The 57,671-nt window shown below is 71.9% G+C and carries 46 protein-coding genes and 2 pseudogenes (1 of these 48 cut by a window edge); 28 read left to right on the forward strand and 20 right to left on the reverse strand.

Translation table 11 applies throughout. The features are described 5' to 3' along the window. Positions 1 to 710: the 5' end (the start) of a glutamate synthase subunit beta gene (locus ORI94_RS03285; RefSeq protein ID WP_266072190.1), read on the reverse strand. Its footprint begins 787 nt before the window's first position; 710 of the gene's 1,497 nt are visible here — the first part of the coding sequence; its start codon is at positions 708 to 710; its stop codon lies off the left edge, out of view. Positions 711 to 970: 260 nt separating this feature from the next. Next, complete coding sequence (locus ORI94_RS03290; protein WP_266072193.1) at positions 971 to 1,450, reverse strand: DUF1772 domain-containing protein; 480 nt, start codon at positions 1,448 to 1,450, stop codon at positions 971 to 973. 146 nt (positions 1,451 to 1,596) lie between these two features. Between ORI94_RS03290 and ORI94_RS03295 the strand changes: the two genes are divergently transcribed. Together ORI94_RS03295 and ORI94_RS03300 are read left to right on the forward strand one after the other, a co-directional pair. Beyond that, positions 1,597 to 2,229, forward strand: coding sequence for a uridine kinase (locus tag ORI94_RS03295; protein ID WP_266072195.1), 633 nt, complete (start codon positions 1,597 to 1,599; stop codon positions 2,227 to 2,229). A gap of 109 nt (positions 2,230 to 2,338) precedes the next feature. Beyond that, entirely contained in the window at positions 2,339 to 2,767 is a 429-nt protein-coding gene (locus ORI94_RS03300; RefSeq protein WP_266072197.1) for a CBS domain-containing protein, read from the forward strand. Positions 2,768 to 3,008: 241 nt separating this feature from the next. On the opposite strand, the gene ORI94_RS03305 is transcribed toward ORI94_RS03300, so the two are convergent. Both ORI94_RS03305 and ORI94_RS03310 read right to left on the reverse strand, forming a co-directional pair. Then, on the reverse strand, positions 3,009 to 3,899 hold the full coding sequence (locus ORI94_RS03305) for a carbohydrate kinase family protein (RefSeq protein ID WP_266072543.1): 891 nt from the start codon (positions 3,897 to 3,899) through the stop codon (positions 3,009 to 3,011). Between the two features lie 111 nt (positions 3,900 to 4,010). Then, positions 4,011 to 4,919, reverse strand: coding sequence for a pseudouridine-5'-phosphate glycosidase (locus ORI94_RS03310; protein WP_266072199.1), 909 nt, complete (start codon positions 4,917 to 4,919; stop codon positions 4,011 to 4,013). 130 nt (positions 4,920 to 5,049) lie between these two features. Between ORI94_RS03310 and ORI94_RS03315 the strand changes: the two genes are divergently transcribed. Next, positions 5,050 to 5,478: a VOC family protein gene (locus tag ORI94_RS03315; protein ID WP_266072545.1), complete on the forward strand. Its 429-nt coding sequence runs from the start codon at positions 5,050 to 5,052 to the stop codon at positions 5,476 to 5,478. Between the two features lie 22 nt (positions 5,479 to 5,500). Here ORI94_RS03315 and ORI94_RS03320 read toward each other — a convergent pair whose 3' ends face one another. Both ORI94_RS03320 and ORI94_RS03325 read right to left on the reverse strand, forming a co-directional pair. Further along, entirely contained in the window at positions 5,501 to 6,055 is a 555-nt protein-coding gene (locus ORI94_RS03320; RefSeq protein WP_266072201.1) for a methylated-DNA--[protein]-cysteine S-methyltransferase, read from the reverse strand. 53 nt (positions 6,056 to 6,108) lie between these two features. Beyond that, a complete protein-coding gene (locus ORI94_RS03325) occupies positions 6,109 to 6,981 on the reverse strand; it encodes a glycerophosphodiester phosphodiesterase (RefSeq protein ID WP_266072203.1) in 873 nt (290 codons plus the stop codon). Between the two features lie 361 nt (positions 6,982 to 7,342). Here ORI94_RS03325 and ORI94_RS03330 point away from each other — a divergent pair, with 361 nt between their 5' ends. The 7 genes and pseudogenes from ORI94_RS03330 to aroQ all read left to right on the forward strand — a co-directional run bounded on the left by ORI94_RS03330 (position 7,343) and on the right by aroQ (position 16,751). Further along, on the forward strand, positions 7,343 to 8,215 hold the full coding sequence (locus ORI94_RS03330) for an MHYT domain-containing protein (RefSeq protein ID WP_266072205.1): 873 nt from the start codon (positions 7,343 to 7,345) through the stop codon (positions 8,213 to 8,215). Between the two features lie 52 nt (positions 8,216 to 8,267). Further along, positions 8,268 to 10,406, forward strand: a complete 2,139-nt coding sequence (gene uvrB, locus ORI94_RS03335) for an excinuclease ABC subunit UvrB (RefSeq protein ID WP_266072207.1) — start codon at positions 8,268 to 8,270, stop codon at positions 10,404 to 10,406. A 159-nt stretch (positions 10,407 to 10,565) separates the two neighbouring features. Next, positions 10,566 to 11,144, forward strand: a complete 579-nt coding sequence (locus tag ORI94_RS03340) for a TerD family protein (protein ID WP_266072209.1) — start codon at positions 10,566 to 10,568, stop codon at positions 11,142 to 11,144. A 138-nt stretch (positions 11,145 to 11,282) separates the two neighbouring features. Further along, the gene (locus ORI94_RS03345) at positions 11,283 to 13,289 is read left to right on the forward strand and encodes a TerD family protein (protein WP_266072211.1); all 2,007 of its coding nucleotides are present in this window, start codon (positions 11,283 to 11,285) and stop codon (positions 13,287 to 13,289) included. A gap of 328 nt (positions 13,290 to 13,617) precedes the next feature. Next, the gene (locus tag ORI94_RS03350; RefSeq protein WP_266072213.1) at positions 13,618 to 14,622 is read left to right on the forward strand and encodes a TerC family protein; all 1,005 of its coding nucleotides are present in this window, start codon (positions 13,618 to 13,620) and stop codon (positions 14,620 to 14,622) included. Positions 14,623 to 15,012: 390 nt separating this feature from the next. Further along, positions 15,013 to 16,169 (forward strand): annotated as a pseudogene (locus ORI94_RS03355) (calcium:proton antiporter). Positions 16,170 to 16,277: 108 nt separating this feature from the next. Further along, entirely contained in the window at positions 16,278 to 16,751 is a 474-nt protein-coding gene (gene aroQ / locus ORI94_RS03360) for a type II 3-dehydroquinate dehydratase (RefSeq protein ID WP_266072215.1), read from the forward strand. Between the two features lie 67 nt (positions 16,752 to 16,818). Here the strand turns inward: aroQ and ORI94_RS03365 are convergent, their stop codons facing one another. Then, positions 16,819 to 17,475, reverse strand: coding sequence for an MBL fold metallo-hydrolase (locus ORI94_RS03365; RefSeq protein ID WP_266072217.1), 657 nt, complete (start codon positions 17,473 to 17,475; stop codon positions 16,819 to 16,821). Between the two features lie 10 nt (positions 17,476 to 17,485). Further along, a complete protein-coding gene (locus ORI94_RS03370) occupies positions 17,486 to 18,175 on the reverse strand; it encodes a maleylpyruvate isomerase family mycothiol-dependent enzyme (RefSeq protein ID WP_266072219.1) in 690 nt (229 codons plus the stop codon). A 223-nt stretch (positions 18,176 to 18,398) separates the two neighbouring features. On the opposite strand from ORI94_RS03370, the pseudogene uvrA reads away from it, so the two are divergent. Further along, positions 18,399 to 21,314 (forward strand): annotated as a pseudogene (gene uvrA / locus ORI94_RS03375) (excinuclease ABC subunit UvrA); the annotation flags it as partial. A gap of 214 nt (positions 21,315 to 21,528) precedes the next feature. On the opposite strand, the gene ORI94_RS03380 reads toward uvrA, so the two are convergent. Continuing rightward, positions 21,529 to 22,437: a carbohydrate kinase family protein gene (locus ORI94_RS03380; RefSeq protein WP_266072223.1), complete on the reverse strand. Its 909-nt coding sequence runs from the start codon at positions 22,435 to 22,437 to the stop codon at positions 21,529 to 21,531. After that, positions 22,434 to 23,489 (reverse strand): LacI family DNA-binding transcriptional regulator, encoded by a 1,056-nt coding sequence (locus tag ORI94_RS03385; protein ID WP_266072225.1) that lies wholly within the window; start codon positions 23,487 to 23,489, stop codon positions 22,434 to 22,436. The genes ORI94_RS03380 and ORI94_RS03385 overlap by 4 nt, the downstream gene beginning before the upstream one ends. A gap of 234 nt (positions 23,490 to 23,723) precedes the next feature. On the opposite strand from ORI94_RS03385, the gene ORI94_RS03390 reads away from it, so the two are divergent. Continuing rightward, the gene (locus tag ORI94_RS03390) at positions 23,724 to 24,143 is read left to right on the forward strand and encodes a Rieske (2Fe-2S) protein (RefSeq protein ID WP_266072228.1); all 420 of its coding nucleotides are present in this window, start codon (positions 23,724 to 23,726) and stop codon (positions 24,141 to 24,143) included. Between the two features lie 46 nt (positions 24,144 to 24,189). On the opposite strand, the gene ORI94_RS03395 is transcribed toward ORI94_RS03390, so the two are convergent. After that, on the reverse strand, positions 24,190 to 25,137 hold the full coding sequence (locus tag ORI94_RS03395; RefSeq protein ID WP_266072231.1) for a hypothetical protein: 948 nt from the start codon (positions 25,135 to 25,137) through the stop codon (positions 24,190 to 24,192). Between the two features lie 299 nt (positions 25,138 to 25,436). Further along, positions 25,437 to 25,610, reverse strand: a complete 174-nt coding sequence (locus tag ORI94_RS03400; protein ID WP_266072234.1) for a hypothetical protein — start codon at positions 25,608 to 25,610, stop codon at positions 25,437 to 25,439. A gap of 175 nt (positions 25,611 to 25,785) precedes the next feature. Here ORI94_RS03400 and uvrC point away from each other — a divergent pair, with 175 nt between their 5' ends. The 10 genes from uvrC to pgi all read left to right on the forward strand — a co-directional run bounded on the left by uvrC (position 25,786) and on the right by pgi (position 37,994). Beyond that, complete coding sequence (uvrC, locus tag ORI94_RS03405; RefSeq protein ID WP_266072236.1) at positions 25,786 to 27,951, forward strand: excinuclease ABC subunit UvrC; 2,166 nt, start codon at positions 25,786 to 25,788, stop codon at positions 27,949 to 27,951. Next, positions 27,948 to 28,988: an RNase adapter RapZ gene (gene rapZ, locus ORI94_RS03410; protein ID WP_266072238.1), complete on the forward strand. Its 1,041-nt coding sequence runs from the start codon at positions 27,948 to 27,950 to the stop codon at positions 28,986 to 28,988. Before uvrC ends, rapZ begins: the two co-directional genes overlap by 4 nt. Further along, complete coding sequence (locus ORI94_RS03415) at positions 28,985 to 30,055, forward strand: gluconeogenesis factor YvcK family protein (RefSeq protein ID WP_266072240.1); 1,071 nt, start codon at positions 28,985 to 28,987, stop codon at positions 30,053 to 30,055. The genes rapZ and ORI94_RS03415 overlap by 4 nt, the downstream gene beginning before the upstream one ends. After that, positions 30,046 to 31,035, forward strand: a complete 990-nt coding sequence (whiA, locus tag ORI94_RS03420; RefSeq protein ID WP_266072242.1) for a DNA-binding protein WhiA — start codon at positions 30,046 to 30,048, stop codon at positions 31,033 to 31,035. The genes ORI94_RS03415 and whiA overlap by 10 nt, the downstream gene beginning before the upstream one ends. A gap of 910 nt (positions 31,036 to 31,945) precedes the next feature. Continuing rightward, a complete protein-coding gene (gene gap / locus ORI94_RS03425) occupies positions 31,946 to 32,953 on the forward strand; it encodes a type I glyceraldehyde-3-phosphate dehydrogenase (RefSeq protein ID WP_042166212.1) in 1,008 nt (335 codons plus the stop codon). A gap of 148 nt (positions 32,954 to 33,101) precedes the next feature. Further along, positions 33,102 to 34,313: a phosphoglycerate kinase gene (locus tag ORI94_RS03430; protein ID WP_266072246.1), complete on the forward strand. Its 1,212-nt coding sequence runs from the start codon at positions 33,102 to 33,104 to the stop codon at positions 34,311 to 34,313. Positions 34,314 to 34,319: 6 nt separating this feature from the next. Continuing rightward, positions 34,320 to 35,108, forward strand: a complete 789-nt coding sequence (gene tpiA, locus ORI94_RS03435; RefSeq protein ID WP_266072248.1) for a triose-phosphate isomerase — start codon at positions 34,320 to 34,322, stop codon at positions 35,106 to 35,108. Positions 35,109 to 35,202: 94 nt separating this feature from the next. After that, positions 35,203 to 35,436 (forward strand): preprotein translocase subunit SecG, encoded by a 234-nt coding sequence (secG, locus tag ORI94_RS03440; protein ID WP_266072250.1) that lies wholly within the window; start codon positions 35,203 to 35,205, stop codon positions 35,434 to 35,436. A 234-nt stretch (positions 35,437 to 35,670) separates the two neighbouring features. After that, positions 35,671 to 36,006 carry an RNA polymerase-binding protein RbpA gene (locus ORI94_RS03445; protein ID WP_078649359.1) on the forward strand — a complete coding sequence of 112 codons (336 nt, stop codon included), beginning with the start codon at positions 35,671 to 35,673 and terminating at the stop codon, positions 36,004 to 36,006. Between the two features lie 332 nt (positions 36,007 to 36,338). Further along, positions 36,339 to 37,994, forward strand: a complete 1,656-nt coding sequence (pgi, locus tag ORI94_RS03450; RefSeq protein ID WP_266072255.1) for a glucose-6-phosphate isomerase — start codon at positions 36,339 to 36,341, stop codon at positions 37,992 to 37,994. A 759-nt stretch (positions 37,995 to 38,753) separates the two neighbouring features. Here the strand turns inward: pgi and ORI94_RS03455 are convergent. From ORI94_RS03455 to ORI94_RS03465, 3 genes are all read right to left on the reverse strand, one after another. Then, on the reverse strand, positions 38,754 to 41,036 hold the full coding sequence (locus tag ORI94_RS03455; RefSeq protein WP_266072257.1) for an ABC transporter permease: 2,283 nt from the start codon (positions 41,034 to 41,036) through the stop codon (positions 38,754 to 38,756). Between the two features lie 142 nt (positions 41,037 to 41,178). Continuing rightward, the gene (locus ORI94_RS03460) at positions 41,179 to 41,928 is read right to left on the reverse strand and encodes an ABC transporter ATP-binding protein (protein ID WP_266072260.1); all 750 of its coding nucleotides are present in this window, start codon (positions 41,926 to 41,928) and stop codon (positions 41,179 to 41,181) included. Beyond that, positions 41,925 to 42,440: a PadR family transcriptional regulator gene (locus ORI94_RS03465; RefSeq protein WP_042166235.1), complete on the reverse strand. Its 516-nt coding sequence runs from the start codon at positions 42,438 to 42,440 to the stop codon at positions 41,925 to 41,927. Before ORI94_RS03465 ends, ORI94_RS03460 begins: the two co-directional genes overlap by 4 nt. 177 nt (positions 42,441 to 42,617) lie before the next feature. Here ORI94_RS03465 and ORI94_RS03470 point away from each other — a divergent pair, with 177 nt between their 5' ends. From ORI94_RS03470 to ORI94_RS03490, 5 genes are all read left to right on the forward strand, one after another. Beyond that, the gene (locus tag ORI94_RS03470) at positions 42,618 to 43,892 is read left to right on the forward strand and encodes an ABC transporter substrate-binding protein (protein ID WP_266072261.1); all 1,275 of its coding nucleotides are present in this window, start codon (positions 42,618 to 42,620) and stop codon (positions 43,890 to 43,892) included. 261 nt (positions 43,893 to 44,153) lie between these two features. Beyond that, on the forward strand, positions 44,154 to 45,776 hold the full coding sequence (locus ORI94_RS03475; protein ID WP_416237767.1) for a glycoside hydrolase family 13 protein: 1,623 nt from the start codon (positions 44,154 to 44,156) through the stop codon (positions 45,774 to 45,776). Positions 45,777 to 45,849: 73 nt separating this feature from the next. After that, positions 45,850 to 47,178 carry an ABC transporter substrate-binding protein gene (locus ORI94_RS03480; protein WP_266072263.1) on the forward strand — a complete coding sequence of 443 codons (1,329 nt, stop codon included), beginning with the start codon at positions 45,850 to 45,852 and terminating at the stop codon, positions 47,176 to 47,178. 5 nt (positions 47,179 to 47,183) lie between these two features. After that, on the forward strand, positions 47,184 to 48,584 hold the full coding sequence (locus ORI94_RS03485) for an ABC transporter permease subunit (protein WP_266072264.1): 1,401 nt from the start codon (positions 47,184 to 47,186) through the stop codon (positions 48,582 to 48,584). Further along, on the forward strand, positions 48,581 to 49,420 hold the full coding sequence (locus ORI94_RS03490; protein ID WP_266072265.1) for a carbohydrate ABC transporter permease: 840 nt from the start codon (positions 48,581 to 48,583) through the stop codon (positions 49,418 to 49,420). The genes ORI94_RS03485 and ORI94_RS03490 overlap by 4 nt, the downstream gene beginning before the upstream one ends. A 95-nt stretch (positions 49,421 to 49,515) precedes the next feature. Here ORI94_RS03490 and pgl read toward each other — a convergent pair whose 3' ends face one another. From pgl to tkt, 5 genes are read right to left on the reverse strand one after another with little or no spacing between them, the layout of a single operon-like run. Continuing rightward, positions 49,516 to 50,301, reverse strand: coding sequence for a 6-phosphogluconolactonase (gene pgl / locus ORI94_RS03495; RefSeq protein ID WP_266072267.1), 786 nt, complete (start codon positions 50,299 to 50,301; stop codon positions 49,516 to 49,518). Beyond that, positions 50,298 to 51,482: a glucose-6-phosphate dehydrogenase assembly protein OpcA gene (gene opcA, locus ORI94_RS03500; protein WP_266072269.1), complete on the reverse strand. Its 1,185-nt coding sequence runs from the start codon at positions 51,480 to 51,482 to the stop codon at positions 50,298 to 50,300. The genes pgl and opcA overlap by 4 nt, the downstream gene beginning before the upstream one ends. Beyond that, positions 51,479 to 53,002 carry a glucose-6-phosphate dehydrogenase gene (gene zwf, locus ORI94_RS03505; RefSeq protein WP_266072271.1) on the reverse strand — a complete coding sequence of 508 codons (1,524 nt, stop codon included), beginning with the start codon at positions 53,000 to 53,002 and terminating at the stop codon, positions 51,479 to 51,481. Before zwf ends, opcA begins: the two co-directional genes overlap by 4 nt. A 4-nt stretch (positions 53,003 to 53,006) precedes the next feature. Continuing rightward, the gene (gene tal, locus ORI94_RS03510; protein ID WP_266072273.1) at positions 53,007 to 54,125 is read right to left on the reverse strand and encodes a transaldolase; all 1,119 of its coding nucleotides are present in this window, start codon (positions 54,123 to 54,125) and stop codon (positions 53,007 to 53,009) included. Between the two features lie 39 nt (positions 54,126 to 54,164). After that, the gene (tkt, locus tag ORI94_RS03515) at positions 54,165 to 56,252 is read right to left on the reverse strand and encodes a transketolase (protein WP_266072275.1); all 2,088 of its coding nucleotides are present in this window, start codon (positions 56,250 to 56,252) and stop codon (positions 54,165 to 54,167) included. A 330-nt stretch (positions 56,253 to 56,582) separates the two neighbouring features. On the opposite strand from tkt, the gene ORI94_RS03520 reads away from it, so the two are divergent. Further along, on the forward strand, positions 56,583 to 57,551 hold the full coding sequence (locus ORI94_RS03520) for a heme o synthase (RefSeq protein WP_416237762.1): 969 nt from the start codon (positions 56,583 to 56,585) through the stop codon (positions 57,549 to 57,551). Positions 57,552 to 57,671 lie beyond the last annotated feature (120 nt).

The following is a 57,671-nucleotide window of genomic DNA, read 5'->3' on the forward strand; positions in this document are numbered from 1 at the left end:
GTGGCGATCACCACGGCGTCGTAACGCGCCCGCAGCCCGACGGCGTCGACATCGCGCCCGACCGTCGTGGACGTACGGAACTTCGTCCCCTCGGCCCGCATCTGCCCGATGCGCCGCTCCAGATGACGCTTCTCCATCTTGAACTCGGGGATGCCGTACCGCATCAGCCCGCCGATCCGGTCGTCCCGCTCGTACACGGCCACCGTGTGGCCCGCCCGGGTCAGCTGCTGGGCCGCGGCCAGTCCGGTGGGACCCGAGCCGATCACGGCGACCGTCCGGCCGGAGAGCCGGTCCGGCGGGGCCGGTCCGGCGAAACCCTCCTCCCAGGCCCGGTCGGCTATGGCGCACTCGACGTTCTTGATGGTCACGGCGGGCTGGTTGATGGCGAGCACACATCCCGCCTCGCAGGGCGCCGGGCACAGCCTGCCGGTGAACTCGGGGAAGTTGTTGGTCGCGTGCAGCCGCTCCGCCGCGGCCCACCAGTCGTCGCGCGCCACCAGGTCGTTCCAGTCGGGGATCAGGTTGCCCAGCGGGCAGGCGTCGTGGCAGAAGGGGACCCCGCAGTCCATGCAGCGGTCGGCCTGCGCACCGACGATGGGCAGCAGCGCGCCGGGGGCGTGGACCTCGTTCCAGTCCCGGACCCGTTCCCCGACGGGCCTGCGCGGCCAGTCCTGGCGCGGCGTGGTCAGGAACCCCTTGGGATCGGCCATGGCAGCCGTCTTCCTTGCGTGCGCGTTCTTCCCTGCGTGCGCGCGTGCCGTGCCGCTCGCGGCCGGACGGCACGCGCACCCGGGGCCGGGGCGGCCTCCTCCCCGGCGTCTCCTGTCTCCGCGGACCCGCGCTCCGGGCCTGGGGCCGTGGGCCCGGCGCTCTCCGGAGCCCGGCGTCCTCCCGGCCACGATACGACTGCTCATGCCCGCGCGCAGGCCCGCCGACAGTGGTTTCCGCGCCCTCCGTGTCTTCCGTACCGTCAGGTGAGAGCCAGTACGTACGCCACCGCGGCACCCGCCGAGGCGACCGCGCGCACATGGTTCCACCGTGTCCACCCCCGCACGTACGCGCTCCAGCGGGCGGCGGCCTCCGTGGAGCCGGGATCGAGCCCGGCCAGCGTCTTGTTGCGCGGCACGTTGGCGACCGCGGTGACCCCGAACCCGCCGAACAGATACAGGGCGCTGCCGGCCAGCAGCCAGGCCGCGCCCTCGTCCGGCCGCGTCACCAGGGCCACCACGGCGATCGCCGCGCACAGCAGCGCCGAGCCGAGGAAGACCAGCATGAAGGGCGCCCGCACCGCGGCCGTGTTCACCGACTGCATCGCCGCCACACCCCGTGCGGGCGGCAGCGCCGCGAGCCCTCTCATCACGAACGTCGAGAAGGCGCAGAAGACCCCCGCCACCAGCCCGGTTCCGAGCACGCCCAGCACCGTCAGCACGAAGTACGGTCCGTCCACCACGTCGTCAGCTCCCACCCGTCCCCGGCCGGGAATCCTCCCGGCGGCCACCGTCACCACCAGTGAAGCCCGACCCGGGGGGTGGTGCCCATGGCCGGGCGTCGCGGGGCCATACGCGGGCGTCCAGCCGGCCGGCGCATCATGGCGGTGTGCGATTCGAAGCGATCACCTGGGACCGGCTCGGCGACCTCCTCGCCGAGCGTGTGGCGACGCTGAGGACGGCCGACGGCGGCACCCGGCCGCGCGTCGCCTTCGACGGCGCCCCGGCCGCCCGCCCCGGGGACCTCGCCGAACGGGTCGCCGGGGCCCTGCGCGTCCGCGGACGTCCATCCGTCGTCGTGAGCGCAGGGGGCTTCCTGCGCCCCGCCTCGGTCCGGCTGGAGTACGGCCACCAGGACGTGGAGTCGTACTACGACGGCTGGTACGACACCGGTGCCCTCCGGCGCGAGGTGTTCGAGCCTCTCGAACCCGGCGGGAACGGACGGGTCCTGCCCGATCTGTGGGACCCCATCACCGACCGCGCCACCCGCAGCCCCTACGTCCCGCTCCCGCCCGGCGGTGTACTGCTGCTGCACGGCCCGCTCCTCCTGAGGCACCGGTTCCCCTTCGACCTCGGCGTCCACGTCTCGCTCTCCCCGGGCGCCCTGCGCCGCCGCACCCCCGGGGACGGGCACTGGACCCTGCCCGCCTTCGAGCGCTACGAGCGGGAGACCGACCCGGCGGGCACCGCCGACGTCCTGGTACGCGCCGACGACCCCCGCCACCCGGCATGGCACGGCTGAGACGCGCGGGCGAAGGTGCGGGACCCCGGTGACACGACGACAATGAAGGGCGCCGGTACTCGCGGTGCGCCCCGTGCCGCGCCGGCCGCCCGGCACCGGGAGGTACCCCATGACCACAGCCGGAGACATCATGCACCGCGGCGCCCAGTGGATCCCCGCCCACGAGACGCTCGACCGCGCCGCCCAGCTGATGCGCGAGCTGAACGTCGGCGCGCTGCCCATCAGCGACGAGAACGAGCGCCTGTGCGGCATCCTCACCGACCGCGACATCGTCGTCGGCTGCGTCGCCGTGGGCCACGATCCGGCCAGGGTCACCGCGGGGGAGATGGCCAAGGGCACACCGCGCTGGATCCCGGCGGACGCCGACATCGGCGAGGTGCTCCAGGAGATGCAGACACACCGCATCCGCCGGCTCCCCGTCATCGAGGACAAGCGTCTGGTCGGCATGATCAGTGAGGCCGACCTCGCCCGGCACCTGCCGGACGAGCAGATCGCCACCTGGGCGGAGCACGTCTACTCCAGGACCCCGTCCGGCTGAACGCGCGCCGTGGCACGCGCCGTTGCGCCGTGCCGTGTCCTGCGGCCGTGCCCTGTGGTGGGGCGCGACCGTAGCCGTACCGCCGGCCCTGCTCAGGGCACCGGCCTGCCTCCCGCCGCCGTCGCCGCGGCACCCCGGGCCCGGTGACACCCGGCGACGGCCCCGACGGTCCCGGCCCGGGACGCACGCCCCTGGGACCACGGCCCCACGGACGACGGAATACGGACGACGGGCGAGGCCGTCAGGCCGGTGGCGGCGGGCGGCCTCCCACCCGACGCACGGCCAGCGCACCCGCCCTGCATCCCTCGGCCGCCGCATGTTCCGGGTCGGCGCCCGCCATGAGGGCGGTGAGGAACGCGCCCGTGAAGGCGTCGCCGGCGCCCGTGCTGTCCAGGGGCGTGACCGCTACGGCGGGAACACGGGCGCACACCTGGCCGGCCCGGGCCAGAAGCGCGCCCTCGGACCCTTGCTTGGACACGACCAGCGGAACCCGCCGGCTCAGCCGCGCCGCGGCTTCCGCCGCCCCGGGCAACCCCGTGAGCAGGCACGCCTCGTCCCGGCTGGGCAGCAGGATGTCCACACCCTCGACCAGGGACAGGAACCGGTCGGCACCCAGCCGTGCCAGGAAACCGGCCGACGCCGGATCCACGCTCACCGGCACTTCGCGCACGCGTGCCGCCCTCAGGGCCACCGCCACGAACGCCCGGCCCGGTTCGCCGAACAGCAGATAGCCCGACAGGTGCAGCCGTGCCACCCCGTCCAGCAACGCGTCCGACCAGTCAGCGGGTTCGAGCCGCAGCGAGGCGCCGCTGTCGGTGAGGAAGGTCCGCTCGGCCGCCGCGTCCTGGTCGACCAGGCAGATCACGGTCCCGGTCGGCGCCCGCGGATCGACCACCAGCAGGGGACTCACCCCGCAGGCGGTCAGTTCCCGGGTGTGCCACGCCGCCGCGTCCTCGCCCACCCGTCCGAGCAGCCGCACCTCCGCGCCGCCCCGGCACGCCGCCCAGCAGGCCACATTGGCTCCCGCACCGCCGGGCACCGTCCGGATCGCCGCAGCGGTGTCCGTACCCGGGGCGAGCGGCCCCCGGTGCCGGGCGACCACGTCGGTGACGACGTCACCGACGACCAGCAGCGCACCGGACGGAGCACCCGCACCCGTGCCGGATCGGGCGCCGGCCGCCGCCGCACGGCCCGCCCCGACAACGCCGCCCCCGTCACCCAAGACCGCCGCCGTCACGTCGCCTCACGCCCCGGCCCAGGCCGTCGCGATGCGGGCCGCCAGCCGTACGTTGCCCCTCACCGCCGCCAGGTTGGCGGTGAGGGACGCGCCGCCGGTGTGCCGTACCAGGTGGTCGAGCAGAAACGGAGTGACCGCCTGACCGGCGACGCCCTCCTCCTCGCACGCGCGCAACGCCTCGTCGAGCACCCGTGCGTGCAGCCCGGGGTCCAACTGCTCTTCCTCGGGCACGGGGTTGGCGACGACCAGCGCCGACTCGGGCCCGCCCAGGGCGTCCTGCGCCCGCATCACCTCCGCCACCTGCTCCGGCGCGTCCAGCCGCCAGTCCACGGGGTGCCCGGAGTCCGACAGGTAGAAGCCGGGAAAGCGGTCCGTCCCGTACCCGGCGACCGCGACCCCCAGGGTCTCCAGCCGCTGCAGCGTCGCCGGTACGTCCAGGATCGACTTCACGCCCGCGCACACCACGGTGATCCTGGTCCGTGCCAGCAGTCCGAGGTCGGCCGACTCGTCCTGGGTCGCCGTCCACTCGCGGTGCACGCCACCGAGCCCGCCGGTCGCGAACACCCGTACGCCCGCGAGCGCGGCCAGCAGGGCGGTGGCCGACACCGTGGTGGCACCGTTCGCCCCGGACGCCACCGCGAGCGGCAGGTCGCGATGGCCGAGCTTGCGGATGCCGTCCTCATGGGCGACCCGCTCCAACTGATCCTCGTCCAGGCCGACCCGGGGCCGTCCGTCCAGTACGGCGACCGTGGCGGGCACGGCACCCTCCTGCCGCACCACCGCCTCCAGCTCCCGCGCCACCCGGAGATTGCGCGGCCGGGGCAGCCCGTGCGCGATGATCGTGGACTCCAGGGCCACCACCGGCCGGCCGGCGGCGAGCGCCTCCCGTACCTCTTCGGACACCGTAGGGCTCACGCGCCGTCTCCCGTCTGCAGCTCCTCCCTCATCCCTGGCGGGCCGGGCGGCCGGTCAAACACCTTGCGGGCCACCACGGACCTCGTGGAGCCTGGAACCCATGACGCAGAAACCCACGACCGGGAAACCCGTGACCGGGAACACGGCACGTCTCGACCACGTCGTCCTCTGGGTGCGCGACCCGATCGCGGCCGCCGGCTTCTACGAGAAGGCGCTCGGCCTGGAAGCGGTCAGACTCGCCGACTTCTCCGCGGGCGAGGCGCCCTTCCCCTCGGTACGGGTCAACGAGGAGACCATCCTCGACCTCATGCCGCTCGCCATGGCGGAACGCATGACGATGCTGCCCGGCGCCGCGGAAGCCTCCGGCCACCCCGTCAACCACGTCTGTCTGTCCCTGCCCGCGGACGACTTCGACGCCCTCCGCAGCCGCCTCGGGGAACAGTCCGTACCCATGACGGACCTCTCGCACGACTCCTTCGGTGCACGCGGATTCGCCAGGAGCAGTTTCTACTTCCGCGACCCCGACGGAAACGTGTTCGAAGCGCGGCACTACGGCTGACCCGCGCGACCGGGCCCGCCCCTCAGAACAAGGGCGCCGGCAGCACGCCCTCCAGGGCGAGCAACCGGCGCTTGGTCTCCAGCCCGCCCCCGAACCCGCCGAGGCCGCCGTCGCTCTCCACGACCCGGTGACAGGGCACGACCACCGGCAGAGGGTTCGCGCCCATCGCCGCGCCGACCGCCTGGGCGCCTTCCGGCCGGCCGACCCGGCCGGCCAGATCGCCGTACCCCACGACCGTGCCGTACGGCACGCCGGCGGCCAGCTCGCGCAGGACCTCCCGGTGGAAGCCGGAGACCAGCGACCAGTCCAGGGGCAGGTCGAAGGCGCGCCGCTCACCCGCGAAGTACGCCTCGAGCTGGCGTATCGCCTCGGTGAGCAGCGGAGAACCGGGCTCCTCGGCGGGCTCGCAGCCGAGCCGGGACGCCAGCCGCTCCAGCGCGCTGTCGCGGACCTCGTCCGTGGCGTGGAACACGACGCCGACCAGGCCCTCACGGGTCGCGGCCAGCAGCAGAGGGCCGACGCCGGTGCCGACGACGGCCCACACGACTTGCTGCCCGTACTGTCCGTGGCTGTCCATGCACCCCACCGTACGACCCGTCACCGACAACCCCGGGAAGGGACGGGGAGGGATCAGCCGCCCACCGCGTCCCGCACCACGTCCGGCTTGTTGCTGATGATCCCGTCGACACCGAACCCGGCGACCCGCCGGGCCGCGGCCGCCCCGTCCACCGTCCAGGTGAGGACCTCCAGAGGCTTGCCGTGCGGTCCCTCGAAGCCCTGGACGGCGGCGACGTAACCGATGGACAGGAAGGCGTGCGGGGGGTTGATCTGGTCGGCGAAGTCCGCGTACGCGGGCAGGTCCTTCACGGGAGGCGCACCGAGGAAGCCGGTCCTCACCCCGGGCTTCAGCTCGTGCACGGTCCGCACGCTGTCCGCGCTGAAGCTCTGCACGACCAGCCGGTTCTCCAGATGCGCGCGGTCGAGCCACCCCTCGTTGCTCAGGACCTTCAGGGTCTCGCCCTCGATGCCGGGGTACAGCTTGGGGTTCTTGATCTCCAGGAGCAGCTTCTGTCCGTGCCGCTCGACCCTTCGGAGGAACTGCTCCAGCGTCGGCACGCGCGTGCCCGCGAAGGCGGGACCGAACCAGCTGCCCGCGTCGAGCCGGGCGATCTCCGCCGCGGTGAAGTCCTTCACCTTCCAGGGCGACCGGCCGGGGAAGACCTCCTCGACGTCCGTGGTGCGCGCCAGACTGTCGTCGTGCAGGACGACGAGTTCGCCGTCCTTGGTGCGCTGGACGTCGTTCTCCACCCAGTCGACACCGAGCCCGGCCGCCCTGTCGACGGCGGCGAGAGTGTTTTCAGGTGCGTACCCGGAGGCGCCCCGGTGGGCGACGACCAGGGGGGGCGTGCCCCTGCCGGCGCCGTGCGCGGGGGAGAGGGGAAGCAGGAGGGAGGCGGCTCCCAGAAGTGCGGTGGCCGAGGCGACAACGGTGCGCGTGTGCATGCGTACTCCTCGCGTCGAGCGGTCGGGTCGTCGTCGAGCAGGCGGATCACCGCCGGGCGGGCGGGTGACGTCGGGGCGGCCGGATCACCGTCCTGCGTCGAGGTATCACGGACAGCTCAACTGTGACAGCAGAGAGTCGACCGAGGGTGGGCGCAGGATGACCACGGATTGAACAGGCTTGCCCAACTGCGCACACTGGTGCCGCACAAGTGGGGCAAGGGCGTGTTTCTTTGCCCGATGGTCGTTCAACCATTCCGGTGAGGTCATACTCTCTGCGTCAACCCTGACCGCCGACGCGGTCCTGGGAGGGGGTTCACACCCGGGAATTCCGGGACGCAAAGGGCGGGAAGGGCAGCCGCGCATGCAGAGCACAGTCGACGGATTCAGTTACGGTCTGGTCACACCGGTGGTGGCCTTCCTCATGGCCTGCCTCGGTGGCGCCCTGGGGCTCAGATGCGCCACCCGGCCGCTCGTCGTCGCCGGATCGTGGCGCCCCGGCTGGCTCGCCCTGGGCTCGGCGGCCATCGGATCCGGCATATGGACGATGCACTTCATCGCGATGATGGGTTTCACGATCGAGGGCACGCCGATCCACTACGACCGTGTGATGACGTTCGCCAGCCTCGCCGTCGCCGTCGTCATGGTGGGGGTCGGGATCTTCATCGTCGGCTACCGGGGTGCCACCGGAACGGCCCTGTTCACCGGCGGCACCATCACCGGCCTCGGCATCGCCTCCATGCACTACCTGGGCATGGCCAGCATGAGCCTCGACGGACAGCTGGCGTACGACACCCCCACCGTCGCCGCGTCCGTCGCCATCGCCATGGCCGCCGCGACCGCCGCCCTGTGGGCGGCCGCGCAGACCAGGGGTTTCCTGTGGAGCGTGGGCGCGAGCCTCGTCATGGGCCTCGCGGTCACCGGCATGCACTACACCGGCATGGCCGCCCTGGAGATCCACGTCCACGGGACGGCCGATCCCACCGCGGGAGAATCCGCAGCCGCCCTGCTCGCGCCCATGATGCTCGGCCCGCTCGCCCTTCTGGTCCTGGCCGGCATCGTGGTGATCTTCGACCCGCTGGTGGTCACGGGGCGGCCCGGCCCCGTGCCCGTCGAACACAAGCCCGGCATCCCCGCCCACCCCCGGCACCACTCCCCCCCGACGCACCCCACGCGCCTGCGCCTGCGCGCCCGCGGCCCGGTCGAGCACCGCACCCGCGCCCCGCAGAACCGCTGACCGGGACCCGCCACGAGTACCGATGTCAGTGGAGGGTCGTACGGTGGGTGGCATGCGGCCCGTTTCCCAGATCGAACGCACGGTGGCGCCCTTCGAGGTCGTCAGCCCCTACCAGCCCAGCGGCGACCAGCCGACGGCCATCGCCGATCTCGCCCGGCGCATCGAAGCCGGCGAGAAGGACGTCGTCCTCCTGGGCGCGACCGGTACCGGCAAGTCCGCCACCACCGCGTGGATGATCGAAAAACTCCAGCGCCCCACCCTGGTCATGGCGCCGAACAAGACCCTGGCCGCCCAGCTGGCCAACGAGTTCCGCGAGCTGCTGCCGAACAACGCGGTCGAGTACTTCGTCTCGTACTACGACTACTACCAGCCCGAGGCGTACGTCCCGCAGTCGGACACCTACATCGAGAAGGACTCCTCGATCAACGAGGAGGTCGAGCGGCTGCGCCACTCCGCGACCAACTCGCTGCTCACCCGCCGTGACGTCGTCGTGGTGGCCTCCGTCTCCTGCATCTACGGTCTCGGCACCCCGCAGGAGTACGTGGACCGCATGGTGCCGCTCCGCGTCGGCGAGGAGTTCGACCGGGACGAGCTGCTGCGCCGCTTCGTGGACATCCAGTACTCGCGCAACGACCTGGCCTTCACCCGGGGCACCTTCCGCGTCCGCGGCGACACCATCGAGATCTTCCCGGTCTACGAGGAGCTCGCCGTCCGCATCGAGATGTTCGGCGACGAGATCGAGGCGCTCTCCACGCTCCACCCGGTCACCGGCGAGATCATCAGCGACGACCGGCAGCTGTACGTCTTCCCGGCCTCCCACTACGTCGCCGGCCCCGAACGCATGGAGCGGGCCGTGGGCGACATCGAGAAGGAGCTCACCGGCCGCCTCGCCGAGCTGGAGAAGCAGGGCAAGCTCCTGGAGGCCCAGCGTCTGCGGATGCGCACCACCTACGACCTCGAGATGCTCCGCCAGATCGGCAGCTGCTCCGGCGTCGAGAACTACTCGATGCACTTCGACGGCCGCCTGCCCGGCTCCCCGCCGAACACCCTGATGGACTACTTCCCCGACGACTTCCTCCTGGTCATCGACGAGTCGCACGTCACCGTGCCCCAGATCGGCGCCATGTACGAGGGCGACGCGTCCCGCAAGCGCACCCTCGTCGACCACGGCTTCCGGCTCCCCTCCGCCCTGGACAACCGCCCGCTGAAGTGGGAGGAGTTCCAGGAGCGCATCGGCCAGGCCGTGTACCTGTCGGCCACCCCCGGCCAGTACGAGCTCTCCCGCTCGGACGGCGTCGTCGAGCAGATCATCCGCCCCACCGGCCTGGTCGACCCCGAGGTCGTGGTCAAGCCCACCGAGGGCCAGATCGACGACCTGGTGCACGAGATCCGCTCGCGGGTCGAGAAGGACGAGCGCGTCCTGGTGACCACGCTCACCAAGAAGATGGCCGAGGACCTCACCGACTACTTCCTCGAACTCGGCATCCAGGTCCGCTACCTCCACAGCGACGTCGACACCCTGCGCCGCGTCGAGCTGCTCCGGGAGCTGCGCAGCGGCGAGTACGACGTCCTCGTCGGCATCAACCTGCTGCGTGAGGGCCTCGACCTGCCCGAGGTCTCCCTGGTGGCGATCCTCGACGCCGACAAGGAGGGCTTCCTGCGCTCGGGCACCTCCCTGATCCAGACCATCGGCCGCGCGGCGCGCAACGTCTCCGGCCAGGTCCACATGTACGCGGACAGGATCACCCCGGCGATGGAGAAGGCCATCGACGAGACCAACCGCCGCCGGGAGAAGCAGGTCGCCTACAACCGGGCGAAGGGCATCGACCCCCAGCCGCTCCGCAAGAAGATCAACGACATCGTCTCCCAGATCGCCCGCGAGGACATCGACACCGAGCAGCTGCTGGGCTCCGGCTACCGCCAGACCAAGAAGGACGGTGGCGGGGCCAAGGCCCCCGTGCCCGCGCTCGGCACCAGGGCGGCCAAGGGCGCGAAGGGCCGGGCCAAGGGCGCCGGTCCGGTGCCCACCGACCGGCCCGCGGCGGAGCTCGCCGAGCAGATCGAGGAGCTCACCGCGCGGATGCGGGCCGCAGCCGCCGACCTGCAGTTCGAGATCGCGGCCCGGCTGCGCGACGAGGTGTCCGAGATGAAGAAGGAGTTGCGGCAGATGCGGGAGGCGGGCCTGTCCTGACGGCGCCGCGTTCCGCTACGGTGCCCGTCCGGTACGGGCTGTGTTGCAGGACCGACACAAAGCGCGGACCGGGGTGCGTCACTGTCAGTGCTCCTGCGTAGGGTTCTGGACATCCGCGGTTTCGCGGCAACAGGGGAAGTCCGAGAGGGGAATCAGCGCGTGACCGTCAACATGACCAAGGGTCAGGCCATCAGTCTGCAGAAGAACGACGGCGGCAGCCTGACTGCGGTCCGTATGGGTCTCGGCTGGCAGGCCGCCCCCCGCCGCGGCCTGTTCGGCTCGCGTACCCGGGAGATCGACCTGGACGCCTCCGCCGTCCTGTTCGCGGACAGGCAGCCGGTCGACGTCGTCTTCTTCCGCCACCTGGTGAGCGACGACGGCTCCGTGCGCCACACCGGCGACAACCTCGTCGGCGGCGTCGGCCAGGGCGGCGACGACGAGGCCATTCTCGTCGACCTGTCCCGTGTCCCGGTCCACATCGACCAGATCGTCTTCACCGTGAACTCCTTCACGGGCCAGACCTTCCAGGAGGTGCAGAACGCGTTCTGCCGTCTCGTCGACGAGACCAACGGCGAGGAGCTCGCCCGCTACACGCTGGCCGGCGGCGGCGCCTACACGGCGCAGTTGATGGCGAAGGTGCACCGCTCGGGCACGGGCTGGACGATGACCGCCCTCGGCAACCCGGCCAACGGCCGCACCTTCCAGGACCTGATGCCCGCGATCCTGCCGGTGCTCTGAGCGCCACAGGCGGCGCCCGGACCACCGCCTGTGACGCTGCGGGCAGCACGTCACGAGCGGCACGTCACGAACGACGGAAGACGAGCGGCAGAACACGAGCGACACACGCGAAGCACGCGACACGGGGGGACGAGGACGATGACGGCTGAGCTGGTGCGGGGGCAGAACCACCCGCTCTCCCAGTCCCGTCTCGAGATCCGGGTCTCGGCCGGCACGCCGGTCGTGACCGTGGCCGCGCTCGGCGACGAGGACGGCAGGATCCACGGGGCGGAGTGGGTGGCCCACCCGGGCTCGCCCACCCGGCCCGGCCTGGAGGTGTCGCGGCAGGCCGCGGCCGACCACCGGCTCGCGGTGGACCTGGACGCCCTGGCCGACGCGGTCCACCGCGTCGGCGTGCTGCTCGCCCTGCCCGCCCCCGCCGGCCAGGGCCCCACCCGCTTCGGCACCGTCGCCGCACCCTTCGTCGCGGTCACCGGGCTGGACGGCACCGAAGTGGCCAGCTACACCATCACCGGCCTGGAAGCCGAGACGGCCGTCGTCGCCCTGGAACTCTACCGGCGCCAGGGCGCCTGGAAGGTGCGCGCGGTCGGTCAGGGATACGCCGGCGGCCTGGCCGAGCTCCTCACCGACCAGGCCCTGCCCCAGGCGAGGCGACTCGCGGGCAGCATCGAGGAAGCGGTCGCCCGGGGTCTGGCCCGCTCCGTGCAGGCGCCCCCGCCCCGCCCTTCCGAAGGCGACCGTTCCCGCCGGGCGGCCACTCCGGCCCCCCACTCCGACCAGGGCGGCGGCACCGCACCCCGGGGTGCCCCCGGCCCCGTGCCGCCCGCGTACGGCGGGCAGCCGGCCGGGCCACCGGGCCGGGGCGGAGCGCGGCCGGCCCACCCCGGAGGAGCCGTGGATCCGTCCACGGCGACCGTCGGCGGCCCCATCGACTACAGCCATCCCCGCCGGCCGAGTGCCGCGCCTCCTCCTCCCCCGCCGACCGCGCCCCCGGCCCCTCCGGGACAGCCCGCGCAGCCCGTCGCGGGCGACGCGACCGGCTGGTCCATGGAGGAGCGCCTCTACAACCAGGTCTGGGGCATGTTCGAGGACCTGGCCCGCACCACCGCCGCCTACCGCAGTGCCGTCGACTTCGCCGAGTCCCGCATGGACAAGGAGCTGGAGCAGGTCCTGTCCGACCCGCGCAACCGGATCGGCGGCCAGGGCGACGCGGCACGCGAGGCGGCCGGCGCCCGGCAGGCCGAGCTCGCCGACCGGGCGAGGGAGGCCCTCGACCGCGACCTCGCCCAGCTCGTCGCCGAGGCCGAGGTCGTCGAACCCGCCCTGCCCGCGGCCTACGCACACTGGGACAGCCCCGTCTGGCACGCCTACCGGGTACCGATGGAGATTCCCATGGCGCTGCGCCTGGGCGACCTCCGGCTGCCCGAGGCCGACCGGATCCGCATCCCGATGCTGCTCCGGCTGCCGCTGGAGCGCGGCCTGTGGATCGACAGCGGCCGGACCGACGCCCCGGACGAGTCGTTCACCGACGCCCACGCCATGCGGCGTCTCGCCATGGAGACGGCGGTGGCACACGCGGCACGCCTGCTCGCCGTCCACCCGGCGGGCGAGTTCACCGTGCACGTCGTCGACCCGGCCGGGTCGGGCGCGCAGCCGCTGGTTCCGCTGACGCGCAGCGGTGTGCTGGCGGCCCCGCCCGCCCAGGGCGCCGCGGGCGTCGCGGAGGTCCTGGGCCGGCTCACCCAGCGCGTCGACCTGGTGCAGATGGCGCTGCGCGGCTCGGCGGCCGACTCGCTGCCGCCCGGCTTCGACACCTCCCAGCAGCTGCTGATCGTCAACGACTTCCCGCACGGTTTCGACGACCGTGCCGTGAACCAGCTGCGCTACCTCGCCGACGAGGGCCCGGCCTCCGGCGTCCACCTGATGATGGTCGCCGACCGGGAGGAGGCCGCCGGATACGGCCCGCTGCTCGATCCCCTGTGGCGCTCCCTGCTGCGGCTGACCCCGGTGGCCGGCAGTCATCTGGCCGACCCGTGGGTCGGACACGCCTGGACGTACGAGCCCCCGCTCGTGCCGCCGGGCAGCCAGGTTCTCCAGCAGGTGCTCACCCGGGTCGCCGAGGCCCGACGGGCATGGCGCCCCTGACCGGGCACCCGTGACCGTGTGTCCGTAATCGCCGCGGTGGCGTCCCATCTCTTGGACCCTGCCCTTGCGGTACCACGCCCCACCTGGGACTTTGGTTTTTCCTTTACCCCGCTCTTTACCAAACCTTGGCGATGACGGTAAGGTTTTGCACACGGAGGGGAGTACTCCCTGTCTGTGCGGTGACCCCGTCAATACGGATCAGGCCTGATCCCGGGGCGCCGGCCCATGGCCTGCCCGGTGCAGCCAAGCACCGGAGGGCCCGGGTGGAAGAGACCTCCGGCAGCGATGACGCTGACATTTTCCGTGAGACGTATCTGCCGGAGGCGCAGTGGAAGTTACCTCGACCCTTTGGGTCCTGACCGTCGTGGGCCTTCTCGCCCTCATCTCGATCGACTTCTTGATCGGGCGCAAGCCGCACGACGTTTCCATCAAGGAAGCGGGCATCTGGACCGTTGTCTGGATCGCCCTGGCCGTCCTCTTCGGGCTCGGCCTGCTGGTCTTCGGCGGGGGACAGCCCGCAGGTGAGTTCTTCGCCGGCTACATCACCGAAAAGTCGCTGAGCGTCGACAACCTGTTCGTCTTCGTCCTGATCATGGCGAAGTTCGCGGTGCCGTCGCAGTACCAGCAGAGGGTGCTGCTCATCGGTGTGCTCATCGCCCTGGTGCTGCGGGCGATCTTCATCGCCGCGGGCGCCGCGATCATCGCCAGCTTCTCGTGGGTCTTCTACATCTTCGGTGCCTTCCTGATCTACACGGCCTGGAAGCTCGTCCAGGAGGCCCGCTCCGACGAGGAGGACGAGGAGTTCGAGGAGAACAAGCTCCTCAAGGCCGCCGAGCGCAGGTTCGGCGTGGCCGACCGGTACCACGGCACCAAGCTGTGGATCGAGCAGAACGGCAAGCGGGTCATGACCCCGATGCTGGTCGTGATGCTCGCCATCGGCACCACGGACGTGCTCTTCGCGCTCGACTCGATCCCCGCGATCTTCGGTCTGACCCAGGACCCGTACATCGTGTTCACCGCGAACGCGTTCGCCCTCATGGGTCTGCGGCAGCTGTACTTCCTCATCGGCGGTCTGCTGCGGAAGCTGGTCCACCTGTCCTACGGCCTGTCGATCATTCTCGGCTTCATCGGTGTGAAGCTGGTGCTGCACGCACTGCACGAGTCCGGGGTGCATGTTCCCGAGATCAGCATCCCGGTGTCGCTGGGCGTGATCTGTGGTGTCCTGATCGTCACCACGATCACCAGCCTCAGGGCCTCCAGGAAGCAGGCGCTGAAGGACCGGGCCGAGGAGGGCCGGGCCGAGGGCACCGACAAGGACAGCATCGACGTCTGACCCGGCCTCCGACCCGTCCGGGAACGGGCAGGAGATGTCCGGGAGCGGAGCGCGGCAGGCAGCCACGCACCGCTCCCGGCATCTGCCTGTCTCGTACCGGACCGGGAGAGAACGACCCGCCGGGGGCGCGGTCGCGCTCACTGCCGCCCGCCGCCGACCGTCCCCGGCCGGCAGAGGAGATCATGCGCGACCACCGCGACCACCGCGACCACCGCGACCTCGGAGCGACGGGGACGATGCGAGCGATCGGGTTCGCCGGGCCCGGCGGGACCGGTCGCACGGTCGGGCACCCGTAGGGAGCGGGGACCTCGAAGTGACCCATACGCTGACGCCCTCCTCAGGGTGCCGAGCGATGGAACTCCACGGTCCCTCCAGGTCCGAGGGCTCCGCATGACCGCGTGGATCGGACCACCCGCGGGCCGGTGGACGAGCGCGGTCCCCGTCCTCGCGGTGGTTCTCCTGGCTCTGACCCGGGGAAGCGAACTGTCCGGCGCGGTCATCGCCGTGGCGGCCGTGGTGCCGGCGACAGCCGTGCTGGCCTCGGTGCACCATGCGGAGGTGGTGGTCCACCGGGTCGGTGAGCCCTTCGGGTCACTGGTCCTCGCGGTCGCCGTCACGATCACCGAGGTCGCACTGACCGTCACCCTGATGTTCGACGGAGGGCCCGACACCGCGTCCCTGGCCAGGGACACCGTCTTCGCGGCCGTGATGATCACCTGCAACGGCATCCTCGGTGTGAGTCTGCTGGTCGGTTCGCTGCGGCACGGCACGGCCACCTTCAATCCGGAAGGCGCCGGCGCCGCGCTCGCCACGCTGGCGACCCTCACCCTGGTGCTGCCGACGTTCACCACCAGCAAGCCGGGCCCGGAATCCTCCGGGGTACAGCTCGCCTTCGCCGCGGTCACCTCGCTGATCCTCTACGGCCTGTTCGTCGCGACACGGACCGTCCGGCACCGCGACTACTTCCTGCCCGTGGTCAAGCCCGGCAAGCCCAGGCCGGTCGTGGCCCCGGAGAGCGAGCACACGGCCGCACCGTCCAGCCGCACCGCCCTGATCAGCCTCGGGCTGCTCGGCCCGGCCCTGGTGGGGGTGGTCGGCCTGGCCAAAGGCGTCTCACCCGCCATCGGATCCGGTGTCAAGTCGGCCGGGCTGCCCCACGCCGTCGTCGGTGTGATCATCGCGCTGCTGGTCCTGCTGGTCCTGCTGGTCCTGCTGGTCCTGCTGGTCCTGCTGGTCCTGCTGGCCTTGCTGCCCGAGACCATCGCCGCCGTGCGCGCCGCGCGGCGCGCACGGATGCAGACCAGTGTGAATCTCGCGCTCGGCTCGGCGATGGCCGGCATCGGCCTGACCATCCCGCGGTCGCCACAGCTTCCCTCTGGCTCTCCGGTCCGCTCGTCCTGGGCCTCGGCAACACCCGTACGGTGCTGCTCGCCCCGACCGTGGTCGTCGGTGCCCTGACCGTGCGCCCCGGCCGGGCCACGCCGCTCCAGGGCGGGGTGCACCTGGTGATCCTCGCGGCCTGCCTCGAACTGGCGATCAACCCGTAGCGCCGGAGGCGGTTCCCCCGGCACAGCGGGACCGGGACGACCGTCGGCGGGGCGTGATAGACCTCGTCCCGACCTTTTCCGATCTTTTCCGAACGGACCGGAGGACCTGTGCACCGCAGCCTGGCCGATGCCCCGATCATGATTCTCAACGGCCCCAATCTGAACCTGCTCGGTCAGCGTCAGCCGAAGATCTACGGCTCCGAGACACTCGCCGACGTGGAGGCCCTGTGCGTCGAGGCGGCAGGCGCGCACGGAGGCACGGTGGACCTGCGACAGTCCAATCACGAGGGCGAGCTGGTGGACTGGATCCACGAGGCGCGGCTGGAGCACAGCGGCATCGTGATCAATCCCGGCGCCTACTCGCACACCTCCGTAGCCATCCTGGACGCCCTCAACGCCTGTGACGGACTGCCCGTGGTGGAGGTCCACATCTCCAACATCCACCGGCGCGAGTCCTTCCGGCACCACTCCTACGTCTCGCTGCGGGCCGACGGGGTCATCGCGGGCTGCGGGGTCCAGGGGTACGTGTTCGCGGTGGAGCGGATCGCGGCGCTGGCCGGCACCGGACGGGCACCGGCGTGAGCCCCGCCCCGAAGGGCGGGGCTCACCCGGACCGGCCGGCCCCTGTGCCGTGTCGCCCGGCGGCCGCTCACCAGCCCCGTGCGCGCCACCGGGGCAGCTGCGGGCGCTCGGCGCCCAGCGTGGTGTCGTCGCCGTGCCCGGGGTAGACCCAGGTCTCGTCGGGGAGCACGTCGAAGATCTTCGTCTCGACGTCATGGAGCAGCCGGGCGAACGCCTCCGGGTCCTTGTGGGTGTTGCCCACGCCGCCCGGGAAGAGACAGTCCCCGGTGAAGAGGTGGGGATGCCCGTGCGGATCGTCGTACACGAGGGCGATCGAGCCGGGTGTGTGGCCGACGAGGTGGCGCGCGGTGAGTTCCACGTGGCCGACCCGGACCGTGTCGCCGTCGTCGACCAGGACGTCCGTCGGCACCGGGATGCCCTCGGCGTCGTCCCGGCCCGCGTGGGTGCGGGCACCGGTGGCCGCCACCACCCGCTCGAGCGCCTGCCAGTGATCGCCGTGCCGGTGCGTGGTGACGACGGAGGCGATGCCGTCGTCACCGATCGTGCCCAGCAGGGTGTCCGCGTCGTTGGCCGCGTCGATCAGCAGCTGCTCGTCGGTGGCCCGGCAGCGCAGCAGATAGGCGTTGTTGTCCATGGGGCCGACGGCGACCTTGGTGATCATCAGGTCCTTGAGTTCGTGCACGTCGGCCGCCCCGCCGACCGTCACACGCCCGCTGTACGTCATGGTGGTCAGCCTATAGCGGGGGGAGGGCGGGCAGGGTGCCGGACGTCACCGTCAGCCCCGAGCCGTCACGGCGCCCGGCGAGCCAGCCGAGCAGGGCCGCGGCCGGCCCCCCGACCTCGACCGGGTCGCCGGCCGCCCCGCCCCCGGTGGTCCAGGTCCGGCCGTCGGCGGTGGTCAGACGGGTCGTGGGCACGTCCTGGTGGCCGTCGAACCGCGCCGCCAGGAAACCGATCTCCCGCTCGGTGAACTCCGCCGGGAGGTCCTCGAGCTCGTAGCCGACATCGAGGTCCACGTGGTGCAGTTCCACCTCGGCCCAGCGTCGGAACGGCACCCGGGCCGCCCGGTCCGTGACACTGCCGCGCAGTTCCACGGTGCGCGACCAGTCCGCCGGTGCCGCGCCCACCCGCTGGACGCGGGCCGCCGTCTCCCGCAGGTCCGCGAGCTGCACGTCGAGGGGGCGCGTGGCGTCCCGCTCGATGTCGGCCTCCCGCGCGGCGCCGGAGACGTACATGGGACGCCCCTCCAGAACGTTCACCAAGGCGTCCGCGTTGCGCGCGAGGTGGGCCAGCACGTGGCCGCGGGTCCAGCCCGGAAGCCGTGACGTCTTCGTCACAGCGGCGTTGTCCAGTGTGCCGACCGCGAGGAGCAGCCGCTCGGTTGCGTCGTGTACGGACGCCAGGTCATGGACGTGATCAATCATGGTACCGACCCTAGCCCCGCCACACCTTCGGGTGAAGGCGGCGGGAGAAGAGCGTGAATCGAATGCACGTGCTATAAGCTCGGACGCGGCGTCGGGCATGCTGGAGAGCCGGGAACTGTTGTCAACCCGTGAATCCGACCGGCGTTGTCAGTGGCTCGCCCTAGTGTGAGAAAGCACGGGGGTCCCGCCCCTGTCACTTCTCTCAAGAAAGGTGCGGACCGGCGTGGCCGACCGTCTCATCGTCCGTGGAGCCCGCGAGCACAACCTCAAGAACGTCTCGCTCGACCTCCCGCGCGACTCGCTCATCGTCTTCACGGGCCTGTCGGGGTCGGGCAAGTCCTCGCTGGCCTTCGACACGATCTTCGCCGAGGGGCAGCGGCGCTACGTGGAGTCGCTCTCCTCGTACGCCCGGCAGTTCCTCGGCCAGATGGACAAGCCCGACGTCGACTTCATCGAGGGCCTGTCCCCGGCCGTCTCCATCGACCAGAAGTCGACCTCGCGCAACCCGCGCTCCACGGTCGGCACCATCACCGAGGTCTACGACTACCTGCGGCTGCTCTTCGCCCGCATCGGCAAGCCGCACTGCCCCCAGTGCTCCCGGCCCATCTCGCGCCAGTCGCCGCAGGCCATCGTCGACCGGGTGCTGGAGCTGCCGGAGGGCAGCCGCTTCCAGGTGCTGTCGCCGCTGGTGCGGGAGCGCAAGGGGGAGTTCGCCGACCTCTTCGCCGAGCTCCAGACCAAGGGCTACTCCCGTGCGCGGGTGGACGGCGGGACCGTCCAGCTGTCCGACCCGCCCGCGCTGAAGAAGCAGGAGAAGCACACCATCGAGGTGGTCGTGGACCGCCTCACGGTGAAGGACACCGCCAAGCGCCGCCTCACCGACTCCGTCGAGACCGCGCTCGGCCTGTCCGGCGGCATGGTCGTGCTCGACTTCGTCGACCTCCCGGAGGACGACCCCGAGCGCGAGCGCATGTTCTCCGAGCACCTGTACTGCCCCTACGACGACCTCTCCTTCGAGGAGCTGGAGCCCCGCTCCTTCTCCTTCAACTCGCCCTTCGGCGCCTGCCCCGAATGCGGAGGCATCGGCACGCGCATGGAGGTCGACGCGGAGCTGATCGTCCCCGACCCGGACAAGAGCCTCGACGAGGGCGCCATCCACCCCTGGTCGCACGGGCACACCAAGGACTACTTCGCCCGGCTGATCGGCGCCCTCGCCGACGCGCTCGGTTTCCGCACCGACATCCCCTTCGCCGGTCTGCCGCAGCGCGCCAAGAAGGCCCTGCTGAACGGCCACAAGACCCAGGTCGAGGTCAGCTACCGCAACCGGTACGGGCGCGAGCGCCGGTACACGACGGCCTTCGAGGGGGCCGTTCCCTTCGTCAAGCGCCGGCACAGCGAGGCCGAGAGCGACGCCAGCCGCGAGCGCTTCGAGGGGTACATGCGCGAGGTCGCCTGCGCCTCCTGCGCGGGCACCCGTCTCAAGCCCATCGTTCTCGCCGTCACGGTGATGGGGAAGTCGATCGCCGACATCTCGGCCATGTCCATCAGTGAGTGCGCGGACTTCCTGGGCGAGCTCAAGCTCTCCGCCCGCGACAAGAAGATCGCCGAGCGGGTGTTGAAGGAGGTCAACGAGCGGCTGCGGTTCCTGGTCGACGTGGGCCTCGACTACCTCTCGCTGAACCGCGCGGCGGGCACCCTCTCCGGCGGTGAGGCCCAGCGCATCCGCCTGGCCACCCAGATCGGCTCCGGCCTCGTCGGCGTCCTCTACGTCCTCGACGAGCCGTCCATCGGCCTGCACCAGCGCGACAACCACCGGCTGATCGAGACGCTGATCAGGCTCCGCGACATGGGCAACACGCTCATCGTCGTCGAGCACGACGAGGACACCATCAAGGTCGCCGACTGGATCGTCGACATCGGTCCCGGCGCCGGTGAGCACGGCGGCAAGGTCGTGCACAGCGGGGTCCTGAAGGAACTGCTCGAGAACACCGAGTCGCAGACCGGGCAGTACCTGTCCGGCCGGAAGGCGATCCCGCTGCCGGACGTCCGCCGCCCGCTCGACCCGGCACGCCGGCTCACGGTGCACGGAGCCCGCGAGAACAACCTGCGGGACATCGAGGTCTCCTTCCCCCTCGGCGTGTTCACGGCGGTCACCGGCGTCTCGGGCTCCGGCAAGTCCACGCTGGTCAACGACATCCTGTACACCCACCTGGCCCGCGAGCTGAACGGCGCCCGCAACGTCCCCGGCCGGCACACGCGCGTGGACGGCGACGACCTCGTCGACAAGGTCGTGCACGTCGACCAGTCGCCCATCGGCCGCACCCCGCGATCCAACCCGGCGACGTACACCGGCGTCTTCGACCACGTCCGCAAGCTGTTCGCCGAGACGACGGAGGCGAAGGTCCGCGGCTACATGCCCGGCCGGTTCTCCTTCAACGTCAAGGGGGGCCGCTGCGAGAACTGCTCGGGCGACGGCACCATCAAGATCGAGATGAACTTCCTCCCGGACGTCTACGTCCCGTGCGAGGTCTGCCACGGCGCCCGCTACAACCGGGAGACCCTGGAGGTCCACTACAAGGGCAAGTCCATCGCCGACGTCCTGAACATGCCGATCGAGGAGGCCATGCACTTCTTCGAGGCGGTCCCGGCGATCTCCCGCCACATGAAGACGCTCCACGACGTCGGTCTCGGGTACGTACGACTCGGCCAGGCGGCCACGACCCTGTCCGGCGGCGAGGCCCAGCGGGTGAAGCTCGCGAGCGAGCTGCAGCGGCGCTCCACCGGCCGCACGGTCTACGTCCTGGACGAGCCGACCACCGGACTGCACTTCGAGGACATCAGCAAGTTGCTGACCGTCCTGTCCGGCCTGGTCGACAAGGGCAACACGGTCATCGTCATCGAGCACAACCTCGATGTGATCAAGACCGCGGACTGGGTCGTCGACATGGGGCCCGAGGGCGGTTCCGGCGGTGGCCTGGTCGTCGCGGAGGGCACGCCCGAGCAGGTGGCCGGGGTTCCGGCCAGCCACACCGGCAAGTTCCTGCGGGAGATTCTCGAGCCGGAAAAGATCAGTGATGCCGCACGCCCTGTGAAGGCACCGGCGAAGAAGGCTGTCGGCCGACGGAAGGCGGCAGTCAAGCGGTAGGGGCAGGCGGCTGGGACCGGGCGCACCCCCGCGAGAGCGGGGGTGCGCCCGGGGCCGGGGACCCCCCGAGGAACGGACCTCCCCGCCCCGGCGGGGAGGTCCAGCTCGCCTGCCGTGGGGTCAACGAGGGGTGTGGGGTGAAGCCACGGTCTCCTCCACGCGCCTGCTCGTTGGCCCTCGACCGGCGGCGGAACCGGCGGGGCGGCCGTCAAACGGCTACTTCACGCGCGTACGGAGGCTCCGCGCCCGCGCGCGAGCAGGTGACCGCCGCCGCACGCGCCGCGAAACCGAGCAGCTCCCGCCAGCCGTCCGCGCCCAGCTCGGCCGCCCCCTGCTCGCTGAGTGCGTCCCGGGCCGCCAGACCGTGCAGCAGGGCCGCGTTGACGGTGTCACCCGCTCCGATCGTGTCCACCACCTCGACCCGCTCACCCGGCACGGTGTACTCGCCGCCCTCCCGCGTGAACACGGTCAGCCCGTCACCGCCCCGGGTGACCACGACCGCCGCCGGACCGGCCGCCAGCCACCGCGCGGGGGTGCCGCCGAGCCAGCGGGCGTCCTCCTCGGACAGTTTCAGCAGCGACACCGAGGGCAGCCAGCTCAGGAACCGGCTCCGGTAGGCGTCGGGGTCCGGGATCAGCCCCGGCCGGATGTTGGGATCCAGCGCCGTGAACACGCCCCGCGCGTGGGCGGTGCGCATCAGCTCCTCGTACGCGGTCGCCCCCGGCTCCAGCACCAGGGAGCAGGTGCCGAACGACACCGCGCGGGTGCCGGCCGGCAACGCGTCCGGTGCCGCGAAGAGCCGGTCCGCCGTCCCCTCCACGTAGAAGGAGTAGACCGCCGAGCCGTCCGCCGAGACCGTGGCGACGGCGAGCGTCGTGGGCTCGTCACCGCGCTGCACCGACGACACCGCCACGCCGGTCTCGCGCAGCCGGTCCAGCAGCGCCTCGCCGAAGGCGTCGCGGGACACCCGGGAGCAGAAGGCGACGGGGGAGCCGAGACGGCCCAGTGCCACCGCCGTGTTGTAGGGGCCGCCACCGAGCGCCGGCGTCAACGCCGTGAGCGCGCCCGCGCCCTGCGGTACCAGGTCGATCAGTGCCTCACCGGCTACGACGATCACGAGGGGTCCCTTTCTCGGGTTCCGTGGAGGGCTGCCGGGTCCTGGCAGCCGCAGGAGGTGCGGTGCACGAAGGCGCAGGAGAGCCGCTCGGTCCGCGCGGGCCGGTCCGGCGCGGCCAGGCGGTCCAGGAGCACCTGGACGGCACGGGCGCCGATCTCCTTGCCGGGCTGGGCGATCGCGGTGAGCCGGGGGGAGAACAGGTCCGCCCAGGCGAAGTCGTCGAAGCAGCACAGCGCGATGTCCCCGGGCACGGAGAGACCGTGGGCGCGCAGGGCGCGCAGCGCGCCGATCGTCATGGCGTTGTTCCCGGTGACCACCGCGGTCGGGGGAGAGCCGAGGGAGAGCAGGTCGCCGGTGGCCCGTTCGGCGCCCGCCGACTCGGAGTCGCCGTGCACCAGGAGCCGCTCGTCGAACGGCAGCCCCGCCCCCGCCAGGCCGTGCCGGTAGCCGGTGATCCGTTCGGCGGTGGTGCTGAACCCGGGCCGCCCGGCGACCAGGGCGATCCGGCGGTGACCGAGCCCGGCCAGGTGCGCGACCAGCAGGGCCGTCGGTTCGGTGTTCTCGGCGCAGACCTGGTCGAAGCGCGGGCCGTCCTCCCCGAAATCCCCGACCACCCGGTCCAGGAACACGGCCGGCACCTGATGGCGCCCGAGGTAGGCGAGCAGCTCGCGCGGCTGCGCGGACGGTGCGACGACCACGCCCTCCACCCGGCGCTCGTGCAGCAGCTGCACCACCTTGCGCTCGTGCTCGGGGTCGTCGTGCGGATCGGCGATGAGCAGGCTGTAGCCGTACTCCAGGGCGGCCGCCTCGACACCCTGGAGGATCTCGGTGAAGTACGGGTTGCTGATCGCCGACACCGCGAGCCCGATCGAACGGGTACGGGAGGTCACCAGCGAGCGGGCCAGCGTGTTCGGGGTGTAGCCGAGTTCCTCGACGGCGTCCAGGACCGCCTGGCGGGTGTGCGGGAGCACCGGACGTGTGCCGTTCAGGACGTGCGAGACGGTCGCGACCGAGACCCCGGCGCACCGCGCCACGTCCGTCATGGTCGCCATCGCCCACTCCCTTCGCACACCCGGCCGGCGCGGATGCCCCGTCGTGGCTCCGTGACGGGGAAGCTATCCCATCCGACGGCAGACGTAAACGCTTGCGCAAACGTTTACGTCGCTCGGGCACGTGCGGTCCCCGCCGGTCCCGTCCCGCCCGCCCCACCCGCTCCCCACGCGGCAGGCGGAAGGGGCGCCCCCGGTATGGTCGCCCCGTACCGCCGCCCGACCAGTGGAGTTCCCATGTCCGGCCGATCCGCCGCGAGCCGTCGTACCGTCCTGAGGGGGATGGCTCTCAGCCCTGTGGCCGGACTCGGCCTCACCGCCTGCGGGGGAGGCGAGGAGAGGCCCTCACCGCCGACCGGGCCCGTCGAACTCGGAACGGAGAGCGAGGTCGCCCCGGGGAGCAGCAAGCTGTTCTGGGACCACAACATCGTGGTCAGCCGGAACGAGGACGGCTCCTTCACGGCGTACAGCACCCTCTGCACGCACGCGAGCTGCCCCATCAACCGGCTGAAGGGGACGAAGCTGATCTGCCCCTGTCACGGCAGCGAGTTCGACGCCACCACCGGCAGGGTGCTGCGCGAGCCGGCGGTGGCACCACTGACACCGCTCTCCGTCGAGGCCCGCGACGGCACGATCGTCGCGAAGCCGCGGACATGAGCCGCCGGGCCGAGCCGTGAGGCCGGGCCCGGCCCGGAGCCGGAGGTCAGTCCCAGTCCCAGCCGATCCCCACGTACCCCGTTCGCACGCGTGGTTCGACCAGGTGCACCGAACGGTGCCGGGCGCTGACCGCCAGCTCCTGACGGCTGCCGCGCGGTGCCGCCGCGGAGTGCTGGGTGAACCGGTGGCAGCGCGCCGGGAGCCCCCCGGCGTCGAAGCGCACCTGGAGCGCGTACTGGCCGCCGGGGGAGTCCGTCCCGTGCACGTACTCGCGCGAGACACCGGCCGTGCCGTCCTCCACGGCGTACCGGAAGAGGAACGTGTCACCGGCCCGCAGCCGTGTGTCGAAGAGCAGCTCGGCCGCGAGCAGGCCGGTGTCCTGCTGACGGCGGACGCGGCCGGTACGGCAGTTCTCCAGGGCGTGCACGGTCATCCGGGCCGGTGCGGCACCGGGGTCGCCGTGGTGGACGGCCACGAAGCGGTCGATGCCGTCCCGGTGGGCGCGCACGATGTGGTGGGACTCACGCTCCGCCAGCTCCCGGTGCTCCCCGATCCGCACCCGCTCATGGTGGCCCAGGGTCTGCAGCCCGCTGTCCCGGGTGGCGCCGAGCTCGGCCAGCAGCCTCGTCAGGACGCCCGAGGCCTCGACCAGCGAGCGGTAGGAACGGCCCTGGGGGTGACCGCCCAGCGCCTGCTCGTCGGACTCGGCGAGCAGACGGATCAGCGACTCCTCCGGCAGCTCCAGGATCTCCTCCAGCGCCCGTACGGCCCGCAGCGACTCGGCGCGCTGCGGGCGGCGGGCGCCCTGTTGCCAGTAACTGAGGCTGGTGACACCCACTTTCACGCCATGGCGCGACAGATGGTGCTGCACCCGCTGCAGCGGCAGGCCGCGGGCGGCTATCGCGGCCCGCAGGGCGACATGGAAGGGGCCGCCGCGCAGGGCCGAGTCCAGTTCCGCGGTGGTGGTGTCCGTGTGCGGTGTGGCGTGCGGCATGCAGGGGCCTTTCTCTGATGTCCACAACGGCTGGTCAGGCCGTTCGCTCTGCACACCCCGGGGCCCTCCCCCGTCGGCGCGGAGGGGTCCTCACATCCGTAAGCCGCCGTTCAGGGTCCCCGAGTTCCCCCGCATTGAAGCGTGTTGACCAATTCCCGACAACACCTGATGCCCAACATGTGGGCGCCGCGCGGTGCCCACGTGCGGTGCGCACACGTCAGGGGCCGTGCCGGCTTGAAGGCCGGCACGGCCCCTGACACCCCGCTGATAAGGGTTCCCGCGGCTTCTCCGCGCCTTCCCTACGACCGGCCTGCCGCGCCGCGGCCGTCCTTCGGACGCGGACCCAGGCGCTTGGCGCGCACGATGTCGGGGTCGCGTGGGTCGAGGGAGTCGGGGAGGGCGGCCGTCTCGTCCGCGTACCGGCGGGCGCGGGCGGCCGGCCGTCGTGTTTTCCCGATCCGTGTCTGTCGCATTGTCCGACCAGCCCTCCGACTCGTGACCGCGTCCGCATTCTGCTGGCATCCCGCCCGAGGGGCCGGACCCCCCACCTTCCCGTTTCCCGCCGGTCATAACCCTTCCGGGGCGGTGCCCGGCCCGTGGCCGCACGGCCCCGCCGCCGTGTCGGTGCCCGCCAGTAGGGTGTGAGACATGGCCGACCCCTCCAGCTACCGCCCCAAACCGGGCGAGATCCCCGACTCGCCGGGGGTCTACCGTTTTCGCGACGAGCACCGCCGGGTGATCTACGTCGGAAAGGCGAAGAGCCTGCGCCAGCGCCTGGCGAGCTACTTCCAGGATCTCGCCGGGCTCCATCCGCGCACCCGCACCATGGTCACCACGGCCGCCTCCGTGGAGTGGACGGTGGTGTCCACGGAGGTCGAGGCGCTCCAGCTGGAGTATTCCTGGATCAAGGAGTACGACCCCCGGTTCAACGTCAAGTACCGCGACGACAAGAGCTACCCCTACCTCGCGGTGACGATGAACGAGGAGTTCCCGCGCGTGCAGGTGATGCGCGGTCACAAGAAGAAGGGCGTCCGGTACTTCGGCCCGTACGGGCACGCGTGGGCGATCCGCGACACCGTGGACCTGCTGCTGCGGGTGTTCCCGGTGCGTACCTGCTCGGCCGGTGTCTTCAAGAACGCCGCCCGTACCGGCCGTCCCTGCCTGCTCGGCTACATCGGCAAGTGCTCGGCGCCCTGCGTGGACCGCGTCTCCGCCGAGGAACACCGTGAACTCGCCGAGGAGTTCTGCGACTTCATGGCCGGCCGCACCGGCACCTATGTGCGCCGCCTGGAGCAGCGGATGACCGAGGCGGCCGAGGAGATGGAGTACGAGCGGGCAGCCCGCCTGCGCGACGACATCGGGGCCCTGAGGAAGGCCATGGAGAAGAGCGCGGTGGTGCTCGCCGACGCCACCGACGCCGACCTGGTCGCGGTCGCCGAGGACGAGCTGGAGGCGGCCGTCCAGATCTTCCACGTGCGCGGCGGACGCGTGCGCGGCCAGCGCGGCTGGGTCACCGACAAGGTGGAGGAGATCACCACCGGTGCCCTGGTGGAGCACGCCCTGCAGCAGCTGTACGGCGAGGAGACCGGCGACGCCGTCCCGAGGGAGGTCCTGGTCCCCGCGCTGCCCGACCCGGTGGAGCCCGTCCAGCAGTGGCTCACCGGGCGGCGGGGCTCGGGCGTCTCCCTGCGGGTCCCGCAGCGCGGGGACAAGCGGGCCCTGATGGAGACCGTGGAGCGCAACGCCCAGCAGGCCCTCGTCCTGCACAAGACCAAGCGCGCCTCCGACCTGACCACGCGCTCGCGCGCGCTGGAGGAGGTCGCCGACGCCCTGGGCCTGGACAGCGCCCCGCTGCGGATCGAGTGCTACGACATCTCGCACCTCCAGGGCGACGACGTCGTGGCCTCCATGGTCGTCTTCGAGGACGGACTGGCCCGCAAGAGCGAGTACCGCCGCTTCCAGATCAAGAGCTTCGCCGGCCAGGACGACGTCCGGTCCATGCACGAGGTGATCACCCGCCGCTTCCGGCGCTATCTCGCCGACAAGGAGCGCACCGGCGAGTGGAGCGAGGGCACGGAACCCGACGGCGGGCAGTCCGTGGACGGCACGACCGTCGGAACCGCCGCGAACGCCGGGGCCGCCGGTGGCTCCGCCGTACCGTCCGCGGACACGCTCACCGAGGACGACGGCCGCCCCAAGCGCTTCGCGTACCCGCCCCAGCTGGTCGTCGTCGACGGCGGCGCCCCCCAGGTCGCGGCGGCCCGCCGGGCCCTGGAAGAGCTGGGCATCGACGACATCGCGGTGTGCGGCCTCGCCAAGCGGCTGGAGGAGGTGTGGCTGCCGGACGACGACGACCCCGTGGTGCTGCCCCGCACCAGCGAGGGCCTCTACCTGCTCCAGCGTGTCCGGGACGAGGCCCACCGCTTCGCCATCGGCTATCAGCGCGTCAAGCGGGCCAAACGCTTCCGGTCCGGTCCGCTGGACGACGTGCCCGGCCTCGGAGAGGCCCGCAAGCAGGCGCTGATCAAACACTTCGGTTCGGTGAGGAAGCTGCGCGCGGCGACCCTCGAACAGATTTGCGACGTGCCCGGTGTGGGCCGCAAGACGGCCGAGGCGATCACCGCCGCCCTCGCCGGGGCGGCCCCCGCCGGTCCCGCCGTCAACACGGCGACGGGCGAGATCATGGATGACATGGTGGGCACGGATGACATGGACGGCATGGACGAGACGGAGGAACCCGGGAAGTCCGGGGGTCCTCCCGGGGCGCCCGTGACCACGGGCGCCCCGGACGATCGACGGGGGCTGGAGACATGACCGAGCACGAGACAGGCCAGGACACCGGTCGGGACACGGACCGGGACACGGGCGCGATCCGGGGCGGGGTCCAGGACACCGCCCCCGGGACACGGCAGGGCGACGGCGACGGCGACGGAACAGGTGACGGAGCACAGGTGAGTACGGGCAAGGAAACGGCCGGGGCCCCCGAAGCGGCGATCCCCGAGCTGGTGATCATCTCCGGCATGTCCGGGGCCGGCCGCTCCACGGCCGCGAAGTGTCTGGAGGACCTGGGCTGGTTCGTCGTCGACAACCTCCCGCCCGCGCTGATCCCCACCATGGTGGAACTCGGCGCCCGCTCCCAGGGGAACGTGGCCCGGATCGCGGTCGTCGTCGACGTCCGCGGCCGGCGCTTCTTCGACAACCTCCGTGAATCCCTCGCCGACCTCGACCACCGGGGCGTCACCCGGCGGACCGTCTTCCTGGAGTCCTCCGAGGAAGCCCTGGTGCGCCGCTTCGAGTCGGTACGCCGCCCGCACCCCCTCCAGGGCGACGGCCGCATCGTCGACGGCATCACCGCCGAGCGCGAACTGCTGCGCGAACTGCGCGGCGACGCCGACCTGGTGATCGACACCTCCAGCCTCAACGTGCACGAACTGCGCGCCAAGATGGACGCCCAGTTCGCCGGCGACGAGGAGCCCGAGCTGCGGGCCACCGTGATGTCCTTCGGCTTCAAGTACGGCCTCCCGGTCGACGCCGACCTGGTCGTGGACATGCGGTTCCTGCCCAACCCGCACTGGGTCCCGGAACTGCGCGCCTTCACCGGCCGCAACGAGGAGGTGGCGGCGTACGTCTTCAACCAGCCCGGCGCCAAGGAGTTCCTCGACCGGTACGCCGAGCTGCTGCGGCTGATCGCCGCGGGCTACCGCCGCGAGGGCAAGCGCTATGTGACCATCGCCGTCGGCTGCACCGGCGGCAAGCACCGCTCGGTCGCCATGTCGGAGAAGCTCGCCGCCCGACTCGCCGCGGAGGGTGTGGAGACGGTGGTCGTCCACCGGGACATGGGACGGGAATGACCGCACGTACTCCGCGGCTGCACCGGCTGCGCCGGGTGGTGCCCGAAGGGCGCGCCGCCGGACGGCAGACCGGGGCCCGCGGTGCCAGGCCGCGACGCCGCGGCGCCCAGCCCAAGGTGGTCGCCCTCGGCGGCGGAATGGGGCTGTCCGCCTCGCTCGCCGCGCTGCGCCGGATCACCGGCGACCTCACCGCCGTCGTCACCGTGGCCGACGACGGCGGCTCCAGCGGGCGGCTGCGCGACGAACTGGGTGTGCTGCCGCCCGGCGACCTGCGCAAGGCGCTGGCCGCGCTGTGCGGCGACGACGACTGGGGCCAGACCTGGGCCCGGGTCATCCAGCACCGCTTCCAGTCCAGGGGCGAGCTGCACGAGCACGCGGTCGGCAATCTGCTGATCGTCGCCCTGTGGGAGCAGCTCGGCGACCACGTCCAGGCCCTGGACCTGGTGGGCCGGCTGCTCGGCGCGCACGGGCGGGTACTGCCCATGTCGGCCGTACCACTGGAACTCCAGGCGCTGGTGAAGGGCCACGACCCCGAGCGCCCCGAGGCCGTGGACACCGTCCGCGGCCAGGCGACCGTCGCCCTCACCCCCGGCGAGGTGCAGTCCGTGCACCTCGTGCCGAACGATCCGCCCGCCGTCCCCGAGGCGGTCGAGGCGGTCCTCGACGCCGACTGGGTGGTGCTCGGCCCCGGCTCCTGGTTCTCCTCGGTCATCCCGCACCTCCTGGTGCCGGAGCTGCTGGACGCGCTCATCCGGACCAAGGCGCGCCGGGTACTCTCCCTGAACCTCGCCCCGCAGCCCGGAGAAACCGAGGGCTTCTCCCCGCAGCGTCATGTGGAGGTTTTGGGACGACACGCCCCTAAACTCGCCCTGGACGTGGTGCTGGCCGACGAGGCCGCCGTGCCCGACCGCGACTTGCTGACCGACGCCGCCGAGCGGCTCGGCGCCGCGGTCGAGCTGGCGCCGGTGGCCCGGCCCGACGGAAGCCCCCGGCACGACCCGGAGCTGTTGGCCGCCGCGTACGACCGTATTTTTCGGATGCATGGAAGGATCGGCCCATGGCGATGACGGCAGCGGTGAAGGACGAGGTTTCCCGGCTCCCCGTCACCCGGACCTGCTGCAGAAAGGCGGAGGTCTCCGCCGTTCTGCGGTTCGCCGGCGGCCTTCACCTGGTGAGCGGGCGCATCGTGATCGAGGCGGAGCTGGACACGGCGATGGCCGCCCGCCGCCTCAAGCGGGACATCCTGGAGATCTTCGGCCACAGCTCCGAACTGATCGTGATGGCACCGGGCGGACTGCGCCGCGGCTCGCGCTACGTCGTCCGGGTGGTCGCGGGCGGCGATCAGCTGGCCCGCCAGACCGGCCTGGTGGACGGCCGGGGCCGGCCGATCCGGGGGCTGCCCCCCCAGGTGGTCTCGGGGGCCACCTGCGACGCCGAGGCGGCCTGGCGCGGGGCGTTCCTCGCGCACGGCTCCCTCACCGAGCCGGGCCGCTCCTGCTCCCTGGAGGTGACCTGCCCCGGCCCGGAGGCCGCGCTCGCCCTCGTCGGCGCCGCCCGCCGCCTGCACATCCCCTCCAAGGCCCGCGAGGTGCGCGGCGTGGACCGGGTCGTCGTCCGTGACGGCGACGCCATCGGCGCGCTGCTCACCCGGCTGGGAGCGCACGACTCGGTGCTGGCCTGGGAGGAGCGCCGGATGCGCCGCGAGGTGCGGGCCACGGCGAACCGGCTGGCCAACTTCGACGACGCCAACCTGCGCCGCTCGGCCCGCGCGGCCGTCGCCGCCGGCGCCCGGGTGCAGCGTGCCCTGGAGATCCTCGCCGACGACGTCCCCGAGCACCTCGCCGCGGCCGGGCGGCTGCGCATGGAGCACAAGCAGGCCTCGCTGGAGGAACTGGGCGCGCTCGCCGACCCGCCGTTGACCAAGGACGCCGTGGCCGGCCGGATCCGCCGGCTGCTCGCGATGGCCGACAAGCGCGCCGGCGACCTCGGCATCCCGGGCACGGAGGCCAACATCGGCGAGGAGCTCGTCGACAACCTCGTCGGCTAGGACCCGTGACGGAAGTGGCGTCCTCGCCCGGAGGGCGGCCGCGCGGTGTCATGAGGGGGACCCCTGCTCGAGCGGAGCCGAGAGCTTGGGGAGCGTGCTCCCGGTGTGCCGCCCGGGAGCCCTCGTACCGGGCGTGCCCGGGCTTTCGGGCGGCGCGGCGGGAGCGTGTGCCGGGCGTCGTGCGGCACGCGCCCCTTCCGCCACAGGCTCCAGGACCTGTCCGTCGGGCCGAGTCGGAGGTGGCGGCGGGACCCGTCCGGCCGGGGTACCTCTGCTCGAAGATTTCGGGGGCGCGTGCCGGGCCCCGCGTCTCCGGTACGGTCGCCGGACACGTCCTGGCGTCCTCGACGCCGGATCCCCCCCGCCGTGCGGTACCTTCGGCGGGACCGCCGCCGCCCGTGTCCGTCCTCGGCGTGCCGTCCGGGAGCCCCTTGGGCCGGCTGCGTGCACGCGTGCGCAGGGGTGGTCCGCGAGGGCTGCGGGGCGGGGCCGGTGCCGTGCCGCCGGGCGACGGACAGGGCCTTGTCGTGGCGGGTGGCGTGCCCCGGCCGGACACGCCGGGTGTTCTCCGCCGTCCCGTCGGCCCGTACGCCCCCGTATGCCCTCGGCGGGCCGAGGGCGCCGCCGGGAAAGGCCGACGGGCGGGGGCCGTCGGCGGTCCAACTCGGCAGCGGGCCACGGGGCGTAGGGCCTGCGGCCCGGACCGGGCCGCCCTTCGTGACAGAGCCGCACGGGGTCCCCCGGCCTGGGCGGTCCGTACCCTACTGGCGGGTAAGGGGCGGCCTGCCGGGAATGGTCCGACTCGATGTCACGGGCACGGGGCCGGAGAGGTAGGGTCGGGGGTGGTCGGGGACATCCCAATACAGCTCGCCGGCGACTTGAGCCGGCGCACCAACGAGGAGATCGGTTCGTGACGATCCGCGTAGGCATCAACGGGTTTGGCCGCATCGGCCGGAACTACTTCCGCGCATTGCTCGAGCAGGGCGCAGACATCGAGATCGTGGCGGTCAATGACCTGGGTGACACCGCGACCACTGCCCACCTGCTGAAGTACGACACCATTCTGGGCCGCCTCAAGCAGGAGGTGACCCACACCTCCGACACGATCACCGTCGGCGACAAGACGGTCAAGGTGCTCTCGGAGCGCGACCCCGCGGACATCCCGTGGGGTGAGCTGGGCGTCGACATCGTGATCGAGTCGACCGGCATCTTCACGAAGAAGGCCGACGCCGAGAAGCACATCACCGGTGGCGCCAAGAAGGTCATCATCTCGGCTCCGGCCAAGGATGAGGACGTCACCATCGTGCTGGGCGTCAACCAGGACCAGTACGACCCGGCGAACCACCACGTCATCTCCAACGCCTCCTGCACCACCAACTGCGTGGCGCCGATGGCGAAGGTGCTCGACGAGAACTTCGGCATCGTCAAGGGCCTGATGACGACGGTGCACGCGTACACGAACGACCAGCGCATCCTTGACTTCCCGCACAAGGACCTGCGCCGCGCCCGTGCCGCCGCCGAGAACATCATCCCGACGACGACCGGTGCGGCGAAGGCCACCGCCCTGGTGCTCCCGCAGCTCGAGGGCAAGCTGGACGGCATCGCGATGCGCGTCCCGGTGCCGACCGGCTCGGTCACCGACCTGGTCGTCGAGCTCGGCCGCGAGGTCACCAAGGAAGAGGTCAACGCCGCCTTCCAGAAGGCCGCCGAGGGCGAGCTCAAGGGTCTCCTCGAGTACACGGAGGACCCGATCGTCTCCTCCGACATCGTCAACGCCCCGGCGTCCTGCACGTTCGACTCGTCCCTGACCATGGTCCAGGACGGCAAGAGCGTGAAGATCATCGGTTGGTACGACAACGAGTGGGGCTACTCCAACCGCCTCGTGGACCTCACGGTCTTCATCGGCAACCAGCTCTGATCGTGGAGCAGACCGCCTGATATGAGTGCAGGGCTCGGCCGGCGCGCCAACGCGCTGTCCGAGCCCTGACGCGCGTATCGGAGCGGTCGACCGCTTCCGATCACGAGTGATCACGAGCGAACACAAGCTCTTCTCCAGGAGTCCCTTCATGAAGACGATCGACGAACTCCTCTCCGAAGGGGTCGCGGGCAAGCGGGTCTTCGTCCGCGCCGACCTCAACGTGCCGCTGGACGGCACCACCATCACCGACGACGGCCGCATCCGCGCGGTGCTGCCCACCGTCAGGGCGCTCGCCGGGGCGGGCGGCCGTGTCGTCGTCGCCTCGCACCTGGGCCGCCCCAAGGGCGCCCCGGACCCCGCCTTCTCGCTCGCCCCGGCCGCCGCCCGCATGGGCGAACTCCTCGGTGCCGACGTGGCGTTCGCGACGGACACCGTCGGCGAGTCCGCCACCGCCACCGTCGCCGGCCTCGCCGACGGGCAGGTCGCGGTCCTCGAGAACCTGCGCTTCAACGCCGGCGAGACCGCCAAGGACGACGCCGAGCGCGGCGCCTTCGCCGACCGCCTGGCCGGTCTGGCCGACCTCTACGTGGGTGACGGCTTCGGCGCGGTGCACCGGAGGCACGCGTCCGTGTACGACCTCCCGGCACGCCTCCCGCACGCCGCGGGTCATCTCATCGCCACCGAGGTCGGCGTCCTGAAGAAGCTCACGGACGACGTCCAGCGGCCCTACGTCGTCGCCCTCGGCGGCGCCAAGGTCTCCGACAAGCTCGCCGTCATCGACGAACTGCTCGGCAAGGCCGACCGCATCCTCATCGGCGGCGGCATGGCGTACACCTTCCTCAAGGCCAAGGGCTACGAGATCGGCACGTCGCTGGTCCAGGAGGACCAGCTGTCCGCCGTCACCGAGTACCTGGAGCGCGCCGAGAAGAACGGCGTCGAACTGCTGCTGCCGGTCGACACCCTGGTCGCCGAGGCGTTCCCGGACCTGAAGACCAAGGCGCCGGCCAACCCCGCCGCCGTCGCCGCGGACGCCATGCCGGCCGGCCGGATGGGCCTGGACATCGGTCCCGAGACCTGCACGCTCTACGCCTCGAAGCTCGCCGACGCGGCCACCGTCTTCTGGAACGGCCCCATGGGCGTCTTCGAGCACCCCGACTACGCCGAGGGCACCAAAGCGGTCGCCCAGGCCCTCCTCGACTCCCCGGGCTACACCGTGGTCGGCGGCGGCGACTCCGCCGCGGCCGTCCGCACCCTGGGCTTCGACGAAAAGGCATTCGGCCACATCTCGACCGGAGGCGGCGCCTCCCTCGAATACCTCGAGGGCAAGACGCTCCCCGGCCTCGCCGCACTGGAGGACTGACCCTCAATGACCGCTGCTGAAAAAGGCCGCACCCCGCTGATGGCGGGCAACTGGAAGATGAACCTCAACCACCTCGAGGCCATCGCCCACGTCCAGAAGCTCGCCTTCGCGCTCGCCGACAAGGACTACGAGGCCGTCGAGGCCGCCGTCCTGCCGCCCTTCACCGACCTGCGCTCCGTGCAGACCCTCGTCGACGGCGACAAGCTGAAGATCAAGTACGGCGCCCAGGACATCTCGGCGCACGACGGCGGCGCCTACACCGGCGAGATCTCCGGTCCGATGCTGGCCAAGCTGAAGTGCACGTACGTGACGGTCGGGCACTCCGAGCGCCGGCAGTACCACGGTGAGACCGACGAACTCGTGAACGCCAAGGTCAAGGCCGCGTACAAGCACGGCATCACGCCGATCCTGTGTGTCGGCGAGGAGCTGTCCGTCCGCGAGGCCGGCACCCACGTCGCCCACACCCTCGCCCAGGTCGAGGGCGGCCTGAAGGACCTGCCCGCCGAGCAGGCCGAGTCCGTCGTGATCGCCTACGAGCCCGTGTGGGCCATCGGCACCGGCAAGGTCTGCGGCGCCCAGGACGCCCAGGAGGTCTGCGGCGCCATCCGCGGCAAGCTCGCCGAGCTGTACTCGCAGGACGTCGCCGACCAGGTCCGCATCCAGTACGGCGGCTCGGTCAAGTCGGGCAACGTCGCCGAGATCATGGCCCAGACCGACATCGACGGCGCGCTGGTCGGCGGTGCCTCGCTGGACGCGGACGAGTTCGTCAAGATCATCCGCTTTCGCGACCAGTGAGTAGGCTCTAGCCGCGATCCGTCGTACCCTTGCGGGGTCCAGTCCGTGCTGGACCCCGCGTCGTCCGTCCGAATCCGAGGAAGTTGGTCCAGCCGTGGTTTTGGGGTTCTCGATCGCCCTGATCGTCTTCAGCCTGCTGCTGATGCTGCTGGTGCTGATGCACAAGGGAAAGGGCGGCGGCCTCTCCGACATGTTCGGTGGCGGCATGCAGTCCTCCGTCGGCGGTTCCTCGGTCGCCGAGCGCAACCTCGACCGGATCACCGTCGTGGTCGGTCTGCTCTGGGCCGTGTGCATCATCGCGCTCGGCGTCATGATGAAGACGAGCTGACCCCGGCGAAAGACCCTGGCGGACGATCCGCCCGCATCGGGTACGCATTCCCCGCGTAAGGCCCCATGTCCGGTACGCGCGGCACAGCGCGGCCTATCATGGGGCTTGCGTCTGGACAGGGGAGCGGTAACTCCAATCACTGGACGCGCGTTGGGCCTTACGTAGACTGAGGCGCTCGCAGCGAAGCGGAACGCCGACTCGCTTCGCCGCGCCATCACGCAGGGAGTTACAACCGTGGCAAGTGGCAACGCGATCCGGGGGAGCCGGGTCGGGGCGGGGCCGATGGGCGAGGCCGAGCGCGGTGAGTCAGCGCCGCGGCTGCGCATCTCCTTCTGGTGCTCCAACGGGCACGAGACCCAGCCGAGCTTCGCGAGCGACGCGCAGGTCCCCGACACGTGGGACTGCCCCCGCTGCGGCTTCCCGGCGGGCCAGGACCGGGAGAACCCTCCGGACCCGCCGCGTACCGAGCCCTACAAGACGCACCTCGCCTATGTGCGGGAGCGGCGCAGCGACGCGGACGGCGAGGCGATCCTCGCCGAGGCGCTCGCCAAACTGCGGGGCGAGATCTAGCAGTTCGGTCCGGCACCAGTGCTGCTTCGCTCCGACACCGGTGCCGCGGTGTACCCGCGCCGCGGTGTACCGACGCCGTACCCGTGCCGTGCTCGCGCCCGGCTGCTCACAGCCGGCTCCTGCCCGCGGCCCGCTCCTTCTCCCCGCCCGCGGCCCCGCCCGACGTCCTGCCCCTCGCCGTGCTGATACCCGGGGGCCGGACAGCCGTATCTGTTGTTGCGTCTCACGACGGCGTCAGGACAGGTCATGTCCACCTCTGATCAATTAGGTTGGAAACCGGCAGCGGGGCGGATACGCAGCACAGGCAGCAAGGAAGAAGGCTGAAGTCCGAGATGAACGCAGACGGCCGTACCAGGCTCGACCAGACTCCCGAGTGGACCGCACTGGCCAAGCACCGTGAGGAGCTCGGGGACCTGCGGTTGCGCGAGGTGTTCGCCGCCCACCCCGACCGGGGCACCGCGTACACCCTCCGGGTCGGTGACCTGTACATCGATTACTCCAAGCACCTCGTCACCGACGAGACCCTGCGGCTGCTGCGCGAACTGGCCGCGGCCACCGACGTGTTCGGGTTGCGCGACGCCATGTTCCGCGGTGAGCGGATCAACACCACCGAGGACCGGGCGGTCCTGCACACCGCCCTCAGGGCGCCGCGCGACGCGGTGGTCGAGGTCGACGGGGAGAACGTCGTCCCGGGCGTGCACGCCGTTCTCGACAAGATGGGCGACTTCGCCGACCGGGTGCGTTCCGGCGAGTGGACCGGCCACACCGGCAAGCGCATCCGCGCCGTGGTCAACATCGGCATCGGCGGCTCCGACCTGGGCCCCGCGATGGCGTACGAGGCGCTGCGCGCCTTCACCGACCGCGACCTCACGGTCCGCTTCGTTTCCAACGTGGACGGATCCGACCTGCACGAGGCCACCCGCGACCTGGACCCGGCCGAGACGCTGTTCGTCATCGCGTCCAAGACCTTCACCACCATCGAGACGGTCACCAACGCCACCTCCGCGCGGACCTGGCTGCTCGACGCGCTCGGCGACCAGGCCGCTGTCGCCAGGCACTTCGTCGCCCTGTCGACGAACGCGGAGAAGGTCGCCGACTTCGGCATCGACACCGCGAACATGTTCGAGTTCTGGGACTGGGTCGGGGGACGCTACTCGTACGACTCGGCGATCGGCCTGTCGCTGATGATCGCCATCGGGCCGGACCGCTTCCGGGAGATGCTCGACGGGTTCCGCCTCGTCGACGACCACTTCCGCACCGCCCCCGCCGAGTCCAACGCGCCGCTGCTGCTGGGGCTGCTGGGCGTCTGGTACAACAACTTCCTGGGCGCCCAGTCGCACGCGGTGCTGCCGTACTCGCACTACCTGGCGAAGTTCACCGCCTATCTCCAGCAGCTCGACATGGAGTCCAACGGCAAGTACGTCGGCCGGGACGGGCGCGAGGTCCGGTGGCAGACCGGCCCCGTCGTCTGGGGCACGCCGGGGACCAACGGGCAGCACGCCTACTACCAGCTGATCCACCAGGGGACGAAGCTGATCCCGGCGGACTTCATCGGCTTCGCCGAGCCGGTCGCCGAGCTGAGTGACGAACTCAAGGCGCAGCACGACCTGTTGATGGCCAACTTCTTCGCCCAGACGCAGGCCCTGGCCTTCGGCAAGACGCCGGACGAGGTGCGTGGCGAGGGAGTGCCCGAGGAACTGGTGCCGCACAAGACGTTCAAGGGCGACCACCCCACGACCACGGTCCTCGCGCGCGAGCTGACCCCGTCCGTCCTCGGCCAGCTCGTCGCCCTCTACGAGCACAAGGTGTTCGTGCAGGGCGCGGTCTGGAACATCGACTCCTTCGACCAGTGGGGCGTGGAGCTCGGCAAGGTGCTCGCCAAGCGCGTCGAACCCGCGCTCACCGAGGGCGCCGACGTGCCCGGCCTGGACGCCTCCAGCCGGGCCCTGGTCGCCACCTACCGGGAGCTGCGCGGCCGGAGCCGGTAGCGGAGCGGGAAGCGGACGGCGTGCCGCCGTCCGCTTCCCGTGGAATCCCCCGTCGATCATGACGACGACCGTCACAGCAGACGCTCGGGGGCGCTCAAGTCGAGACGTGCACCCGGGAGTTGGACAGGCGGAACGCTCAGGTGCACGACGTTCCCGAAGCCCCGTCAGCTGGCGCGGGCGCTGTTCCGCCCCGCGCGGATACCCGACTCGCTCGAGCCGTCCATCGAACGGCTCGAGCGGTGCTACGGCATCCGGCTGACGGACCCCCGGCGCCCCGGGGCCCGTTCCCCGGACTCGTCCCGCAGATCCCGGCTCCGGCGCCGGAACCGGCATCACACCCGGTCTCCGTTTCCCCCCACGCCCCGGCGTACGGTCCCGGACAGCCGCACACGCCGGTGCGGGGGAACCCCTACTCCTCCCCGCGGTCCCCGTACGCCCCGGGCACGCCCGGCCATCCGTACGCACCGTCCGCCCCGCAGAACCCGTACGCGTGCTGACCCACCGGAGAACGGCGGCGTCCCTCCGGGTGGTGCAGCCGATCGGGGCACCGGAACCCACAGGTCGGGGACGGAGGTCCCGTCGCTCCAGGGGATCAACCCGTCTCAGCAGGGCGCCCTGTGGGCTGCCGCCTCTGCGGAGACCGCCCGAGGCCTTGTACCGGAACGCGCAACGCTTGACCCCCTGCTCCATGACGCGGGACGCGATCCGGAGAACCCCTCCGCGCACCCACCTGCCGCAGCTCCCGGGACCGTCAGGCCGTCACGTGACCGCGCTCAGGGTGTCCGCGAGGCGGCGCCGGGCCGCGCGGGCCGCCGGGAGGGACGCCAGGGCGGCGGCGCCCAGGACGGCGGCGGCGGCGAGCAGCACCAGGAGCGCGGAGGAGGGCCCCCGGGCGATTCCGGCGCCGATGCCGCTCGACCTTCCCTGGGCGTCGATCAGCCAGTGCGCCAGTGGCAGCCCCAGCCCCATGGCGACGAGCACGGCGGCCAGTGCCGTGCAGGAGGCGGCCGTGACCGTGATCCCGGTGATCTGCCGGGGCGAGAGGCCGATCGCCTTGAGCGCGAGCAGATCCCGTTCGCCCTCGCGCACCGTGCCGCCGATCGCGGTGAGCAGCTCGATCAGCCCGATCAGGGCGAGTACGGCGATCAGCCCGACGACGACCGCGCGCAACGCGGACAGCCCTTCGGCGGGGTTGGTCACCTCACGCACGTCCAGTCTGCCGTCTCCCGCCCCGGCCAGCCGCTCGGCGACGGCCGCGGGGTCGGCGCCCGGGTCCAGCCGGACCTGGTAGAGGGCGGGCCTCAGTCCGGGGTCGTTGCCGCGGAGGGTGTCGAGCGAGGTGGAGATGACCCGTCCGGCGTTCTCGGGCTCGATGCTGCGGCCGACGATGTGCAGGATCTGCGGCCGGTCGCCGACGGTCACCCGCACCCAGTCGCCGACCCGGACATGCAGCAGGTCCAGCAGCCCCTGCCCGGCCACCGCCTCGTCGGGTCCGTGCGCGGCTCGGCCCTCGGCCAGGGCGAACGGGTAGGGCTCCCGGCGGGTGCCGAAGCCGCGCAGCGCGATCGTCGCGGTCTGGCCGGGGACCAGGGCGGCCACCTCCACGCCCGGGTGGGCGGCGGCGACCTGCGGATCGCGTTCCAGCAGGGCGCGGACCTCCCGGTCACCGAACGAGGCGTCCGCGCGGACGCTGAGCGCGGCGGGCAGCCCCACCCGCTCCGGGCTGCTGTGGAAGCGGTCGATGGTGGTCCAGGCGCTCAGCGCCGTCACGATCAGCAGCAGTGGCAACGCCAGCCTGGCCACCGTGCCCAGGGAGCGCGGACGGCGGCCGAACGCCTTGTGCCCGCCCAGGACCAGTGCGGGCGGCACCCGGGCCCCCAGCGCCCGTCGCGCCACCCCCGTCAGCCGGCCCGCCTTTGGTGCCGCCGGTCTGGGCACCGGCACCGGCGGCACCCGGCCCGCCCGCCACGCCGCGAGCCCGGTGGTGGCACCGATGAACAGCACCGCCCCCACGGGCACGGCGAACAGTGCCACGGTGTGTCCCGGCAGCCCCTGCCACACGCCGACCGCGTCCCCGAGCCGGCCCGGTATCCCGCTGCCCAGCGCCTCGGTCAGCGCGGCGGCCGCCACCGCGCCCAGCAGGGCGTAGCCCAGGTGCTGGAGCAGGAAGACGCGGACGACCTGCCCCGGGGTGAAGCCGATCGCCTTGAGGACGGAGATGTCCCGCAGGTGCCCCCGGATCCGGGTGCCGATCGCCCCGTGCACCGCGAACCCGGCGGCGACCAGCGCGCCGGTCCCGAACAGGCCGAGGACCTGGCCGAGCAGCCGGTTGTCGCCCTGCGCCGCGGCCCGCGCCTGCTGCCAGGTGGAGACCTCGCCGATGGCGCCGGCGCCCAGCACCGTCACCGCACGCTGCACCGCGTACCCGGTGTCGGCGGGGTCGGTCAGCCGCAGCCCGGTCACCCGGCCGTCGGGGTCGGGCACGGCCGACGGCAGGGCCCACACCAGGCCGGGCTGTTCCCCCGGCCGGTAGCGCGGCTCGGCGCTGTCGGCGACGCCCACCACGGTCAGGGTCCGCGCGGTGCCGGGCAGGGTGAGGGTGTCGCCGGGCGCGGTGAGCAGGGCACGGGCGAGGCTGCTCTCCAGGACCACACCGTCGGGGACGGCGGGGTCCAGCCAGTGCCCGGAGGTGATCAGCGGGCGGCCGGTCCCGGGCCGTCCGACCGTGCCGCGCAGTTCGGCGGAGGCCCGGCTGCCGCGGGCGGTGAGGGTCACGGAGGCCGTGGGGTGGGGGCCGGAGACGGACTCCACACCGTCCAGGTCCGCCAGCTTCGAGGCATCGGCCGAGACGGTGGTGTGCAGGGTGACGTGGGCGCCGCGGGCCTGGGTGAAGGTCCGCTGCCAGGGGTTGGTGGCGTATCCGAACAGGGCCGTGGCCAGCAGCAGGGACGCGACGACCCCCGCGGTGGCGAGGACCAGGAACAGCGCCTCGCCGCGGTGCGCGCGCAGATCGGAGTGCGCCCAGCGCAGGGTCGCTCGCACCGGCGTCAGCTCCTTCGCCCGCGCCGGACGCCCGGACCGTCGTACACCCGCATGCCCGTCCTTCGTCAGTCCTGGTCGGTCCCGTGCTCCGGTCGGTTCCTGGTCGGTCCCGTGCTCCGGTCGGTTCCTGGTCGGCTCCCGGTCAGTCCCTGAGTTCCAGCACCCCGGACGTGCCGCGGCCGCGCGACGGCGTCCCGTCGAGTTCCGCGTCGTCGGCGATCCGTCCGTCGAAGAAGCTGATCACCCGGTCGGCGGCGCTCGCCAGCCGGGCGTCGTGCGTGACCAGGACGATCGTCTGTCCGCGCTGGTGGAAGCGGGACAGCAGCCGCATCACCTCGCGGGTGCCCTTGCTGTCCAGACTGCCGGCGGGTTCGTCGGCCAGCAGCAGCGGCGGATGGTTGACCAGGGCACGGGCCAGCGCGACCCGCTGCTGCTCACCGCCGGACAGCTCGCCGGGCATGCTCCGCTCCTTGCCCGTCAGGCCCAGCTCGGCCAGCAGCTCCTCCCGGCCGGCGCGGGCCTTCTTCGGCGGGGTCCCGGCGAGCAGGGCCGGCAGCTCCACGTTGTCGGCGACCGACAGGTTCGAGACGAGGTTGAAGAACTGGAAGACGATCCCGATGCGCTTCCTGCGCTCCACCGCCCAGCGGGCCTCGCCGTAGGCGTCGGTGCGCTCGCCGTCCAGCCAGATGCTGCCGGCGTCCGGACGCTGGAGCCCGCCGAGCAGATGGAGCAGGGTCGACTTGCCGGCCCCGGACGGGCCGGTGACCGCCACGAACTCGCCGCGCCTGACCCGCAGCCCGACCCCGCGCACCGCGTGCGCCGGGGCTCCCTCGCCGTGGTGCGTCTTGACCAGGCCTTCGGCGCGCAGCACGAGGGCGGGGCTCTCGCTCACTCCAGCTCCTCCAGCTCTTCCTGGCACCGCTCCAGCCAGTCGAGGTCGGCCTGCAGGTGCAGCATCGCGCCCTCGATCAGCAGATGGGCGACGCGGTTGTCCCGGTCTTCGGCGGCGGCCAGCTTCGACAACTGCCGCATGGTGTTGAGGTACTGGCGCCGCTGCCGGTTGATCAGGGCGATCCGGTCGGCGAGGCCGGTCTGCGGGGCGAGGGCCAGCTTCATGAAGAACTCGTCCCGCACCCGCGGCTCGTCCGCGGTCTCCTCGTACCAGGCGCGCAGCGCCTCCCGCCCGGCGTCGGTGAGGTGGTAGACCTTCTTGTTGGGCCGGCTGGACTGCTCGACGTCCTCGCCCTCGATCAGCCCCGACTTCTCGAGGCGGCCCAGGGTGACGTAGATCTGGCCGACGTTCGGCTGAGGGTACGCGGAGCCCAGCAGTTGCTCAAGGTCCTGCTTCAGCTCGTAGCCGTGGGCGGGGCCGCGGGCGAGCAGGGCCAGCAGGGACTGCCGCACTCGTGCTCTCCTCCCCGCGTCCTTCGTGCCCGCGCCCGATGCCGTGTCCCGCGCACACGGGATGTGCCGCACGCCCTAGTATCACCGATACCTAACAGGTATACATGGCCACTGACCCCGGCAAGGGTGCCGGGTGGTGCCGGACAGTACCGGTCACGGGTGCACAGGGAGGAACCCATGCGGTGGATCCGTGCCGCGGGCAGGGGCCTTCTCGTCCTCGCCGTGCTCCTGGCCGTGGGGGTGGCCTCCGGGGCGCGTGCCGGCCAGGTCGCCCCCGGCGGCGGGCGCGGCCCGCTCACCCTGGCCACCGCGGGGGACCTCACCGGCTATCTCGGCCCGCTGCTCGACGGCTGGAACCGCACCCATCCCGGCGAGGAGGTCACCCTCGTCGAACTGCCCGACTCGGCCGACGAGACCCGCGCGCAGATGATCACCGACCTGCGCGACGCCGGCCGCGGCCGCTTCGACGTGCTCAACATCGACGTCAGCTGGACCTCGGAGTTCGCCGCCGGAGGCTGGATCCGCCCGCTGCCGCGCGACCGCTTCCCGCTGGACGCCTTCCTGCCGGGGGTCGTGGACACCGCGACCTACGACGGCCGGCTGTACGCAGTCCCGTACGTGACCAACGCCGGGCTGCTCCTGTACCGCGCGGACGTGCTCGACGCCGAGGGGGTGGCACCGCCGCGTACCTGGGACGACCTGGAGCGGGCCGCGAGGACCCTCGCCCCGGCGCACGGACTCGACGGCTACGCGGGCCAGTTCCTGCCCTACGAGGGCCTGACCGTCAACGCGGCCGAGGCCGTCTACTCGGCGGGCGGCACCATCCTGGGCGACGAGGGCGAGCGCGTCACCGTCGACTCCCGGGCGGCCCGCGAGGGCATCGGGTTCCTCGCCCGCGGGGTCCGCGACGGCTGGATCCCCCAGGAGGCGCTGGCCTACAAGGAGGAGGAGTCCAAGCAGGCCTTCCAGGACGGCAGGCTGCTCTTCCTGCGCAACTGGCCCTACGCCTACGTCGCCGCGTCGGCCGAGGGCTCCGCGGTCGCCGGCAAGGTCGGCGCCGTGCCCCTGCCGGGGCCGGACGGGCCGGGGACCAGTGTCCTCGGCGGTTCCAACCTCGCCGTGGCCGCCCACGCGCGGTACCCCGACTCCGCCGCGCGGCTGATCGCCCACCTCACCAGCGACCCCGTCCAGCGCCAGGTGCTCACCCGCGGCGCGCTGCCGCCCGTCCGGGCCGCGCTGTACGACGACCCGGAGCTGGTCCGGCGGTTCCCGTACCTGCCGACGCTGCGCGAGAGCGTGCTCGCCGCCGCCCCGCGCCCCAAGAGCCCGCGTTACGACCAGGTGAGCCTGGTCGTGCAGGCGGTGGTGCGCGACGCGATGACCGGACGGCAGACCCCCGGGTCCGCGGTGCGACGGCTGGCACGCGAACTCGCCGCCGTCTCCGCGAGCTAGACGCGCCGCCCGCCCCGGCGCCGCTCACCCGGACATCCATCTCTAGTTACCTGTTAGGTAACGCGGATGTCTCGACTGTGCCCGTCATGTCCCATGAAGAGATGGTTTTCCTACGGCAACCGCCCGGTAGCTTGTGCCACTTCATTGACACCTCCGTGACACACCTACCTAACATGCATCCATAACGGCGACAGTGCCGTCGGCCCGGGAACCCCGGGTCTCCGCACGCACAGACAGGTCGACGTGGTGAGTTCCGAGCACATCGACACCCACCGCTGGTGGCGCGACGCAGTGATCTACCAGGTGTACGTCCGCAGCTTCCTGGACAGCACCGGCGACGGCATCGGCGACCTCGCCGGGGTCCGGGCGGGTCTGCCGTACCTGAGGAAACTGGGTGTGGACGGGATCTGGCTGAGCCCCGTCTACCCCTCGCCGCAGCACGACCACGGCTACGACGTCGCCGACCACCGTGACATCGACCCGGTCTTCGGCGACCTCGCGGAGTTCGACCTGCTCGTAGGGGCCGCCCGGCGGCTCGACGTCAAGGTGCTGCTGGACATCGTCCCCAACCACTGCTCCAGTGAGCACCCCTGGTTCCGCGAGGCGCTCTCCGCGCCGCCCGGCAGCCCGCAGCGCGCCCGTTTCCACTTCGCCGACGGCCGCGGACCGGACGGCGCCGAACCGCCCAACAACTGGCATGCCATGTTCGGCGGGCCCGCCTGGACGCGCGTCACCGAGCCGGACGGCCGGCCCGGCCAGTGGTACCTGCACATGTTCACGCCCGAACAGCCGGACTGGAACTGGCGCACCCCCGAGGTCGCCGCCGACTTCGACCGCACCCTGCGGTTCTGGCTGGACCGCGGCGCCGACGGCTTCCGCGTAGACGTCGCCGCCGGACTCTTCAAACACCCGGACCTGCCCGACTCCCCGGACCCCGGGGCCGACGCCCGCGCCCGCGACTCGGTCAACCCGCTGGCCTGGAACCAGCCCGAGGTGCACGAGGTGTGGCGGCACTGGCGCGCGGTGTGCGAGGAGTACACGCGGCGCGACGGCCGTGAACGGCTCCTGGTCGGCGAGGTCTCCGTCCCGAGCGCCCGCGAACACGCCACGTACGTCCGACCCGACGAGCTGCACCAGGCCTTCTTCTTCGACCTGCTCGGCGCGCCCTGGGACGCCGACGCCTTCCGCAAGGTCGTCTCCGAGGCCGTGCAGGACATCGCCGGCACCGGCTCGACCGTCACCTGGGTCCTCAACAACCACGACCAGGTCCGCACCGTCACCCGCTACGGCGAACCCGCCCCCCAGGGCAGCGGCCTCGGCACCGCCCGCGCCCGCGCCGCCGCACTGCTGATGCTGGCGCTGCCCGGCGCCGCGTACATCTACCAGGGCGAGGAGCTGGGCCTGCCCGAGGTCGTCGACCTCCCCGACGACGTGCTCACCGACCCGATCTTCCGCCGCACCGGCAGCCGCGCCCGGATCCGCGACGGGTGCCGGGTGCCGCTGCCCTGGTCGGGGCAGGCCTCCCCGTTCGGCTTCACCTCCGGCGCCGAGGGGGCCGCCCCCTGGCTGCCGCAGCCCGACTGGTTCGCCGAGCACGCCACCGACCGGGCCCTCGCCGACACCCGTTCCTCCTGGCACCTCTACCGCGACGGCCTGCAGCTGCGTTCCGCGCTGCCCCAGTTGGGCGAGGGCACGCTGCGCTGGCTGGAGACCGGGCCGGACGTCCTGGCCTTCGTCCGCGCCGACGACCTGGTGTGCGCCGTGAACTTCGGCACCACCCCCGTGTCCGCCCCGGTCCTCGGCACCCCGCTGCTCGCCAGCGGCCCGTGCCCGCCCGGGGTCCTGCCCGGCTCCACGGCCGCCTGGTGGATCAACGGCTCCTGAACCCCACCGCTCCCCGTATCCCGGACCCCACCCGCTCCCCGTACCCGGAACGTATCCCGAAGGGACATCGACGATGATGCGACGACGTACCACCCTGCTCACCGGCTGCACCGCCCTCGTGCTCGCCCTCGGCACCACCGCCTGCGGCTCGGGCGAGCCCGTCGCGGCCGGCGGCGGCGACAAGGCGCTCGGCGGTCAGACCGTCTCGGTCGCCGGCGTCTGGTCCGGCAGCGAGCAGAAGAACTTCCAGAAGGTGCTGGACGCCTTCACCGAGAAGACCGGCGCCACGACCCAGTTCGTGTCCACCGGCGACAACGTCTCCACCGTCGTCGGCAGCAAGATCGAGGGCGGAAACGCCCCCGACGTCGTGATGGTCCCGCAGGTCGGCGTGTTGAAGCAGTTCGCCGAGCAGGGCTGGCTCAAGCCGCTGGACAAGAAGGTCCGGGACACCGTCGACGCCAACTTCGCCGAAGTCTGGCGCACCTACGGCAGCGTCGACGGCACCCTGTACGGCCTCTACTTCAAGGCCGCCCACAAGTCGACCGTCTGGTACAGCCCCGAGGCCTTCGAACAGGCCGGGGTCACCCCGCCGAAGACCTACGACGCCCTGCTGGAGGACGGGCAGACGATCTCCGACTCCGGCCTCGCCGCCTTCTCGGTCGCCGGACAGGACGGCTGGACACTGACCGACTGGTTCGAGAACGTCTACCTCTCCCAGGCCGGCCCCGAGAAGTACGACGCCCTCGCCGCACACGAGACCAAGTGGACCGACCCGACGGTGGTCGAGGCGCTCACCACACTCGGCGACCTCTTCAAGGACGAGCAGCTCATCGCCGGCGGTCGCAAGGAAGCGCTGAACACCGACTTCCCCGGCTCGGTGGAGAAGGTCTTCGGCCCCGAGCCCGACGCCGCCATGGTCTACGAGGGCGACTTCGTGGCCGGCGTCGCCAAGGACCAGTTCGGCAAGGACATCGGCACCGACGCGAACTTCTTCCCGTTCCCGCCGGTCGGCGACGGCGAGGCACCGGTGGTCAGCGGCGGCGACGCGGCCGTGGTGCTCAAGGACGGCAAGAACGCCGAGGCGGGCATGGCGCTGCTCGAGTACCTGGCCACCCCCGAGGCCGCCGCCGTGTGGGCCGAGGCCGGCGGCTTCCTCTCCCCGAACACGAAGCTCGACCTCGCCTCCTACGGCGACGACGTCACCCGCGCCACCGCCGAGTCCCTCGTCGAGGCCGGCGACTCGGTCCGCTTCGACATGTCGGACCAGGCCCCGGCGGCCTTCGGCGGCACCAAGGGCACCGGCGAGTGGAAGATCCTCCAGGACTTCCTGCGCGACCCGTCCGACCCGGAGAAGACCGCGGCCGAGCTGGAGAAGGCGGCGGCCAAGGCGTACGGGAACTGACGGCCATGACCGCCACCCTGGTGAAAGAGGCGAGCCCTCCGGCGTCCCCGCCCCCCGCAGACGCCCGCCGCCGGCGTCTGCGGGGGCGCGCCGTCGCCGTGCTGTTCGTGCTGCCCGCGCTGCTCCTGCTGGGCGCGCTGGTCGTGTACCCGGTGCTGTTCTCCGTCGGCCGCAGCCTCTTCGACGCCTCCGGAACCCGGTTCGTGGGCGCCGGGAACTACACCGAGATGTTCCGCGACCCCGCCACCCTCAAGGCCGTCCGCAACACCGCGATCTGGGTGGTGATCGCCCCCACCCTGCTCACCGGCCTCGGCCTGATCCTGGCCGTGCTGGTGGAGAAGGTCCGCTGGGCCACCGCCTTCAAACTGCTGCTGTTCATGCCGATGGCGGTGTCCTTCCTGGCGGCCGGCATCATCTTCCGGCTCGCCTACGACGACGACCCCGACAAGGGCGTGCTGAACGCCGCCGCCGTCTCCCTCCACGACGCCTTCAAGGGCAGCTCCTCCTACCCGACCGCCCGCGCCCGCGAGGACACCGGCGGCGGGGACGGGAACGGGGGAGGGGGCGCCGGGGCGGGCCTGGCACAGCAGGCCGACGGCGCGTACGCGACCGGCGCGGACGTCTCCCCGGGCACCGTCACGGCCCTCGGCCTGGTCGGCGTCGCCCCCAAGGACCTCCCCGACGGCGCCGCCCCCGCGCACCCGGCGGCCACCGGCCGGGAGGCCGGCGCCGACGAGGTCCGCGGCGTGGTCTACCTCGACTTCACCCCCGGCGGCGGAGGAGAACCGGGAGTCGTCGACCGGGAGGAGAGCGGACTGCCCGGGATGAAGGTCGAGGCGGTCCGTGACGGACGCACCGTCGCGAGCACGACGACCGCCGCCGACGGCTCGTTCTCCTTCACCGGCCTGGCCGGCGGCCCCTACGCCGTCGAGCTGCCCGCCGCCAACTTCGCGCCCCCCTACGACGGCATCTCCTGGCTCGGCCCCACCCTGGTCACCCCGGCGATCATCGGGGCCTACCTGTGGATCTGGACCGGCTTCGCGATGGTGATGATCGGCGCGGGCCTCTCCACCCTGCCGCGGGACGCGCTGGAGGCCGCGCGGATGGACGGCGCGAACGAGTGGCAGATCTTCCGCCGGATCACCGTCCCGCTGCTCGCGCCCGTCCTCACCGTCGTCTTCGTGACCCTGGTGATCAACGTGATGAAGGTCTTCGACCTCGTCTACATCATCGCGCCCGGACCCGTGCAGGAGGACGCGACCGTACTCGCCACCCAGATGTGGCTGGTGTCGTTCGGCGGCGGCAACAACCAGGGGCTGGGCAGCGCCCTCGGTGTACTGCTCCTGCTGCTGGTCGTCCCCGCCATGGTCTTCAACGTCCGCCGCTTCCGAAGGAGTCAGCGATGAACGCGATCCGGCGCGGCCTGGGCAACGCCGTGGTGCAGGCGTTCCTGGTCGTGATCGGCCTGGTGTGGATGACCCCGCTGGCCGGCCTGTTCCTGTCCTCGATGCGCTCCGCGGAGGACACGGCCAAGGGCGGCTGGTGGACCGTGTTCACCAGCCCCGGGCAGCTGTCCTTCGACAACTACGCGGCCCTGCTGAAGAACTCGGGCATGACCCAGGCGTTCTGGAACACCGTGCTGATCTCGGTGCCGACCACGGTCCTGGTCGTGGTCGTCGCGGCGCTCGCCGGATACGCCTTCGCCTGGCTGGACTTCCCCGGCCGTGAGGCGGTCTTCCTCCTCGTGGTGGCGCTGCTGGTCGTGCCCGTGCAGATCGGGCTGCTGCCGGTCGCCAAACTCTTCGGCCAGCTGGGACTGTTCGGGACCATCCCCGGAGTCGTGCTGTTCCACGTGGCGTACGGGCTGCCGTTCGCGGTGTTCCTGCTGCGGAACTACTTCGCCGAGATGCCCAAGGAGATGCTGGAGGCCGCCCGGATGGACGGCGGCAGCGAGTGGCGTGTCTTCACCCGGCTCGTCCTGCCCGTGGGCCGCCCGGCGATCGCCAGCCTCGCCGTCTTCCAGTTCCTGTGGGTCTGGAACGACATGCTGGTCGCCCTGCTCTTCGCCGACAGCTCCGCGCAGCCGCTGACGGTGGAACTCCAGTCGCAGATCCGCCAGTTCGGCAGCAACATCGACGTGCTCGCACCGGGGGCGTTTCTGTCGCTGGTGGTGCCGGTGGTGGTGTTCTTCGCCTTCCAGCGGCACTTCGTGCAGGGGGTGATGGCGGGGTCGGTGAAGTGAGGGGCGGGTGCGGGGGCGGCGAGGGGTCCTTCGCCCCCGCCGCCCCTTCCTTCCCCCCGAGTCCTACGAGCAGGGGGCGCCCCCGGACGGGCTGATCAGGCCGACGCCGACGGATAGAGCGACCGGGGCAGGTGCGAGGCCGCCGCCGTGTCCAGGAGCCACAGGGTGCGGGCCCGGCCGTATGCGCCGGCCGCCGGGGCCTGGATCTCGCCCGCGCCCGACAGGGCGATCGCCGCGGCCTTCGCCTTGTCCTCACCGGCCGCCAGCAGCCACACCTCGCGGGCCGTACGGATCGCCGGCAGGGTGAGCGTCACCCTGGTCGGCGGCGGCTTGGGCGCGCCGTGGACGCCGACCACCGCGCGCTCCGTCTCCCGGACCGCGGGCAGCTCCGGGAAGAGGGACGCCACGTGCGTGTCCGGGCCGACGCCCAGCATCAGCACGTCGAACTCCGGCACCCCTCCGTGGTTCGTCGGTCCCGCGGCACGGGCCAGCTCCTCGGCGTACGCGGCCGCCGCCGCGTCCACGTCGGTGCCGTGCGGTCCGTCGGACGCGGGCATGGCGTGCACACGCTCCGGGTCCAGTGGCACCGCGTCGAGCAGCGCCTCGCGCGCCTGGGTGACATTGCGCTCCGGGTCGCCGTCCGGCAGGAACCGCTCGTCACCCCACCACAGGTCGATCCGGCCCCAGTCGACCGCGTCCCGGGCGGGCGCCGCCGCGAGCGCGGCCAGCAGGCCGTTGCCGTTGCGGCCGCCGGTCAGGACCACGGACGCCGAGCCCCGCGAGGCCTGCGCGTCCACGACCCGGGTGATCAGCCGGGCCGCCGCGGCCTGCGCCATCAGCTCCTTGTCGCGGTGCACGACGAGCTGCGGTGCCGTACTCATGTCGCCGCCGCCCCCTTCACCGGCGCCTGCGCCGCCGCGGCGGCCCGGGGACCTTCCGCAGCCGCTTCGCCGGGAGCGGGGCTCCCCGCTCCTTCCGCTCCTGCTTCTTCCGCTCCTGCTCCTTTGGCCGGCGGTTCACCCGCCGACCGCTTCCCGGAGTCACCGGACGCGTCGTCCAGCGCCCGCGACACCGCCTCCGGCCGCTGGCCCGACGGCGCCGGAGGCACCGTCGGATCCGCCGACGGCCGGTGCGCCGGGCTCCTCAGCCGCTCGACCCCGTACCGCAGCGCCGACGCGTACGTGTCGTCCGGGTCGAGCCGGCGCAGCTCCTCCGCGATCAGCTCCGACGTGGCCCGGCGCTTGAGCGCCACCGCACGCCCCGGCTGACCCTGGATCGACAGCGTCGCCAGCGAACCGTCGGCCCGGTCCAGCACGATCGGACCGCAGTCGGTCGTCAGACGGACCGCCGTGAGCCCGGGGCCGGCGGACAGCGAACGCTTCACGGGGACGTCCAGCCGGTCCGCGAGCCACATGGCCAGCAGCTCACAGCTCGGGTTGGACTCCTCCCCCTCCACCTCGACGCCCTGCACCTCGCAGGTCACCTGGTCCAGGGCCGCCGCCAGCATCGAACGCCAGGGCGTGATCCGGGTCCAGGACAGGTCGGTGTCGCCCGGGGTGTAGGAGTCGGCACGGGCGGCGAGCTCCCGCACCGGCTGCTCGCAGGCGTAGGTGTCGGTCACGCGCCGCTGGCCCAGTGCGCCCAGTGGATCGCCGGCCGGGTCCAGTGGTGCGTCGACCGGCCACCAGACCACCACCGGGGCGTCGGGCAGCAGCAGCGGCAGCACGACGGACTGGGCGTGGTCGGCGACCTCGCCGTACAGCCGCAGCACGACCGTCTCGCCGGCGCCCGCGTCGGCGCCGACCAGCACCTCGGCGTCCAGCCGGGACTGCGTACGGCCGCGGTGCGGGCGGGAGACGCGCTTGATGACGACCAGGGTGCGCGAGGGGTGTTCGCGCGAGGCGTCCCCGGCGGACCTCAGCGCGTCGTAGGCGTTCTCCTCGTCGGTGACGATGACCAGGGTGAGCACCATGCCGACGGCCGGGGTGCCGATGGCCCGGCGGGCCTGCACCAGCGATTTGTTGATCTTGCTGGCCGTGGTGTCCGTGAGGGCTGTCTTCATGGCCGGCGCCAGCTCCGTCCGTCTCGCTCGAGCATGTGGTCCGCCTCGACCGGTCCCCAGGTACCGGCCGGATACTGGGCCGGCCTGCCGTGGTTGTCCCAGTACTCCTCGATCGGGTCGAGGATCTTCCAGGACAGCTCGACCTCCTCGGTGCGCGGGAAGAGGTTGGAGTCGCCGAGCAGCACGTCGAGGATGAGGCGCTCGTAGGCCTCCGGGCTGGACTCCGTGAACGACTCGCCGTAGGCGAAGTCCATCGACACGTCCCGGATCTCCATCGAGGTGCCGGGCACCTTCGAGCCGAACCGCACCGTGACACCCTCGTCCGGCTGGACGCGGATGACGATGGCGTTCGACCCGAGCTCCTCGGTGGCCGTGGTGTCGAAGGGGGAGTGCGGTGCCCGCTGGAAGACGACCGCGATCTCGGTGACCCGGCGGCCCAGCCGCTTGCCGGTGCGCAGGTAGAAGGGGACGCCCGCCCAGCGGCGGTTGTCGACGCCCAGCTTGATCGCCGCGTACGTGTCGGTGGTGGAGCCCGCGTCGATGCCGTCCTCCTCCAGGTACCCGACCGCCTTCGCGCCGCCCTGCCAGCCCGCCGCGTACTGCCCGCGCACGGTGTCCCGGCCCAGGTCCCTCGGCAGCCGCACGGCGCCGAGCACCTTGGTCTTCTCCGCGGCCAGCGCGTCCGCGTCGAAGGAGGCCGGCTCCTCCATCGCGGTCAGCGCCATCAGCTGGAGCAGGTGGTTCTGGATGACGTCGCGGGCGGCGCCGATGCCGTCGTAGTAGCCGGCCCGGCCGCCGATACCGATGTCCTCGGCCATGGTGATCTGCACGTGGTCGACGAAGGACCGGTTCCAGATCGGCTCGAACATCGTGTTCGCGAAACGCAGGGCCAGGATGTTCTGGACGGTCTCCTTGCCCAGGTAGTGGTCGATCCGGAAGACCTGGTCCGGGGCGAACACCTCGTGCACGATCGCGTTGAGCTCCTCGGCCGACCTCAGGTCGTGGCCGAACGGCTTCTCGATCACCGCGCGCCGCCAGGAACCGCTCGACTGGTCGGCCAGCCCGTGCTTCTTCAGCTGCTGGATGACCACCGGGAAGGAACGCGGCGGCACCGACAGGTAGAAGGCGAAGTTGCCGCCCGTGCCCTGCGCCTTGTCCAGCTCCTCGATCGTGCCGCGCAGCCGTTCGAAGGACTCGTCGTCGTCGAAGGTGCCCTGGACGAACCGCATGCCCTGGATGAGCTGCTGCCAGACCTCCTCGCGGAAGGGGGTGCGGGCGTGTTCCTTGACCGCGTCGTGCACCTCCTGCGCGAAGTCCTCGTGCGCCCACTCCCGGCGGGCGAAACCGACCAGCGAGAAGCCCGGCGGCAGCAGACCCCGGTTGGCGAGGTCGTACACCGCCGGCATCAGCTTCTTGCGCGACAGGTCGCCCGTGACCCCGAAGATGACCAGGCCCGACGGCCCCGCGATACGCGGGAGCCGCCGGTCCGCCGGATCACGCAGCGGATTGCTGCTCGACAAGGTGTCAGCCCTCCGAAGGGGCGAGGCGCGCGAGCTCCGCCTCGGTCGACTTCAGCAGGTCGGTCCAGGACGCCTCGAACTTCTGGACGCCCTCCTCCTCCAGCAGCCGCACGACGTCGTCGTACGCGATGCCGAGCTTCTCCACGGCGTCGAGGTCCGCGCGGGCCTGCGCGTAGGTGCCGGCGATGGTGTTGCCGGTGATCCGGCCCGACTCCTCGGTGGCCTCCAGGGTCGCCTCCGGCATGGTGTTCACCGTGTTCGGCGCCACCAGCTCGTCGACGTACATCGTGGACTTGTACGCCTTGTCCTTCACCCCGGTGGAGGCCCACAGCGGACGCTGTTTGTTGGCGCCCTCGCGCTCCAGCGCGCTCCAGCGGTCGGTGGCGAAGACCTCCTCGTACGCCTGGTAGGCCAGGCGCGCGTTGGCGACGGCGGCCTTGCCGCGCAGCGTCTTGGCGGCGTCGGTGCCGAGCGCGTCGATGCGCTTGTCGATCTCGGTGTCCACCCGGGACACGAAGAACGACGCCACCGAGTGGATCTTCGACAGGTCCAGGCCGCGCTCCTTGGCCTTCTCCAGGCCGGTCAGGAACGCGTCCATGACCTTGCGGTAGCGCTCCAGGGAGAAGATCAGCGTGACGTTGACACTGATGCCCAGGCCGATGGTCTCGGCGATCGCCGGGATGCCGGCCTCGGTCGCCGGGATCTTGATCAGGGTGTTGGGCCGGTCCACCAGCCAGGCCAGCTGCTTGGCCTCGGCCACGGTGGAGCGCGTGTTGTGCGCAAGACGCGGGTCGACCTCGATGGAGACCCGGCCGTCCTGGCCGTCGGTGGCGTCGAAGACCGGGCGCAGGATGTCGGCGGCGTCGCGGACGTCCGCCGTCGTGATCATCCGGATGGCCTCTTCGACCGTCACCCCGCGGGCGGCGAGGTCGGCGAGCTGCTGCTCGTAGCCGTCGCCCTCGGAGATCGCCTTCTGGAAGATCGACGGGTTGGTGGTGACGCCCACGACGTGCTGCTGGTCGATCAGCTCGGCGAGGTTGCCGGACGTGATCCGCTTGCGCGACAGGTCGTCCAGCCAGATCGCGACGCCTTCGTCGGAAAGGCGCTTGAGTGCGTCTGTCATGGAAATTCCATCTCCTACGTCTCGTGTCGTGTGTAAGCGTCAGCGCTGGGCGGCGGCCAGCGATTCCCGGGCGACGTCGGCCACGTTCTCGGGGGTGAAGCCGTACTCCTGGAACAGCACCTTGCCGTCGGCGGACGCGCCGAAGTGCTCCAGGGACACGATGCGCCCGGCGTCCCCCACGTACTTGTGCCAGGTGAGGCCGATGCCGGCCTCGACGGCGACGCGGGCCCTCACGGCCGGCGGCAGGACGCTGTCCCGGTACCCCTGGTCCTGCTCCTCGAACCACTCCACCGACGGCATGGACACCACGCGCGTCGGCACGCCGGCGGCCTGCAGCCGCTCGCGCGCCCCGACGGCGACATGCACCTCGGAACCGGTGGCGATCAGAACGACCTGCGGAGCGCCGCCCTCGGCCTCGAACAGCACGTAGCCACCGCGCGCGGCGTCCTCGTTCGGCTCGTAGGTCGGCACGCCCTGGCGGGTGAGGGCCAGACCGTGCGGGGCGCCCTTGCCGAACTCCTTCGTCCAGCGCCGCAGGATCTCCCGCCAGGCGATCGCGGTCTCGTTGGCGTCCGCGGGGCGGACCACGTTCAGACCGGGGATGGCGCGCAGCGAGGCCAGGTGCTCGACGGGCTGGTGGGTCGGGCCGTCCTCGCCCAGACCGATGGAGTCGTGCGTCCACACGTACGTCACCGGCAGGTGCATCAGGGCGGACAGCCGCACCGCGTTGCGCATGTAGTCGGAGAACACCAGGAAGGTGCCACCGTAGATCCGGGTGTTGCCGTGCAGCGCGATGCCGTTCATCTCCGCGGCCATGGAGTGCTCGCGGATGCCGAAGTGGACCGTGCGGCCGTACGGGTTCGCCTCGGGCAGCGGGTTGTCCGCCGGGAGGAACGACGACGTCTTGTCGATCGTCGTGTTGTTGGAGCCCGCCAGGTCGGCCGAGCCGCCCCACAGCTCCGGGACGACCGCGCCGAGCGCCTGGAGCACCTTGCCGGACGCGGCGCGGGTGGCGACCGCCTTGCCCGGCTCGAAGACCGGAAGCTTGTCCTCCCAGCCCTTGGGCAGCTCACCGGCCGCGATCCGGTCGAACTCGGCCGCGCGCTCCGCGTTGGCGCTCCGCCACTCCTGGAACGACTTCTCCCACTCGGCCCGCGCCTGCTTGCCGCGCTCCAGCGCCCCGCGGGTGTGGCCGATGACCTCGTCGGTCACCTCGAAGGTCTGCTCCGGGTCGAAGCCCAGCACCCGCTTGGTGGCGGCCACCTCGTCGTCCCCGAGCGCCGAACCGTGCGCGGCCTCGGTGTTCTGCGCGTTGGGCGCCGGCCAGGCGATGATCGAGCGCATCGCGATGAACGACGGCCGGTCGGTGACCTTCTTCGCCTCGGCGATCGCGTCGTAGAGCGCGCTCGGGTCCAGGTCGCCGTCCGGCTTCGGGGCGACACGCTGCACGTGCCAGCCGTAGGCCTCGTACCGCTTGACGGTGTCCTCGGAGACGGCCGTCTCGGTGTCGCCCTCGATCGAGATGTGGTTGTCGTCCCACAGCAGGACCAGGTTGCCGAGCTTCTGGTGGCCGGCCATCGAGGACGCCTCGGCGGAGATGCCCTCCTGCAGACAGCCGTCACCGGCGACGCAGTACACGAAGTGGTCGAACGGGGAGGTGCCGGCGGCGGCCTCCGGGTCGAACAGGCCGCGCTCGTAGCGGGCGGCCATCGCCATGCCGACCGCGTTGGCGACACCCTGGCCCAGCGGCCCGGTCGTCGTCTCCACGCCGGTGGTGTGCCCGTACTCGGGGTGACCCGGTGTCTTCGAACCCCAGGTGCGGAACGCCTTGAGGTCGTCCAGCTCCAGACCGAAACCGGCCAGGTACAGCTGGGTGTAGAGGGTCAGGGACGAATGGCCGGCGGACAGGACGAAACGGTCCCGCCCGACCCAGTCGGCGTCCGCCGGGTCGTGCCGCATCACCTTCTGGAAGAGGGTGTACGCGGCGGGTGCCAGGCTCATCGCCGTACCGGGGTGGCCGTTGCCGACCCTCTGTACGGCATCGGCGGCCAGGACGCGGGCGGTGTCCACGGCCCGCTGGTCCAGTTCGGTCCACTCGAGATCTGTGGTGGTCGGCTTGGTGCTCACCCTGGGTCAGGGCTCCTCTCCACATGTCTTCGGATGCCGGACGAGTCCATACCGGCGAAGTCGAGCCTACCCCCGGAGGAGGTGCTTCCCCCGAGCCCTTCCAGGCGGCCCCGGGCTCCCGGCGATCCGCCTTCTGACGGGGGAGTATGCACATCCGGCAGATGAATACGGGGCCGCTCATCCGGTTGCTCAATCGAGCCGGGATCCGTGCCGTGAGCAGCCGCGTCCAACACGAGCGGACCCCCGCGAATGTCCGGGTCTGGGCAACGTCTAAGGTGGCGTGGTACGCGCGAGCCTTGACCGCCACTTCATCCGGGAGGGCTCGCTGGGATGTCTCTGTCAGGGGTGCGAGTGACGGCCGTTGAATCCCGTCCTGCGGGGGTTATCGGGACGAGCCAGAGCCCGAGTCACCGGCCGATCGGGGCCCGTGTCAAGGCGTTCGTGGCGTTGACCAAGCCGCGGATCATCGAACTGCTGCTCATCACCACCGTTCCGGTGATGTTCCTCGCGCAGCGGGGTGTGCCCGATCTGCAGCTGGTACTGCTCACCTGCCTCGGCGGCTACCTGTCGGCGGGCGGCGCCAACGCGCTCAACATGTACATCGACCGCGACATCGACGCGCTGATGGACCGCACCTCGCAGCGCCCCCTGGTCACGGGCATGGTCGGCCCGCGCGAGTGCCTGGCCTTCGGCATCACCCTGGCCGTCGTCTCGACCCTGCTGTTCGGTCTCGCCGTCAACTGGCTGTCCGCCTGGCTCTCCCTCGGCGCGCTCCTCTTCTACGTCGTCGTCTACACGATGATCCTCAAACGGCGTACGTCGCAGAACATCGTGTGGGGCGGCATCGCCGGCTGCATGCCGGTGCTGATCGGCTGGTCCGCGGTCACCGACTCGCTGTCCTGGGCGCCGCTCGTCCTCTTCCTCGTCATCTTCTTCTGGACGCCGCCGCACTACTGGCCGCTGTCCATGAAGGTGAAGGACGACTACGCGCGCGTGGGCGTGCCGATGCTTCCGGTCATCGCCTCCAACAAGGTGGTCGCCAAGCAGATCGTGGCCTACAGCTGGGTCATGGTCGCGGTGTCGCTGCTGCTCACCCCGCTCGGCTACACCGGCTGGTTCTACACCGCGGTCGCGCTGGCCGCGGGCGGCTGGTGGCTCTGGGAGGCGCACGCGCTCCTCAACCGGGCCAGGTCCGAGGTGACCGGCGGCAAGCTCAAGGAGATGCGCCTGTTCCACTGGTCCATCACCTATGTGTCGCTGCTCTTCGTGGCCGTCGCGGTGGACCCCTTCCTGCGGTAGACCGTCTGCCCTCCGTCCGACGGGCGGGGGGGGGGGGCCCCGCCCCCCCCCCCCCCCGGGGGGGGGGGGGCCCCCCCGGGGGGGGGGGCGGGGGGCCCCCCGGGGGGGGGGGGGGGGGGG

The organism is Streptomyces sp. NEAU-W12 (assembly GCF_026242095.1).
Classification (GTDB): Bacteria; Actinomycetota; Actinomycetes; order Streptomycetales; family Streptomycetaceae; genus Streptomyces.

What these genes read in the sequence shown, in the direction of transcription:
- ORI94_RS03345 (WP_266072211.1), top strand. Translation starts at nt 11,283, where the DNA reads ATGACGGCTGAGCTGGTGCGGGGGCAGAACCACCCGCTCTCCCAGTCC.
- uvrB (WP_266072207.1), top strand. Translation starts at nt 8,268, where the DNA reads ATGCGGCCCGTTTCCCAGATCGAACGCACGGTGGCGCCCTTCGAGGTC.
- ORI94_RS03400 (WP_266072234.1), bottom strand. Translation starts at nt 25,610, where the DNA reads ATGCGACAGACACGGATCGGGAAAACACGACGGCCGGCCGCCCGCGCC.
- ORI94_RS03520 (WP_416237762.1), top strand. Translation starts at nt 56,583, where the DNA reads ATGTCTCTGTCAGGGGTGCGAGTGACGGCCGTTGAATCCCGTCCTGCG.
- rapZ (WP_266072238.1), top strand. Translation starts at nt 27,948, where the DNA reads ATGACCGAGCACGAGACAGGCCAGGACACCGGTCGGGACACGGACCGG.
- ORI94_RS03395 (WP_266072231.1), bottom strand. Translation starts at nt 25,137, where the DNA reads ATGCCGCACGCCACACCGCACACGGACACCACCACCGCGGAACTGGAC.
- ORI94_RS03385 (WP_266072225.1), bottom strand. Translation starts at nt 23,489, where the DNA reads ATGGCGACCATGACGGACGTGGCGCGGTGCGCCGGGGTCTCGGTCGCG.
- ORI94_RS03325 (WP_266072203.1), bottom strand. Translation starts at nt 6,981, where the DNA reads ATGCACACGCGCACCGTTGTCGCCTCGGCCACCGCACTTCTGGGAGCC.
- ORI94_RS03330 (WP_266072205.1), top strand. Translation starts at nt 7,343, where the DNA reads ATGCAGAGCACAGTCGACGGATTCAGTTACGGTCTGGTCACACCGGTG.
- opcA (WP_266072269.1), bottom strand. Translation starts at nt 51,482, where the DNA reads ATGAAGACAGCCCTCACGGACACCACGGCCAGCAAGATCAACAAATCG.
- ORI94_RS03415 (WP_266072240.1), top strand. Translation starts at nt 28,985, where the DNA reads ATGACCGCACGTACTCCGCGGCTGCACCGGCTGCGCCGGGTGGTGCCC.
- pgi (WP_266072255.1), top strand. Translation starts at nt 36,339, where the DNA reads ATGAACGCAGACGGCCGTACCAGGCTCGACCAGACTCCCGAGTGGACC.
- ORI94_RS03370 (WP_266072219.1), bottom strand. Translation starts at nt 18,175, where the DNA reads ATGATTGATCACGTCCATGACCTGGCGTCCGTACACGACGCAACCGAG.
- ORI94_RS03320 (WP_266072201.1), bottom strand. Translation starts at nt 6,055, where the DNA reads ATGGACAGCCACGGACAGTACGGGCAGCAAGTCGTGTGGGCCGTCGTC.
- ORI94_RS03470 (WP_266072261.1), top strand. Translation starts at nt 42,618, where the DNA reads ATGCGGTGGATCCGTGCCGCGGGCAGGGGCCTTCTCGTCCTCGCCGTG.
- tal (WP_266072273.1), bottom strand. Translation starts at nt 54,125, where the DNA reads ATGACAGACGCACTCAAGCGCCTTTCCGACGAAGGCGTCGCGATCTGG.
- ORI94_RS03490 (WP_266072265.1), top strand. Translation starts at nt 48,581, where the DNA reads ATGAACGCGATCCGGCGCGGCCTGGGCAACGCCGTGGTGCAGGCGTTC.
- ORI94_RS03365 (WP_266072217.1), bottom strand. Translation starts at nt 17,475, where the DNA reads ATGACGTACAGCGGGCGTGTGACGGTCGGCGGGGCGGCCGACGTGCAC.
- whiA (WP_266072242.1), top strand. Translation starts at nt 30,046, where the DNA reads ATGGCGATGACGGCAGCGGTGAAGGACGAGGTTTCCCGGCTCCCCGTC.
- ORI94_RS03430 (WP_266072246.1), top strand. Translation starts at nt 33,102, where the DNA reads ATGAAGACGATCGACGAACTCCTCTCCGAAGGGGTCGCGGGCAAGCGG.
- uvrC (WP_266072236.1), top strand. Translation starts at nt 25,786, where the DNA reads ATGGCCGACCCCTCCAGCTACCGCCCCAAACCGGGCGAGATCCCCGAC.
- ORI94_RS03390 (WP_266072228.1), top strand. Translation starts at nt 23,724, where the DNA reads ATGTCCGGCCGATCCGCCGCGAGCCGTCGTACCGTCCTGAGGGGGATG.
- tpiA (WP_266072248.1), top strand. Translation starts at nt 34,320, where the DNA reads ATGACCGCTGCTGAAAAAGGCCGCACCCCGCTGATGGCGGGCAACTGG.
- ORI94_RS03300 (WP_266072197.1), top strand. Translation starts at nt 2,339, where the DNA reads ATGACCACAGCCGGAGACATCATGCACCGCGGCGCCCAGTGGATCCCC.
- pgl (WP_266072267.1), bottom strand. Translation starts at nt 50,301, where the DNA reads ATGAGTACGGCACCGCAGCTCGTCGTGCACCGCGACAAGGAGCTGATG.
- ORI94_RS03480 (WP_266072263.1), top strand. Translation starts at nt 45,850, where the DNA reads ATGATGCGACGACGTACCACCCTGCTCACCGGCTGCACCGCCCTCGTG.
- ORI94_RS03485 (WP_266072264.1), top strand. Translation starts at nt 47,184, where the DNA reads ATGACCGCCACCCTGGTGAAAGAGGCGAGCCCTCCGGCGTCCCCGCCC.